Raw genomic sequence first — 51,105 nt, 5'->3', positions numbered from 1 at the left:
CCCCATGCCGAACTCAGAAGTGAAACGCCGTAGCGCCGATGGTAGTGTGGGGTCTCCCCATGCGAGAGTAGGGAACTGCCAGGCATCAAACAAGTGGAAAGCCCAGTCGAAAGACTGGGCTTTTTGCGTTGTTGCACAACCTATCCACAGGCATATCCACAATTTTCTTCTTCGCCGTTTTTTACGATCGCCATAGATCAGCTCAACGATGCCGCTCCTACCCGTTTTCATGAAACTTTCTCACCTTTTACATGCGGACTCGACATTTTGCTTATTTCTGGTTATCTTCAGCTATCTGGATGTCTAAACGTGTAAACGTATGCTGTGAGGTAATAAGGTTATGCCGATTCGGGTGCAGGACGAGCTGCCGGCCGTCAATTTCTTGCGTGATGAAAACGTCTTTGTGATGACGGCTTCGCGTGCCACCAATCAGGAAATTCGCCCGCTTAAGGTGCTGATCCTTAACCTGATGCCGAAGAAAATTGAGACGGAAAACCAGTTTCTCCGCTTGCTGTCGAACTCACCGCTGCAGGTCGATGTACAGCTACTTCGTATTGATGCACGCGAATCGCGGAATACACCCACAGAGCATCTCAACAACTTCTACTGCAATTTTGAAGACATCTGCAACGATAATTACGATGGCCTGATTGTTACTGGCGCGCCGCTGGGGCTGGTTGAATTCAACGATGTGGCCTACTGGCCGCAGATTAAACAGGTGCTGGAGTGGGCCAAAGATCATGTCACTTCAACGTTGTTCGTCTGTTGGGCCGTACAAGCGGCACTGAATATTTTATACGGTATACCGAAACAAACCCGTTCCGATAAGCTTTCTGGCGTTTACGAACACCACATTCTGCATCCACACGCACTGCTGACCCGCGGTTTTGATGATTCTTTCCTCGCCCCTCATTCACGTTATGCTGATTTTCCTGCATCGGTGATCCGCGACTACACCGATCTCGATATCCTGGCGGAAACGGAAGACGGAGACGCTTACCTGTTTGCCAGCAAAGACAAGCGCATCGCTTTTGTCACGGGGCACCCGGAATATGATGCTCACACACTGGCGAGTGAATTTTTCCGTGATGAAGAAGCTGGCCTTTCACCGGAAGTCCCGCACAATTATTTCCCGAAAAACGATCCACAGAACAAACCCCGGGCAACCTGGCGTAGTCACGGAAACCTACTGTTCATTAACTGGCTGAACTATTACGTCTACCAGATCACGCCATACGATCTGCGCCATATGAATCCAACTCTGGAGTAATCTCCCACTTCCGCGATCGTAAAGCGATTCAGCACTCCACATTAGGCACCTTCGGGTGCTTTTTTTATTTCCGAAATCCGCACCAAATCATTGATCAACTTTAATTTCATTTTTATCAATGAATTAGCTTATGTTTTATTTGAAAATGGAAATTGTTTTTGATTTTAGATAATAATTGCGTAGGCTTAATTGAGCTGAACGAAAACCATACAACGATCTTCGTTCGCTTTGGGGAGTGACTTTGGATCAATGACGAGGAGCCGCGCAATGACACAACAGGCAACAACTACCGAAGAACTGGACTTTAACCAGCCATTTGGCGAGCAGGAGAAGCAGATCCTGACGCCGGAAGCTGTCGAATTCCTGAGTGAACTGGTCACAAGGTTTACGCCGAAGCGCAACCAATTGCTGGCTGCACGTATCCAGCAACAGCAGGATATTGATGATGGGCGCTTGCCTGGTTTTATTTCGGAAACAGATTCCATTAGAAATGGGGGGTGGAAAATCCGCGGTATTCCTCAGGATCTGCTCGACCGCCGCGTGGAGATCACCGGCCCTGTTGAGCGCAAGATGGTTATCAATGCGCTGAACGCTAACGTTAAAGTCTTCATGGCGGATTTCGAAGACTCATTGGCACCCAATTGGCATAAGGTCATTGACGGGCAAATCAACCTGCGCGACGCGGTCAATGGAACCATCAGTCACACCAATGAAGATGGGAAAATCTATCAGTTGAAGCCCGACCCTGCCGTATTGGTTTGTCGCGTGCGAGGTCTGCATTTGCCGGAAAAACATGTCACCTGGCGCGGGGAATCGATTCCGGGCAGCCTGTTTGATTTTGCTCTCTACTTTTTCCACAACCATAAAAACCTGCTGGCTAAAGGCAGCGGTCCCTATTTTTATCTGCCGAAAACCCAGGCCTGGCAGGAAGCGGCCTGGTGGAGTGAAGTGTTCAGCTTTACCGAGGATTGCTTCGGTCTGCCGCGCGGCACCATCAAAGCCACGCTGCTGATTGAAACGTTGCCAGCGGTGTTCCAGATGGATGAAATTCTGCACGCGCTGCGTGACCACATTGTTGGCCTGAACTGCGGGCGCTGGGATTACATTTTCAGCTATATCAAAACGTTGAAGAATCATCCTGACCGCGTGCTCCCGGATCGCCAGGTGGTCACCATGGATAAACCGTTCCTCAGCGCCTATTCGCGTTTGCTGATCAAAACCTGCCATAAACGCGGTGCGTTTGCGATGGGCGGCATGGCGGCATTCATCCCTAGCAAAGATGCCGGGCGAAACGCTCAGGTGCTCAGCAAAGTGAAAGCGGACAAAGCGCTCGAAGCGAACAACGGACACGACGGCACATGGATTGCGCATCCAGGCCTCGCAGATACCGCCATGGCGGTGTTTAACGAAAGGCTCGGTGACAACACAAACCAACTGTTTGTCACCCGTGATGAAGATGCGCCGATAACTGCCGAACAGTTGCTTGCGCCCTGCGAAGGCGAGCGAACCGAAAGCGGCATGCGCGCCAATATTCGCGTGGCGGTGCAGTACATCGAAGCGTGGATCTCTGGCAATGGCTGCGTACCTATTTATGGCCTGATGGAAGACGCCGCCACAGCTGAGATCTCCCGCACCTCTATCTGGCAGTGGATCCATCACCAAAAAACGCTCAGCGACGGTACGCCTGTCACCAAAGCACTATTCCGGCAGATGCTGAATGAAGAACTGATGGTGGTCCAGGAGGAGCTAGGTGAACACCGATTCAGTAGCGGTCGCTTTGATGAAGCCGCGCGTCTGATGGAACAAATCACCACCTCCGAAGAACTTGTCGACTTCTTAACCCTGCCCGGCTACCGCCTGCTGGCCTAATTTCACCCCATAATAAAAATGGAGCATCTGCCAATGAAAACCCGTACCCAACAAATCGAAGACGTAAAACAAGAATGGACGAACCCACGCTGGGAAGGCATTACCCGCCCGTACAGCGCGGAAGAGGTGGTGAAATTACGCGGCTCGGTGAATCCGGAATGCACACTGGCGCAGCGCGGCGCAGACAAAATGTGGCGCTTGCTGCACGGCGAATCGAAAAAGGGCTACGTAAACAGTCTCGGTGCGCTGACCGGCGGGCAGGCGTTGCAGCAGGCAAAAGCGGGCATTGAAGCCGTATATCTCTCCGGCTGGCAGGTGGCGGCAGATGCCAACCTGGCATCCAGCATGTATCCGGATCAATCGCTCTATCCGGCCAACTCCGTGCCTTCGGTGGTCGATCGGATCAACAACACGTTCCGTCGTGCGGATCAGATCCAATGGGCGTCGGGCATTGAGCCTAACGATCCACGCTTTATCGATTATTTCCTGCCGATCGTGGCGGATGCAGAGGCCGGATTTGGCGGCGTGCTTAACGCATTTGAATTGATGAAGTCGATGATCGAAGCGGGTGCGGCTGCGGTTCACTTTGAGGATCAGCTCGCGTCAGTGAAAAAATGCGGGCACATGGGCGGCAAAGTATTGGTGCCAACTCAGGAAGCGATTCAGAAACTGGTGGCCGCGCGCCTGGCTGCTGACGTTCTCGGCGTACCCACCTTACTGATCGCCCGTACTGATGCAGATGCCGCTGATTTGATCACCTCCGACTGCGACCCGTACGACAGCGAGTTTATTACCGGCGAGCGCACCAGCGAAGGTTTCTATCGTACTCACGCAGGCATTGAGCAAGCGATCAGCCGTGGCCTGGCGTACGCGCCGTATGCAGACCTGGTGTGGTGTGAAACGTCCACGCCGGACCTCGAACTGGCGCGTCGCTTTGCTGAGGCTGTTCACGCGAAATACCCGGGCAAATTGCTGGCGTACAATTGCTCGCCATCGTTTAACTGGAAGAAAAATCTCGATGATAAAACCATTGCCAGCTTCCAGCAGCAACTGTCTGAAATGGGCTACAAATACCAGTTCATTACTCTCGCGGGCATTCACAGCATGTGGTTCAACATGTTCGATTTAGCCCATGCCTACGCGCAGGGCGAAGGGATGCGTCATTACGTGGAAAAAGTGCAGCAGCCTGAATTCGAATGCGGCAAAGAGGGTTACACCTTCGTGTCACATCAGCAGGAAGTGGGCACCGGCTACTTCGACAAGGTGACAACCATCATTCAGGGCGGCGCGTCGTCGGTCACCGCGTTAACCGGATCGACGGAAGAGTCGCAGTTCTGATTGTCATGATGCCCGGTAGCGCTTTGCTTGCCGGGCGTACAAGAGTTGCGTAGGCCGGATAAGTGAATGCGCCATCCGGCAATATCCGCATCATGATGAGGGAAAAGTATGCCGCGTGGCCTGGAATTACTGATTGCCCAGACTATCCTGCAAGGTTTCGACGCGCAGTATGGCCGCTTTCTGGAAGTGACTTCCGGTGCGCAGCAGCGCTTCGAGCAAGCAGACTGGCACGCAGTACAGCAGGCGATGAAGCAGCGTATTCATCTTTATGATCATCATGTTGGACTGGTGGTTGAGCAACTGCGTTGTATCACCGAAGGCAAAAGCCCGGATGCCGCGTTTTTACTGCGTGTGAAAGATCATTACATCGAACTGTTACCTGATTACCCTCGCTTTGAAATTGCTGAAAGCTTTTTTAACTCTGTGTATTGCCGGTTATTTGACCACCGCTCGCTGACTCCCGAGCGGCTTTTTATTTTCAGTTCTCAGCCGGAACGCCGTTTTCGTTCAATTCCGCGTCCACTGGCGAAAGACTTTTATCCCGACAAAGGCTGGGAAATGCTACTAAGCCAAATGCTGATGGATTTGCCGCTGCGCCTTCCCTGGCAAGATAAATCCCGCGATGTGGGCTACATCGTGGCGCATCTGACGGAGACTTTCGGGCCTGAGATTTTGCGCGAATCGCATCTTCAGGTCGCTAATGAGTTGTTTTATCGCAACAAAGCCGCCTGGCTGGTCGCCAAACTGCATACGCCGCATGGCATGGTGCCCTTGCTGTTGCCCATTCATCGCAGTGATGACGGCGAGTTATTCATTGATACCTGCCTGACAACCAGCACAGAAGCCAGCATAGTCTTCGGTTTTGCCCGCTCTTATTTTATGGTTTATGCGCCACTGCCTGCGGCGCTGGTGGAATGGCTGCGGGAGATTTTGCCGGGGAAAAGTACCGCCGAGCTGTACATGGCAATTGGCTGTCAGAAGCACGGCAAAACGGAGAGCTATCGCGAGTATCTGACCTGGATTCGCCAAACGGATGAACAGTTTATTGAAGCGCCCGGTATTCGCGGCATGGTGATGTTGGTCTTCACACTGCCCGGTTTTGACCGGGTGTTTAAGGTGATCAAAGACCGCTTCGCGCCGCAGAAAGAGATGAATGCCGCGCACGTGCGAGCTTGCTATCAACTGGTGAAAGAACATGACCGCGTAGGACGGATGGCAGATACCCAGGAGTTTGAGAACTTTGTGCTGGAGAAACGGCAAATTTCCCCGGCGCTGCTCGACTTGCTCTGGCAGGAAGTCCCGCAGAAAATCACCGATCTCGGCGACCGCATTGTCCTGAGTCATCTCTACATTGAACGCCGGATGGTGCCGCTGAATCTTTGGCTTGAGCAGGTCAGCGGTCAGCAGTTGCGTGATGCCGTAGAAGAATATGGCAACGCCATTCGCCAGCTCGCAGCGGCCAATATTTTCCCCGGCGACATGTTGTTCAAGAACTTTGGCGTGACCCGCCACGGGCGAGTGGTGTTCTATGATTACGATGAAATTTGCTACATGACCGAAGTGAATTTTCGCGACATCCCGCCGCCACGTTATCCGGAAGATGAGCTCGCCAGCGAGCCGTGGTACAGCGTATCGCCTGGCGATGTATTTCCGGAAGAGTTCCGCCACTGGCTTTGCGCAGATGCGCGAATCAGGCCATTGTTCGAAGAAATGCATGCAGATTTATTACGTGCGGATTACTGGCGCGGGTTGCAAACCCGTATTCGCGATGGGCATGTGGAAGATGTTTTTGCGTATCGGAAGCGCCAGCGGTTTAGCGTGCGCTATGGCTAGTATCGGGTGGCGGCTACGCCAGACCCGACCTACATTGGAGACCCGGCAACGTTGCGCCGCCGGGCAAAACAACCTTATCGCGTCCCACCGTACGCCAGCGTCACTTCTTTCGCCGCTTTGATCACCAACGCGCCTAACTCCGTAACCCTGTCGTCAGTGACGCGGGAAATCGGTCCGGAAATGGAGATCGCCGCGAAAGGTTCGTGGTGTTCATCATAGATGCAGGCCGCCACACAGCGCAGACCGAGGGCATGCTCTTCGTCATCAAATGAATAGCCGCGCTTGCGGATCTGTGCCAAATCCTCTTTCAGATGTACCGGAGACACCAGCGTCGCATGGGTATACGCATGCAGCCCTTTGCGGTGCAGCAGGCCGCTGACCTGTTCGTCATTCAGTTGTGACAAAAAGGCTTTCCCGGCACCCGAGGCGTGCATCGGCAGTTTGCCACCAATCGGCGCGGACATGCGCATCAGCTGCGTGCACTGCACCTGGTCGATAATAATGGCCTGATGATCGCTCTGATCGAGCACCGCCAGATTGACGGTTTCGCCGGAATCTTCCATCAGCGTGCGCAAAATAGGGTGGACGATAGCCAGTATATTGCGGCTCTGCAGGAAGCTACTGCCGACGATGAACGCATGTGCGCCTACTGTCCAGTGGCCCAAATCTCCTGTCTGACGGACAAACCCCAACTGTTGCATGGTGGTCAGCAAACGGTGTGTGGTGGAGTTCGGCAGGCCAGCCTGCTGCGCCAGTTCGGTCAACGCCACGCTGCCGTGGGATTCTGCAATTGATTCCAGCAGTTTTAGGCCACGTGTCAGCGACTGGACCTGACCGGTTAGTTGAGGGGCGGCTGCGGTGGCGGCAGCACGTGGTTTCTTGCCGCGTTTAGCGGGAACAGTGGCAACCATAACAGCCTCCATTTTCTGTATCGTGGAAATCATTTTCGTTTTATTTGATTATAATGCAACCGTTATCAGAACTGATCGGAGCAGTGGAAGTGAACATCTCTCATGTTCAGCGTGGCTCTCTTTTCCACACTGGTTGATTATGCCACTATGGCTTGTTGATAAGAGCGTTGTCGGGAGTCCGCGTGAGCACCATCGAAAAACAGCTGAAGCAGCAATTAAAAGACCGAATCCTGGTTCTGGACGGGGGCATGGGCACCATGATCCAGAGCTATCGCCTGAACGAAGAAGATTATCGTGGCGAGCGCTTCGCTGACTGGCCCTGCGATGTAAAAGGCAACAATGACCTGCTGGTACTGAGCAAGCCGGAGGTGATTGCCGCCATCCACAATGCCTATTTCGAAGCCGGGGCAGATATCGTCGAGACCAACACCTTTAACTCGACGACCATCGCCATGGCGGATTACCAGATGGAATCGCTGTCGGCGGAAATTAACTTCGCGGCGGCGAAACTGGCGCGCGCCTGTGCCGATGAATGGACGGCGCGCACGCCGAATAAACCGCGTTACGTCGCCGGGGTGCTTGGCCCGACCAACCGCACCGCGTCAATTTCACCTGATGTGAACGATCCGGCGTTTCGTAATGTCACCTTTGATCAGCTGGTGGGCGCCTATCGCGAATCGACCAAAGCGCTTGTGGAAGGCGGCTCCGACCTGATCCTTATCGAAACCGTTTTCGACACCCTCAATGCCAAAGCCGCGATTTATGCGGTGAAAGAAGAGTTGGAAGCCTTGGGTGTCGATTTACCGATCATGATTTCTGGCACGATCACCGACGCCTCCGGTCGCACGCTTTCCGGGCAAACCACCGAAGCGTTCTATAACTCGCTACGCCATGCGGATGCGCTGTCGTTTGGCCTGAACTGTGCTTTGGGACCGGACGAGCTGCGCCAGTACGTGCAGGAATTGTCGCGTATCGCCGAATGCTACGTCACCGCGCACCCGAACGCCGGGCTGCCGAATGCGTTCGGTGAATATGATCTCGATGCCGACACCATGGCGGCGCAGATCCGCGAATGGGCCGAGTCCGGGTTCCTGAATATCGTTGGCGGCTGCTGTGGCACCACGCCGGAACACATTGCGGCGATGAGCCGTGCGGTTGAGGGCCTCGCGCCGCGCCAGTTACCCGAACTCCCTGTGGCCTGTCGTCTGGCGGGTCTGGAGCCACTGAATATTGGCGATAGCAGCCTGTTTGTGAACGTCGGTGAACGTACTAACGTGACCGGTTCCGCTAAATTCAAACGTCTGATTAAAGAAGAGAAATACGCCGAAGCGCTGGATGTGGCGCGTCAACAGGTGGAAAGCGGCGCGCAAATCATCGACATCAACATGGATGAAGGGATGCTCGACGCCGAAGCGGCGATGGTGCGTTTCCTCAACCTGATTGCCGGTGAGCCGGACATCGCCCGTGTGCCGATCATGATCGATTCGTCGAAATGGGATGTCATCGAAAAAGGCCTGAAATGCATTCAGGGCAAAGGCATCGTGAACTCCATTTCAATGAAAGAGGGCGTCGAAGCCTTTATCCATCACGCCAAAAAAGTGCGCCGTTACGGTGCCGCTGTCGTGGTGATGGCATTCGATGAAGTAGGTCAGGCTGACACTCGCGCACGCAAAATCGAAATTTGCCGCCGCGCCTACAACATTCTGACCAAAGATGTGGGCTTCCCGCCGGAAGATATTATCTTCGACCCCAATATTTTCGCTGTCGCGACCGGCATCGAAGAGCACAACAACTACGCGCAGGACTTCATCGGCGCGTGTGAAGACATCAAACGCGAACTGCCGCATGCGCTGATCTCCGGCGGCGTTTCCAACGTGTCGTTCTCGTTCCGAGGCAATGACCCGGTGCGCGAGGCGATCCACGCCGTATTCCTCTACTACGCCATTCGTAACGGCATGGACATGGGCATCGTTAACGCCGGACAACTGGCGATTTATGATGATTTGCCTGCCGAGCTGCGCGAGGGCGTCGAAGACGTCATCCTCAACCGTCGCGATGACGCGACCGAACGCATGCTGGATCTGGCCGAAAAATATCGCGGCAGCAAATCCGATGAAGCCGTTATCGTCCAGCAAGCCGAGTGGCGCGCCTGGGACGTGAAAAAACGTCTCGAATATTCGCTGGTCAAAGGCATTACCGAATTTATAGAACTGGATACCGAAGAAGCACGCCAACAGGCATCACGCCCGATTGAGGTGATTGAAGGTCCGCTGATGGACGGCATGAACGTGGTCGGTGATTTGTTCGGCGAAGGCAAAATGTTCCTGCCGCAGGTAGTAAAATCCGCTCGCGTAATGAAACAGGCGGTGGCGTATCTGGAACCGTACATCGAGGCCAGCAAAGAGAAAGGCCAGACCAACGGCAAAATGGTCATCGCCACCGTGAAAGGCGACGTGCACGACATCGGCAAAAATATTGTCGGCGTGGTACTGCAATGTAACAACTACGAAATTATCGATCTTGGCGTGATGGTGCCGACGGACAAAATCCTCAAAACCGCGCGCGAAGTGAATGCTGACCTGATTGGCCTTTCCGGGCTGATTACACCGTCGCTGGACGAAATGGTCAACGTGGCGAAAGAGATGGAGCGGCAGGGCTTCACCATTCCGCTGCTGATTGGCGGCGCGACGACCTCGAAAGCGCACACGGCGGTGAAAATCGAGCAAAACTACAGCGGCCCAACGGTGTATGTGCAGAACGCCTCGCGAACTGTGGGCGTGGTCTCTGCACTGCTTTCAGCGACGCAGCGCGATGATTTTGTGGCGCGTACGCGTCAGGAATATGACACGGTACGTATCCAGCATGCGCGTAAAAAACCGCGTACGCCGCCGGTCTCGTTACAGGCCGCGCGCGATAACGATCTGGCTTTCGACTGGGCGAGCTACACGCCACCGGTCGCGCATCGTCTTGGCGTACAGCCTGTCACTGCCAGCATCGAAACGCTGCGTAATTATATCGACTGGACGCCGTTCTTCATGACTTGGTCGCTGGCGGGTAAATACCCACGCATCCTTGAAGATGAAGTGGTGGGCGAAGAAGCGAAACGCCTGTTCGCCGATGCCAATGAAATGCTCGACAAACTCAGCGCTGAAAAATTACTGAACCCGCGTGGTGTGGTGGGGCTGTTCCCGGCTAACCGTGTCGGCGACGATGTCGAAATTTACCGTGATGAAACGCGTACGCGCGTGCTGACAGTCAGCCGTCATCTGCGCCAGCAAACGGAAAAAGTCGGTTTCGCGAACTACTGCCTGGCTGACTTTGTCGCCCCGAAAACGTCCGGAAAAGCCGATTATCTCGGTGCGTTTGCAGTAACGGGCGGGCTGGAAGAGGACGCGCTGGCAGACGCCTATGACGCACAGCACGACGACTACAACAAAATCATGATCAAAGCGCTGGCCGATCGTCTGGCAGAAGCGTTTGCGGAATACCTGCATGAACGCGTGCGCAAAGTACATTGGGGTTATGCCGCCAATGAGAACCTCAGCAACGAAGAACTGATCCGCGAAAACTATCAGGGTATTCGTCCGGCCCCAGGTTATCCGGCATGTCCGGAACACACTGAAAAAGCGACCATTTGGGAGCTGCTGGATGCTGAAACGCATACGGGCATGAAACTCACCGAATCCTACGCCATGTGGCCGGGTGCGTCCGTTTCCGGCTGGTATTTCAGCCACCCGGACAGCAAGTACTACGCGGTGGCGCAAATCCAGCGCGATCAGGTGGAAGATTACGCGTTTCGTAAGGGCATGAGCGTAGCAGAAGCCGAACGTTGGCTGGCCCCTAATCTTGGCTACGATGCCGACTGATTCAAGCAAAAGGGCAGATAATCTGCCCTTTTTTATTTCTCTTATTTAATATTTTTCTACGATACATGTTATTAAGTGATTGGAGTCAATTTTTAGTAAACTAAGTGAGGTTATTTTATATTTCATTAAAGTTATTCAATTATTGATTTCGGAAATATAATGAAGGCAAGCTATAAAGGACATCACTGGAAGTGATGAAGACTATGAATTTAAAAAATAAGATATTCATATTTTGGGGCTGCATGGATGTTTTAGCAGTGCTAACCTATTGCCTCTTATCCTTCTATAAAGGACATGTTCCCTTTTATTCGGATGTGCATCAGTTTTATGGCAACCTTGCTTCGCTGGACGTTAAGGGTTGGGATAGCTTTTATATCCAGGTCTTTTTTGTGTTGAATATCCTGATGCATCTTTCTCTTTTTTATTCTTCATATGCCTTTATGATTAAAAGGGATGTCGCGCTCTCATTCTTTTGCTGTCAGGAATTTTTACGAATCTTTTCTCTAACGTGCTCTCTGACATTTATTCCTTATCTACTGAATTTTATCGATGGTTATCCCTGGTATTTGGGTGTGTCATTTTTTATCTTCTCAGAAATAGGCAAAGTCAGTACATTTTTGTGGTGTAGAAAGTCGTCACAAGCGATCAGTTAAAATTAGAGTCGTTTTTACAGGCGGCATCACTCATCAAAAAGCGCGGCAGGGCGATCGCGAGTTCACAAATCTGTCATCTTTTCTTACAACAAACGAGGCACCTTCACGGTGCCTTGTCTCTTTATTGAACGTAAACCCTTATACTGAAAGAGGGTGAGGATGAAAATCCCATAAAAACGTATAACGATAAGGAGAATAAAAACCCGTGCTAACGTTGTTACACCTGCTATCTGCCGTGGCGCTCCTGGTCTGGGGCACACACATCGTTCGAACCGGCGTGATGCGTGTTTTCGGCGCACGCCTGCGCACCGTGCTCAGCCGCAGCGTTGAAAAGAAACCGCTCGCCTTCAGTGCAGGCATTGGCGTGACTGCGCTGGTGCAGAGCAGCAATGCCACCACCATGCTGGTCACTTCATTTGTGGCACAAGATTTAGTGGCGCTGACGCCTGCGCTGGTTATCGTACTTGGAGCTGACGTCGGGACCGCGCTGATGGCGCGTGTGCTGACCTTCGATCTCTCCTGGTTATCGCCACTGCTGATTTTTATCGGCGTGATTTTCTTCCTCGGGCGCAAACAAACCCGTGCCGGGCAACTTGGGCGCGTGGGGATTGGCCTTGGCCTGATATTACTGGCACTGGAGCTTATCGTTCAGGCCGTCCATCCGATAACCCAAGCCAACGGCGTGCAGGTAATATTCGCCTCCCTGACTGGCGACATTCTGCTGGATGCGTTGATCGGCGCGTTATTCGCGGTGATCACTTATTCCAGCCTCGCCGCCGTGCTGTTGACCGCGACATTAACCGCGACCAGTGTGATTTCCTTCCCGGTAGCGCTGTGTCTGGTGATTGGCGCGAACCTCGGTTCGGGCCTGCTGGCAATGCTCAATAACAGCACCGCCAATGCCGCTGCGCGTCGCGTGGCGCTTGGGAGTTTGCTCTTCAAGCTGGTGGGTAGTCTGATTGTGCTGCCGTTTATCCACATTCTGGCGGACGTCATGGCCCGCTTGCCGGTGGCGAAATCGGAACTGGTTATCTACTTCCACGTGTTCTACAACCTGATCCGCTGTTTGGCGATGGTGCCGTTCGCCGAACCAATGGCACGGTTCTGCAAACGCATTATTGTTGAAGTCCCGGAACTGGATACGCGGCTGAAACCCAAACATCTCGACCCAACGGCGCTGGATACGCCGACGCTGGCGCTTGCCAATGCTGCCCGTGAAACGTTACGCATTGGTGATGCGATGGAAAACATGATGGTTGGCCTGCGCAAAGTCATTCATGGTGAGCCGCGTGAAGAGAAAGAACTGCGTAAAATCGCGGATGATGTAAACGTGCTGTACACCGCCATCAAACTCTATCTGGCCCGAATGCCGAAAGATGAACTGGCGGAAGAGGAGTCGCGGCGTTGGGCGGAAATCATCGAGATGTCGCTGAACCTTGAACAGGCGTCCGACATCATCGAGCGCATGGGCAGTGAAATCGCCGACAAATCGCTGGCCGCGCGCCGTGCATTTTCCGTCGAAGGGCTGAAAGAGCTGGATGGTTTGTACGATCAACTGCTCAGCAACCTGCAACTGGCAATGTCGGTGTTCTTCTCCGGCGACGTCGATAGCGCTCGTCGTCTGCGCCGCAACAAGCACCGTTTCCGCATCATGAACCGTCGCTATTCGCATGCGCATGTCGACCGATTGCATCAGCAAAACGTGCAAAGCATCGAAACCAGTTCGCTGCACTTGGGGCTGTTAGGGGATATGAAGCGCCTAAATTCACTGTTTTGTGCCGTGGCTTATAGTGTGATGGAGCAGCCGGACGAAGACGACGACCGCGACGATTATTAATTTCTGAACTGCCGCAACATCAGGCCGATAGCTATTTTCTAAGGCTATCGGCCTTTGGTATAGTTCGCGCTTACAGGAGAAACTATGCTGCCGACTCAATCCATCCGATTAAACAAATACATCAGCGAAAGTGGCATCTGCTCACGTCGTGACGCCGACCGCTACATCGAACAGGGCAACGTGTTCATTAATGGCAAACGTGCCGTGGTGGGCGATCAGGTCGTCGTAGGCGATGTCGTGAAGGTCAACGGCCAGCTGATTGAGCCGCGTCAGGAAGACGATTTGGTGTTAATCGTGTTGAACAAACCCGTCGGCATCGTGAGTACGACTGAGAATGGCGAAAAGGACAATATCGTCGATTTCGTCAACCACAGCAGCCGTGTGTTCCCTATTGGCCGCCTCGATAAAGACTCTCAGGGCCTGATTTTCCTCACCAATCACGGCGATCTGGTGAACAAAATTCTTCGTGCGGGTAACGATCACGAGAAAGAATATCTGGTGACGGTCAACAAACCGATAACCGATGATTTTATTCTTGGTATGGGCAAAGGCGTGCCGATCCTCGGGACGGTGACCAAAAAATGCAAGGTCAAGAAAGAAGCGCCGTTCGTGTTTCGTATCACGCTTGTTCAGGGGCTGAACCGTCAGATTCGTCGCATGTGTGAACATTTTGGCTTTGAAGTCACGAAACTGGAACGTACTCGCATCATGAACGTCAGCCTGAAAGGCGTGCCGTTAGGCGAATGGCGCGATCTGACCGACGACGAGCTGATCGAGCTGTTTAAGCTTATCGAAGATTCGTCCTCCGAAGCCAAACCGGCAAAACCAAAAGCCAAACCGAAAACTGCTGCGACGCCAGCGAAAAAGCCCGCCAGCAGCGGTGGGAAGAATATGGCGAAAACACCTGCCGAATTGGCGAACCGCAAACGTTTTGCGTCGGCGGGGCGCAAGAAGAAAGGGCGTTAATCCCGTTGGAAATCTGCAGGCCTGGCAAGCGAATTACCGCCGGGCTTGTGGGTTATCGTCTTCCGCGTGGGGAAGTATTCGCAGACCAGGAGAATGTGGATTCGGTATCCGGCTTATACGCTTTCTGTTTCTTCTCTTTGCGGACTTTCTTCGCTTCGGCTTCACGCTGAGCCATCAGTTTGTCGATGTATTCTTTCTTCACGTGATTATTTTCCGCATTGGTCAACGTGCGACCGTGGGCAATACGAGCGCGATCGAGCAGCGTCTTCAGCTCGCGCTGTTCACTTTCCGTCATGTCTTTCTGTGTCAGTCGCGCAAGTGCCATGGTAGTGCCTCCGTAGGATTTGCCTTGAGTGTAAAGCAAAAGACCATGAGAGAAACGAAGGTTTTTGAATTATGTATTTTTTATCGTTAAGTCCAAACCCAGTGCTTTCATTACGGCCAGCGTTGTTTTGAGCGTGGGATTACCTTTATCGCTGAAAGAACGGTAGAGCTGTTCGCGTGAAAGCCCTGTTTCAGCGGCGACTGTCGCCATTCCTTTAGCACGGGCAACAATACCCATGGCTTTTGCAATATAGGCGGCGTCACCGGTTTCCATGGCGTCAGCCATGAACACAGCGATTTCTTCTTCATTGATTAGCGCGTCGGCTGGGTCGTAAACGGTTAATTTAATCATGTGGTTGATCCTCATTTTCATTACATGCTCGAGCGAGTATTTTGGCTTCAGCAATATCGCGATCTTGGCTATTTTTGTCCCCTCCACAGAGTAAAAGAAGAACAATATTACCTCTTTGCTGGAAGTAAACACGGTATCCTGGGCCGTGGTGGATGCGTAACTCACTGATCCCTTCTCCTACGGGTCTGGCATCCCCGAAGAGTCCATTTGCGAGCCGGGATAGCCGAGTGGAAATCAACGTCTTCGCTCGGTGATCCCTGAGACCTGATATCCACTTCTGAAACGCTGGCGTTTGCAGGATTGTTTTCATATCCTTCCTTGTATTTTATAAACTACTTAAAATAATGCAAGAGAAGGGGCAGGGATAAAATCTAATTTATTAAATGACGAGGGAATTTTGCACTTTTGGAAGGCTGTACGCAGAGATTCTGCAAATAACGAAGGTATTACAGGGAAGGAAAAACGCACAGCCTCTCCCGAAGCCATGCGTGTCTGAATTAACTCTCTTTTGCCACGGCGATTTTCTGTTTACTCACTGGTTTACCGGACCAGTATCCCGCCAGTAGCGAGCCAGAAAGGTTGTGCCAGACGGAGAACAGCGCGCCGGGCAGGGCGGCGAGTGGGCCGAAGTAGATTTTGCCCAGTGCGGCGGCGAGGCCGGAGTTTTGCATCCCGACTTCGATGGCCAACGTGCGGCAGGTGGATTCGTCGAAGCCAAACAGGCGTCCGCCCCAGTAACCGCCGAGCAGGCCGATCGCGTTGTGCAGAATCACCGCCAAAATCACGACAAACCCGACGGACGCGATATGCGACGCGGAGCCCGCCACCACTGCGCTGATGATCGCCAGAATACAGACCATCGAGAACGCAGGCAGATACGGTTCCACCGCTTTTACTACGCGCGGCAGCAGATGATGCACCACCAGTCCAAGCGCAATCGGGATGACTACGATTTGCAGAATACTGAGCAGCATCCCCATCACGTCTACCTTAATACGGGTGTCCACGAACAGGCGCGTCAGCAGTGGCGTGGCGACAACACCCACCAGAGTGGAAACCGACGAAATCGTGACGGAGAGCGCCACGTCGCCTTTTGCCAGAAAAATCATCACATTCGACGCGGTACCGCTGGCAACGCTACCAACCAGCACCATCCCGGCAGATAACTCCGGCGGCATGTGGAACAGCATCGCCAGTAGCCACGCCGCGAGCGGCATCACCAGATAATGCAGGAAAATACCCGCCGCGACGGGGGCCGGGCGCGACAGCACGCGTTTGAAATCGTCGATTTTCAGGTGCACGCCCATGCCGAACATAATCAGCATCAGCAGCGTGGTTACCCACGGGCCAATCGGTGTGAAGGTGGTGGGCGTTTTATACGCAAGAATAGAGAGCAGTACGGCCCATAACGGGAACAGCCGCGTGAGGATGGCGAGCATATTGTATTCCTTGCAAACGTTGTGTTGTTTTTACCCGTCATACTTCAAGCTGTAGCCGCGTTGGCTGCACTCACAAACCTCAGTCACTTACTCAAGTAAGTTCCTGAGGATTGAATGAGAGACCTCCTGTCTCTCACCATAGGCCAGCCTTTGGCTGGTCAAATTCGTTCCAGACGAATTTGTCACTCCCTTGCCGCCTTGCTACAACTCGAATTATTTAGGCTAATTTTGATTATAAAAAAGCCGGGTTCGAGCCCGGCTATAGGTATTGTTTATCCTGCTAAGGATAATTATTCAAACAAATTATGATGAAGTTTTTGCACGACTTCTTCCGCTTCGCCACCCGGCACGAGGAAGCACAGGTTATGGCTGGACGCGCCATAGCAAATCATACGGATATTGAACGGTTCGAGTACGCCAAACACTTCTTTGCCCACGCCGCAGGCTTTTGACAGATCATTGCCAATCAGCGCGACCAACGCCAGGTTCTCTTCCACTTCCACGCGGCACAGTGCAGACAGCTCAATCAGCAGGGACTGCGTCAGCAGCGTGTCGCTGGTGGCGGTGGAGCCGGTGGTGTCGAGCGTCAACGCGATACTCACTTCTGAGGTCGTGATCAAGTCGACCGAAATATTGTGACGCGCCAGAATACCGAACACTTCCGCGAGGAAACCACGTGAATGCAGCATGTTGAGGCTGTGTAAGGTAAGCAGAGTTTGTTTACGACGCAAGGCTAAGGCGCGGAACAGCGGCGGGTTTTCGGTTTTGTTGCACACCAGCGTGCCGCCTGCTTTCGGATCTTTGCTGGAGCCGACAAACACCGGAATATCGCTGCGCACCGCAGGCAATAGTGTCGCCGGATGCAGCACTTTTGCGCCAAATGTCGCCAGTTCGGCGGCTTCTTCAAACGCAATTTCGTCAATACGATGTGCGGCAGGCACGACGCGCGGGTCGGTGGTGTAAATGCCTGGTACATCGGTCCAGATATCCACGCGAGAAGCATCCAGCGCTTCGCCCAGCAGCGCGGCGGTGTAATCGCTGCCGCCACGGCCCAGCGTTGTGGTACGGCCTTTAGATTCGCTTCCGATAAAGCCCTGAGTGATCACCAGACCTTCTTCCAGACGAGGGGCAAGTTGCTGACGGGTCAGTTCCGCCAGCGCGGCGACGTCCGGCTCGGCACGGCCAAAGCGATCGCTGGTGCGCATAACTTTGCGCACGTCAAACCATTGGGCCTGGACGTTACGCTCACGCAGGATCTCAACAAACAGCAGCGTGGACATCAGTTCACCATGGCTGACCAGTTCATCGGTCAGCGCGGTTGACGTCGCAAGCGAAGCCGCTTCCGCCAGCGTGGTGATGTTCTCCAGCAGGCGTTCCACTTCTTCGCGAATCACATTCGGGTTTTGCAGGCGTTCGAGAATATCGAACTGAATTTTGCGCAGCGCGTCGAGTTTAACGAAACGTTCGGTGGATCCGAGACCTTCTGCCAGAGCGACCAGCAGATTGGTAACCCCCGCCGAGGCGGAAAGGACGACCAGGCGAGCGCCGGAATCGGTGAGCACCACGTCGGCGCTGCGGTTCATGGCATCGTAATCGGCTACGCTGGTACCGCCAAATTTGGCTACAACCAGCGGGGAAACTGCATGTGTCATAAAAACCTCGTGTCAGGGAATTAAATTCTCAGCCTTGGCACAAGGGAAGAGCGGAAGGGTAGACGTAGAAAGCTACAGTTCACCCAGAAGCGCTCCACCTTGTGAAGCGCCCGACTGCGGGTCGCTTCCGGTGACAGCCCAAAGGATTCAGCCTCTGTAGCCGATAGTGAACACTGCCAGATGTTCTGCTATCTCGGCATCGCTCCCCATAAAGTGTTGTCTCCGGATTGGCTCCTCAAACACTTCGCCTGGGCGATGCTCCTCTTCTGGCCCACGCACAAGTGCGCGGGTAGGGTTTATAAATAAAGGGTTCTGGGGGGTGTTGTCAATGTTACGATGATGTCGATTTTTCATTTTCAACTATCGCGACCAATGTACACGGCAGCGGTGGAGGCTGGTGACTGTTCATTGTCATCAACACGCCGTCCTCTTTTCGCGCAAACAACGGCGTCGCGCCGGGGTTCGCTTCCCGATATTCTTCCCAACCAAAATTCTCATTCAGTCGGGTGACTTTTACCACCGCGCCTTTTGCCAGCAAACTGCTGAGTCGCGCCCAGGTGAGCTCTTTATCGAACAACCGCTCATGGCGTGTCTCCTTTTCGCTGCGGCCTTTGGTTTCCTGACCAGTACGTATGGAGAACACACGGTTTTCGCCGAAGATGTGTTTAAAGTGCAGCACAGCCAGCGCATTTTGATGGCGGTTTGGCGAAAGCGCGATCACCTGGCGAGTCTCGCTCAGGTTGAGGAAGTTTTCCGCGTGTTCCGACCAGACATTGCCGTAATAGGTTGGTAAACCTTCCATACGTGCGAGACGGTAATATTCCCAGCTGTTATCGCTGAGTTGCACCGGAATATCGAGTTTCTTCAACGCCTGCGCCAGCGTACGGGCGACCGTGTTCGCACCGACAATCAATATACCGCGTGGTTTGCGCTGCTGGACGCCGAGCAGACGCGCCAGCCAGCCGCTGGTGAGGCTTTGCAGCACAACGGTGCCGATGATAATGGCAAAGACCACTGTCACTACCTGCTCGGCCCCATCGTAGCCATCTTTTTGCAACGTCAGGGCGAACAACGCACTGACCGCGGCGGCAACAATCCCGCGCGGCGCAATCCAGCACAGCAGCAGTTTTTCACGCCAGCTAAGGGTTGAGCGCCAGGTTGACGCGAGAATACACAACGGACGTGCAATAAACTGCACCACCAGTAACAAGGCAATCAGCGGCCAGCCCATCGCCCACAACGCCTGAATATCGAGTCTTGCGGCGAGAATAATAAACAGCGCCGACAGCAAAATGGCGGAGAGTTCTTCTTTAAACTCCACAATATCTGCGGTCTCGACTTCTTTCATGTTGGCAAGCCAGATACCGAGAACTGTTACGGCTAGCAGGCCAGACTCATCCGCCAGCGTATTTGAAAGCCCGAAAGTCAGCAGCACAATCGCCAGGACCGCGAAGTTTTGCAGGTAGCCCGGTAGCCAGCCGCGTTTCAGGGCATTGCCCAGCAGGAAACCAAAAATGGCGCCGCTTGCCAGGCCCACTACCAGCGTCTGGCCCAGCATCAGCAGCAGATGCAGCCCGCCGCCTGTCGTCTCATGAATAGTAATGAACTCGAATACCAGTAGGGTAAAAATAGCCCCGACCGGATCGATGACAATCCCTTCCCAGCGTAACACCTGGTTGATGTTCGCAGAGGGGCGTACGACACGCATCAGCGGAGCGATGACCGTTGGCCCGGTTACCACCGTCACCGCGCCAATCAGTGCGGAAATCTGCGGTGTGAGTCCGAGAATGCCCCAACAGGTCAACGAAATAACGGCAAAAGTGATCAGCATCCCGACCGTCACCAGATTGCGCACTACGCCGCCCAGCCCGCGAATTTCATCAAAACGCAGCGTCAGTGCGCCTTCAAACAAAATGATTGCCACCGACAGCGACACCAGTGGGAACAACAGCGAGCCAAAGAGCAGATCGGGATCAAGGATATGTAATACGGGACCGAGCCCTACACCCATCAGCAGTAACGGCAAAATAGCAGGGATACGCAAACCCCAGGCGAGCCACTGCGCCAACAAAGAGGCGATAGCAATGATCACCAGCAGAAACGGGACCGGCAGTTCCATTTTTTCTTTTTCCTTTCATCACGTGTAGCCGTTCGTCTCCCCGGACGGCGTGTGCTCAGAGTATAAACAACAGCGGTGTACTCGGGTTACTCAAGAGATACAAGAAAATGCCTAATGACACAAAAGTCATCACAAAAACCGTCGCAAGCGCTACAATCCACCGAAGTCACATTTTTCAAATCAGAAGAGTATTGCTATGAAAAACATCAATCCAACGCAGACTTCTGCATGGCAGGCATTACAGAAACATTATGATGAAATGAAGGACGTGTCGATTGCCGACCTGTTCGCGAAAGATGGCGACCGTTTCGCCAAGTTTTCCGCAACGTTCGACGATCAGATGCTGGTAGACTTTTCCAAAAACCGTATCACCGAAGAGACGTTAAGCAAGCTGCAAGCGCTGGCGAAAGAGACCGATTTGGCGGGTGCCATCAAGTCCATGTTCTCCGGTGAGAAAATCAACCGCACGGAAGATCGCGCGGTGCTGCACGTTGCGCTGCGTAACCGCAGCAACACCCCGATTATCGTTGACGGCAAAGATGTGATGCCGGAAGTGAACGCGGTGCTGGAGAAGATGAAGCATTTCTCAGAAGCCATTATTTCTGGCAACTGGAAAGGCTACACCGGCAAAGCGATTACTGATGTTGTTAACATTGGTATCGGCGGTTCGGATCTCGGCCCGTTCATGGTGACCGAGGCGCTGCGCCCGTACAAAAATCACCTGAACATGCACTTTGTCTCTAACGTCGATGGCACCCACATCGCCGAAGTGCTGAAAGGCGTGAACCCGGAAACCACGCTGTTCCTGGTGGCATCAAAAACCTTCACCACCCAGGAAACCATGACCAACGCCCATAGTGCGCGCGACTGGTTCCTGAAAACCGCTGGTGATGAAAAGCACGTTGCGAAACACTTCGCGGCGCTGTCCACCAACGGTAAAGCTGTCGGCGAGTTCGGTATCGACACCGCAAACATGTTCGAATTCTGGGACTGGGTCGGCGGTCGTTACTCTCTGTGGTCTGCGATTGGTCTGTCGATCATTCTGTCTGTCGGCTACGAAAACTTTGTTGAGCTGCTGTCCGGTGCACACGCGATGGATAAGCATTTCTCCACTACGCCTGCCGAGAAAAACCTGCCGGTGTTGTTGGCGCTGATTGGCATCTGGTACAACAACTTCTTTGGTGCTGAAACCGAAGCGATTCTGCCGTACGACCAGTACATGCACCGTTTCGCGGCGTACTTCCAGCAGGGCAACATGGAATCCAACGGCAAATACGTTGACCGTAATGGCAACGCGGTGGATTACCAGACCGGCCCAATCATCTGGGGTGAGCCAGGCACAAATGGTCAGCACGCGTTTTATCAGCTGATCCACCAGGGCACCAAAATGGTTCCTTGTGATTTCATCGCGCCTGCCAATACTCATAACCCGCTGTCTGATCATCATCCGAAGCTGCTGTCAAACTTCTTCGCTCAGACCGAAGCGCTGGCGTTTGGTAAAGCACGCGATGTGGTTGAGCAGGAATATGCGGATCAGGGTAAAGACCCGAAAACCCTGGAACACGTCGTTCCGTTCAAAGTGTTTGAAGGCAACCGCCCGACCAACTCGATCCTGCTGCGCGAAATCACCCCGTTCAGCCTGGGCGCGTTGATTGCACTGTATGAGCACAAAATCTTCACTCAAGGCGCGATCCTCAACATCTTCACGTTTGACCAGTGGGGCGTTGAATTGGGCAAACAGCTGGCGAACCGTATTCTGCCAGAACTGAATGACGGGAAAGACGTCAGCAGCCATGATAGCTCGACTAATGGCCTGATTAACCGTTACAAATCCTGGCGCGGCTAAACTCTTCATACTTCAAGCTGCAGGTGTGTTGGCTGCACCTGCTCACCCCAGTCACTTACTTGTGTAAGCTCCTGGGGATGCCCAGGCTTGCCGCGTGAGCGGCCCACTTGGGCCGCCCCCTACGGGGCCAGCGCAAGCGCTGTTCAAAGAGGCTTTGCCTCTTTGTCCTGCAACTCGAATTATGCAGAGTTGCAGGAAGATGTGTTCGTATCTGAGGTTTCAGGTTATTTGGTGTTTCGTAGGCCGGGTCAGCGTAGCGCCACCCGGCAATGCCTCACCCAATCCGCAAACTCTGTATACCCAACAAACGGGCAATCGCCTCAAGCTTTTCTCCCACATGCCCGATCCCAATCGCGCAATGATGCGCCGGACCGCCTTCGCACCAGCGACGGGTAAATTCACGTGCCGATAGCGTAAAGCGATAATGGCTGTTGGTATTGCCGATATCTAACACTTCACCCGGAAGCGCTTCGCCTTCGGCATATTGAAGCGTCACGCTGCCGTCGCGGTGCTCAACGACAGATAAAAACGTCACCGGGCCAGGCTTGACCGTCATCTGAATCGATACGCCTTTGCCCGGTTTACCGTGATACACCGGCAGCGGCACCAGTCGGACTTTTCCTGCCGACATGAGCGGATGCGCCGGGCCATCGTGACCCCACTGCACTGTATCGTTATCAAAATCAATGCCATAAGGCTCGGAGAACGATCCGCCCGCTTTCAACAAACTGAGGATTTTCATCGCAATTACGTTTTTGATTTCGCACTCGCCCGCCACCGGAATATCCCGTTCGGTCAGCAGCGTATTGCCGAGGATCACCGAGGTGATGATATTTTCCTGCGGCGAACCGGATGCCCCTTCGTAGTAATAGGCCATCGCGGCCAGTTGGTGGTGGGCCACCAGTTTATCCAGCGCCACCGATGTGGCGATGGCCCGTTGCAGCTCGTACTCTTCACAGGCTGGATCGATGTTTAACGAATCAGCCACCTGCGCGCGTTTTTGCTGACGCTCCGCGTCCGTAATAGCGGGCAACGTAGCCGCCAGTTCGCACACTTCCAGCACTTTGAAGCGCACGCCAAATTTTGCCGACAGATTGGTCATGTCCGAATACACGTCATACATGCCGTTGTAATAATGGCCAACGATGCCGATGTTGGTGGTTTTCAGTGCTTTGATTGTTTGAGTCGCCGCCAGCCAGTTGTCGATTTCCTGCCAAGCCTGCGGGTCGTCGAGATACCCCGGCACCAGCGTATAACCGAGATTGGCGCGCTGGAATACGTTCACCAGCTCCGGGGCGCTACAGGCCTGACAATGCGCCAGCCATTGCCCGGTTCTGACGCCGCGATCGGGGTGTTTATTGATTGCTTCGCAAGGGACTTTTTTCTCCGGCTGGAGCGCCAGGATCAGCACCGGCACGTTGAGTTGCTGCACCAACGGCAACACGGTGGAACTCAGCGCATAGGTGGTGATGTACAACACCAGCGCATCCACATTTTTGCTGGCGAACAGCGCAGCCGCGTTATCCATGGTGTGTGGGCTATCAACCAGGCCGCCGTTGATCACCGCGACTTCGCGACTTTGCAGTTGATTATCAACGCGCCCGAGAAAGCTTTCGAGTTGTTCGCGCAGCCCGTGAAACTGCGGCCAGTACGTATCAAGCCCAATACCAAACAGACCAACGGTGAATGTTTTCATGACAGATCCTCAGACAAGAACGGCAGAATGCCGACACTTTACGCAGGTGACGGCGCAAAAACCTGCGGCTGATGGACACATCAAAGAGAGCAATGGCAATGTCGTTTAGGAAGGGATTATCCGGATCGCAGAATGCTTATTCTGTTCTCGCCGCATTACTGATAAGTGAAATGAAGGGCATTTAATTTCCCTTTTAAATTTCAGGGAATAAGAAGCGAATCACCGCAGAACTATTCTGCTTTTCCTGTTCAGGTTAATCCTAAAAGCCGTTGTGACCGTAAAGGCATATTTTGATTTTTAGGATTTTCTTGATGTTGTTATTTTTCAATGTAATTGAATTAAAAGGATTTATTAATTATCAGGAATTATTAAATAACGATTTTCTCTCGTTGTCCTAAAACCGACTTGCTTATTTCCTGCGCCGTAATTCGTCTGCTTTAGTTGTGTATACTCGATATCGCCTGAATTTCTCAGGTGAATCTCCATTCATTCAACCAATGAAGGGAAATAGCAATGAAAAAAGTTCTGTATGGCATTTTTGCCATTTCTGCGCTTGCGGCGACGTCTGCTTATGCGGCTCCGGTGGAAACCGGTGAAGCGGCAGGGTCGGCAGCGACGTCTGTGTCTGCGGGCAGTTCCGCCGCAACCAGCGCCAGCGCCGTAAGTTCGGCCGTGGGGGTCGCACTGGCGGCGACCGGTAGTGGTGATGGCTCCAATACTGGAACCACGACCACGACAACCACAAGTACCCGCTAAGTCTCACGGGTCATTAACCCTAACCACACTTCGGTGTGGTTATTTTGCCCCTTCGGAGAAGAGTCGTGAAGCGACCCATTATTATCACCCTTTGCCTGCTGCTTCAGGCTTGTTCTTCCAGTACGGAAGGCGTGGGGAAATCTCTCTGGCACAGCCTGTTCGGCACGCCCGGTGTGCAGCTCACTGCCGACGATATTCAGAATATGCCTTACGCCAGCCAATATATGCAGCTCAATAACGGCCCGCAGCTGTTTGTGGTTCTCGCCTTTGCCGAAAACGGTCAACAGAAATGGGTGACGCAGGATCAGGCGACCGTGGTGACGCAGCACGGGCGAATCGTGAAAACGCTGCTCGGCGGTGACAACCTGCTCAGCGTGAACAATCTCGATGCCGATCCGCTGACGAAGCCAAACCAAATCGTCGATGGCGCAAGCTGGACGCGCACGATGGGCTGGACAGAACACAAACAGGTGCGCTACGCCACTGCGCGATCCGAATTCCACTGGCAGGGCACCGATACCCTGACACTGGCGGGAGACTCCACCGCTGTACGCGTGCTGGTGGAAGACGCCAGTACCGATCAGGCGAGCTGGCAGAACCTTTTCTGGGTGGACAGTGACGGACAAATTCGCCAGTCAGAGCAGTATCTCGGCGCGAATTTCTTCCCGGTGAAAACCACGTTGATCAAGGCGGCGAAGCAATGAAACGACTCTCTCTTGCCGCCCTGATGACGCTGTTTATCGCACCACTGGCCTTCGCCGCTGGCACCGTCGACGTTTACATCAACGGCGCAAAACAAGCGAAAACGCTGACCGACGCCGGACATCTTGCGGATCTGGTGGCTCAGCCGCGACTGGCAAAAAGCTGGTGGCCCGGCGCAGTCATCGCCGAAAAACAGGCCACCGCCGTGGCGCAGCAGCAAAAACAGACGCTCATGACGCAGCTGGCAGCGCTCGTCGCTGACGAAAGCGGGGACGATGCCGCCGCGATCAATGCCGTTCGTCAACAGTTACAGGCGCTAAATATCACGGGCCGACAATTTGTCAGCCTCGATCCGGATCGCGTGCGGCTCGGGCGTCGCGCTAACCCGCCGCTGGAAGGGCAATACAGCCTGTGGGTCGGGCAACAGCCCACCACTGTTACCGTATTTGGGTTGGTCAGCCGCCCCGGAGAAACTGCATTTACGCCGGGTAAAGATGTCGCCGATTATCTCGATGCGATGAGCCTTCTAAGCGGGGCAGACCGCAGTTACGCCTGGGTCATTTACCCCGATGGACGCCAACAAAAAGCCCCGGTCGCGTACTGGAATAAGCGTCATATTGAGCCGATGCCCGGCAGCATCATTTTTGTCGGTTTCGCCGACTCACTTTGGACGAAGAAGTATGACGACCTCAACGCCGCGCTTCTTCGGGCCCTTGCACAGCGGATCCCGGAACAATGAAAAACAGATTTCTCTACAGCCTGCTGGCACTGGGCGTGAGCGCGGCCTGCCACGCAGAAACGTATCCGGCTCCAATCGGCCCGTCGCAATCTGATTTTGGTGGCGTCGGCTTGTTACAAACACCTACTGCGCGCATGGCACGGGAAGGGGAGTTGAGCCTCAACTATCGCGATAATGACCAGTACCGCTATTACTCCGCTTCGGTGCAGCTTTTCCCGTGGCTGGAAACAACGCTGCGTTACACCGACGTGCGTACCCGAGAGTACAGCAGCGTGGAATCGTTCTCCGGCGATCAAACCTACAAAGATAAAGCGTTCGATCTGAAATTACGTCTGTGGGAAGAGAGCTACTGGCTGCCACAGGTGTCTGTCGGCGCGCGTGATATCGGCGGGACGGGCCTGTTTGATGCGGAATATCTGGTTGCCAGCAAAGCCTGGGGACCGTTCGATTTCAGTCTCGGCCTTGGCTGGGGTTATCTAGGCACCAGCGGCAACGTCAAAAATCCGTTCTGTAGCTACGACGACAAGTTTTGCTCTCGCAACAACAGCTATCGTCAGGCGGGGTCGATGGACAGTAGCCAGATGTTCCACGGGCCAGCCTCATTATTTGGCGGTGTGGAATATCAAACGCCGTGGCAGCCGCTGCGCCTGAAACTGGAATATGAAGGTAACGACTACAGTCAGGATTTCGCCGGTAAGCTCGAACAAAAAAGTAAGTTTAACGTCGGCGCCATTTATCGCGTGACCGATTGGGCCGACGTTAACCTCAGCTATGAGCGCGGCAATACCGTGATGTTCGGCTTCACCTTGCGTAACAACTTCAACGATCTGCGCCCGTCGTATAACGACAATGCCCGACCGAAGTACCAGCCGGAGCCGCAGGACGCCATCCTGCAACACTCTGTGGTGGCAAATCAGCTGACCTTACTGAAATACAACGCCGGGTTTGCTGACCCGAAAATTCAGGTCAAAGGTGACACGCTATACGTCACTGGCGAACAGGTGAAATACCGCGATTCACGCGAAGGTATTGAGCGTGCAAACCGTATCATCATGAACGATTTGCCGGATGGCATTAGCACTATTCGCGTGACAGAGAACCGCCTTAACATGCCGCAAGTGACGACGGAAACAAACGTCGCCAGCCTCAAGCGTCATCTGGAAGGCGAACCGCTGGGCAATGAAACGGAACTGGTGCAACAACGTGTCGCGCCAGTCGTGCCGGATAAAACCGAGCAGGGCTGGTACATCGACAAATCGAGCTTTGATTTCCATATCGACCCGGTGCTTAGCCAGTCGATTGGCGGGCCAGAAAGTTTCTACATGTACCAGCTGGGCGTGATGGCGACCGCCGACTGGTGGGTGACGGATCATTTGCTAACGACCGGCAGTCTGTTCGGCAACATCGCCAATAACTACGACAAATTTAATTACACCAACCCGCCGAACGACTCAACGCTGCCACGCGTGCGTACTCATGTGCGTGAATACGTTGAAAACGATGTGTACGTGAATAACCTGCAAGCCAACTATCTCCAGTATCTGGGCAATGATTTTTACGGGCAGGTATACGGCGGTTATCTGGAAACCATGTACGGCGGCGTGGGCGCGGAAGTGCTGTATCGCCCGGTGGACAGCAATTGGGCGTTTGGGGTTGATGCCAACTACGTGAAACAGCGTGACTGGCAAAGCTCGATGGACATGATGAAATTCACCGATTACAGCGCCAATGTCGGGAACCTGACGGCGTACTGGACGCCTTCGTTCGCACAAGATGTGCTGATCAAAGCCAGCGTCGGGCAATATCTGGCGGGCGATAAAGGCGGCACGCTGGAAGTGTCGAAACACTTCGACAGCGGTGTGGTTGTGGGGGCGTATGCGACCATTACCAATGTTTCAGCGGATGAATACGGCGAAGGTGATTTCACTAAAGGCGTGTATGTTTCCGTGCCGCTGGACCTGTTCTCGTCCGGCCCAAGCCGCAGTCGTGCAGCGATTGGCTGGACGCCGCTGACGCGTGACGGTGGTCAGCAATTGGGTCGTAAATTCCAGCTCTATGACATGACCAGCGATCGCAGCCAGAACTTCCGTTGATGCGCTGTGCCGGGCGGCACTGTGCTTGTCCGGCCTACAAAACCGTAGGCACGGTAAGCGCAGCGCCACCGGGCGATTCCTCTGGTTTGCACAAAACATAAACAAAAAATGTAGATCTCCGTCACATTTTTGCGTTATACAGAGATCTCGCCATCACGAAGGAGGTACTGCATGACGTCGCTCACTCCTCCGCGCGTAGAGTTTATCTCCACTGTTTTGCAAACCGTGTTGAATCTGGGTCTGCTCAGTCTGGGCCTGATCCTGGTGGTTTTCCTCGGTAAAGAGACCGTGCATCTGGCCGACGTCTTGTTCGCGCCAGAGCAAACCAGCAAGTATGAGCTGGTGGAAGGGCTGGTCGTTTACTTCCTCTATTTCGAGTTTATCGCCCTGATTGTGAAATACTTTCAGTCTGGGTTTCACTTCCCGCTACGCTACTTTGTCTATATCGGGATCACCGCCATCGTGCGGCTGATCATCGTCGATCACAAATCCCCTCTTGATGTACTGATCTATTCAGCCGCGATCTTATTGCTGGTGATCACCTTGTGGCTGTGTAATTCCAAGCGTCTGAAGCGTGAATAAAAAAATGGCGCTCCGGGGAGCGCCAAACAACAGTCACAATAGGATTAATACAAGTTTGAGGATAACAGTGGCATTACAGTGGCATTGCCCGTCATCTTTCGGGTTATGGCGGCGTTGGTTTCCTTCACTCACCCCAGTCACTTACTTAAGTAAGCTCCCGGGGATTCACTCAGTCACCATCTTGCCCTAACCCGAAATCTATAGGGCAGGTATAACGATGAAACTTAACCTTTCACCCCGCCCGCCGTCAGGCCGTTAACCAACCAGCGCTGAGCCAGCAGGAACACCAGTGTGATTGGGATGGCAGACAGCACAGCCGCGGCGGCAAAGTCGCCCCACAGGTAGTTTTGCGGGTTGAGATATTGCTGCATCCCCACGGCCAGGGTGTAGCTGTTCACATCGCGCAGCAGCAGAGAAGCGACCGGCACTTCGGTGATGGCGGCGATGAACGACAGAATAAATACAACGGCTAAAATCGGCACCGACAGCGGCAGCAGCACCAGGCGGAAAGCCTGCCATGGTGTGGCACCATCCAGCGCGGCGGCTTCTTCCAGCGAACCGTCGATGGTTTCGAAATAGCCTTTGATGGTCCAGACGTGCAGCGCGATCCCGCCCATATAGGCGAAGATGACGCCGCCGTGGGTATTCAGGCCGATGAACGGAATGTACTGACCGAGGCGGTCAAACAATGCGTACAGCGCGACCAGCGACAGCACCGCCGGGAACATCTGGAAAATCAGCATGCTTTTCAGCAACGTCGCTTTGCCCGGGAACTTCATGCGGGCGAAAGCGTAAGCGCAAGTGGTGGAGAGCGCCACAATACCGATGGCAGTGATACAGGCGATTTTGATCGAGTTCCACAGCCACAGCAGTACCGGGAACGGCGGCGGCGTCACACGGCCATCCGCGTGCTCAACGCTAAAGCCGAGCGCCAGTTTCCAGTGTTCCCACGAAATTTGGTCGGGGATCAAACTGCCGGTAGCAAAGTTACCTTCGCGCAGTGAAATCGCGATAACCATCAGCAGCGGGAACATGATCGCGGCGATGAAAATCAGCAGTAACAGATGCGTCGTAAACAGGCGCAGCTTTTGAGATTTCGGTTGAACCATAGCCATTGTCGAATTCTCCCTTAATCGAATTTCATGCGCGTGGCTTTGAGATTGATAATCGCCAATGCGCCTACCAACAGGAAGATCAGCGTGGCAATCGCCGCCGCCAGACCAAAGTCCTGACCGCCGCCGCCTTCAAAGGCGATACGGTAGGTGTAGCTCACCAGCAAATCGGTGTAGCCCGCAGGCGTGGTGGTGCCAAGTCTGTCCGGGCCGCCGTTGGTCAACAACTGGATAAGCACGAAGTTGTTAAAGTTGAACGCGAAGCTGGCAATCATCAACGGCGTCAGCGGCTTGATCAGCAGCGGCAGCGTAATCTTAAAGAAGTTCTGGAATGGACCCGCGCCGTCCATTGCTGAGGCCTCATACAGATCGTCCGGAATCGCTTTCAGCAGGCCCATGCACAGGATCATCATGTATGGATACCCAAGCCAGGTGTTGACGATGATGATCATCGAACGCGCGGTCGTCGGGTCGCTGAACCAGGCTGGTTTGATGCCAAACAGCGCGCCCAGCATCATGTTGATCTCACCAAAGCTCTGGTTAAACAGCCCTTTGAAGATAAGGATGGAGATAAACGACGGCACGGCGTACGGCAGAATCAACAACACACGGTAAATAGCTTTGCCTTTCAACGATTCCCACTGCACGACGCACGCCAGAATCATGCCTACCGCAACGGTCAGCAGCACGGTCAGTACAGAGAAAACCACTGTCCAGACGAAGATTGCGAAGAACGGTTTCTGAATACCCTCATCGGTAAAGACGCGGGTGAAGTTATCCCAGCCGATGCTGACGGTATAACCCGGGCTGAGTTTTTCGTCGCCCCAGTTACCGTCGGCGTTGACCGACTGATAAAAGCCAATCTGATTGTTCGGGCGATACTTCACGCCGCTTTGGCTGTTGGTCAGCTCGCCCTTTTCCCCTTCGGTATACAGCGGTTGCGTACCCGAGAACTGGCGCAGGGAACTCATGATCACTTTGCTGTCATCGGGCAGAACGGCAGTCAGCTGGGTCAGCGCCTGACGGTTCTGGGTAATGACACGCAGATTGCCACGCTCGCCTTCCGGCAGGGCGTCAGCTTCTTTCAACGTAATTTTTTGCTCGCCGCCGAGTTTGAACGCGTCGGAAACATAATTTTTGCCGCTGTCGCCATCGGTCAGCGCCAGCTTCCATTCTTCGCCCGCCGGGTATAACCCGAAGTTATAGGCTTTGCCTGCCTGATAAGAACGATCCATCAGCACCTGCTGCGCGCGTTCCTGCGTGAGTTGGTTGGTGCTGCTGTAGTTGGTAAAGGCGATAGCAATGGTGCAGATAAGCGGGAACAGAACAAACAGTCCCATGCCAGCCACGCCCGGATAGACATAGCGCCAGGCATAGGCTTTGCGATTGGCGAAAATATACAGGCCAACAGAGCTTAAAATCAGCGTCATGATGGCAAACAGGTACTCCCCCTGGGCGTACATTAAAACAACAAGGTAACCCACCAGTAGGCTCAGCAGCCCGATTACGGACCACTTCAGCGTATTGCTTTGCCACCAGTGACTCTTTTTAACGGCATCCATGGGGTCTTTTCCTCTATCCCCTTCATACTTCGCGCTGCAGGTGTGTTGGCGGCGTTTGCTCACCCCAGTCACTTACTTGTGTAAGCTCCTGGGGATTCACTCTCTTGCCGCCTTCCTGCAACGCGAATTATGTTGGGTATACAACTAGAAAAATAGTGTCTATTTCCCCTTCTTCCCAAATGGGTAAGGGGGGCGATCGTGTGTTACTTAGTAATACGACCCTGAGCATCTTTCAGCGCAGCATCGACAGTCTGACGTCCGCTTGCCGCATTGATAACCGCAGTACGGGTGGCATACCAGAAGGCGGCCATTTGCGGGATGTTAGGCATGATTTCGCCTTTCTGGGCGTTCGCCATGGTGGCAGCAATACGCGGATCTTTTTCCAGTTGTTCCTGGTAAGATTTCAGCGCAACCGCACCCAGCGGTTTGTCTTTGTTCACATCAGCCAGACCGTCGTTGGTCAGCAGATAGTTTTCAAGGAACTCTTTCGCCAGCTCTTTGTTTGGGCTGGCGGCGTTGATCCCTGCGCTCAGCACGCCCACGAACGGTTTAGATGCTTTGCCTTTGAAGGTTGGCAGCATCGCCACGCCGTAGTTGATTTTGCTCTTGTCGATGTTGGACCACGCCCACGGACCGTTGATGGTCATCGCGGTTTCGCCCTTGTTGAACGCCGCTTCCGCGATGGAGTAATCGGTATCTGCGTTCATGTGTTTGTTCTTGATGAGGTCAACCAGGAAGGTGAGACCCGCCTTCGCGCCGGCATTGTCCACGCCCACGTCTTTGACGTCATATTTGCCGTTTTCAAATTTGAACGCGTAACCGCCGTCAGCTGCAATCAGTGGCCAGGTGAAGTACGGTTCTTGCAGGTTGAACATCAGCGCGGATTTACCCTTCGCTTTCAGTTGCTTATCCAGCGCTGGGATCTCTTCCCAGGTTTTCGGCGGGTTCGGCACCAGGTCTTTGTTATAGATGAGAGACAGGGCTTCGACGGCGATTGGGTAGGCGATCAGTTTGCCGTTGTAACGTACCGCGTCCCAGGTGAACGGATAGAGTTTGTCCTGGAAGGCTTTGTCCGGCGTCACTTCTGCCAGCAGGCCAGATTGCGCGTAGCCACCAAAACGGTCATGCGCCCAGAAGATGATGTCCGGACCGTCACCTGTTGCGGCAACTTGCGGGAATTTCTCTTCCAGTTTGTCCGGGTGTTCAATGGTCACTTTAATGCCGGTGTCTTTCTCAAATTTCTTACCGACTTCAGCGAGGCCGTTATAGCCTTTATCGCCGTTGATCCAGATAACCAGCTTGCCTTCTTCGATTTTCGCGAGGGCAGAAGCGGAAAACATCATTGTGGTCAATGCAGACAGCGCGAGGATGCGTGCGCCAGTTTTGATTTTCATAGATCCCGTCCTGTTTGGTGAAATGCGCCTGGAGACGCCTGGTGGCTTTTACGTCGCCAAGTTTCCTTTCTTAACATCCTCTTTCCATCCTCCCCGACCCTACGCCCCACCCCCGGTTTGTGTGATCTCCGTTGCATAAAATTAAGTTATGGGTTCTGGCGCACACAAAATGACGCCGGTTTTTGCTGTGTTCATCACGCTTTTCGCTAAGCCCCGCCGTCAGCGGTGGCAGATGACCTCTCCTCATCCTCCCATCTCCTCCCCCATGAAAAACCTAAGGGGTGGAGGATTCACGAAAGTTATAGGTCGCGCATAGTCAGCGCCAGTTGAGTGTTTCTTTTAGTGACAGGTTGTAACGAAGGGAGAAGGGGATGGCGAGCGTACAGCTGCGAAATGTAACGAAAGCCTGGGGTGACGTGGTGGTGTCAAAAGACATCAATCTCGATATCCACGAGGGGGAGTTTGTGGTGTTTGTCGGGCCATCGGGCTGCGGTAAATCCACGCTGCTGCGTATGATCGCTGGTCTGGAAACCATCACCAGTGGGGAACTGCTGATTGGTGAAAAACGTATGAACGAAACGCCGCCCGCTGAGCGCGGTATCGGCATGGTATTCCAGTCCTACGCGTTGTACCCCCATCTCTCTGTTGCAGAAAATATGTCTTTCGGCCTCAAGCTTGCGGGCGCAAAGAAAGACGTCATTAACCAGCGCGTGACTCAGGTGGCCGAAGTGCTGCAACTGGCTCACCTTCTGGAGCGTAAACCGAAAGCGCTTTCCGGTGGACAGCGTCAGCGTGTGGCGATTGGCCGTACGCTGGTGGCCGAGCCGCGTGTGTTCCTGCTCGATGAACCTTTGTCGAACCTTGACGCCGCGCTGCGTGTGCAGATGCGTATTGAGATTTCCCGCCTGCACAAGCGTCTGGGCCGCACGATGATTTACGTTACCCACGATCAGGTCGAAGCCATGACCCTGGCCGACAAAATCGTGGTACTGGATGCCGGGCGCGTCGCGCAGATCGGCAAACCACTCGAACTTTATCACTACCCGGCAGACCGTTTTGTCGCGGGCTTTATCGGCTCGCCAAAGATGAACTTCCTGCCGGTGAAAGTCACTGCTACTGCCATCGAGCAGGTGCAGGTGGAACTGCCGAATCGTCAGCAAATCTGGCTGCCGGTGGAAAGTACCGGCGTGCAGGTTGGCGCCAATATGTCGTTAGGTATTCGTCCTGAGCATCTTCTGCCGAGTGACATCGCCGATGTCACCCTCGAAGGGGACGTACAGGTCGTCGAGCAACTGGGTCACGAAACGCAAATTCATATCCAGATCCCCGCCATCCGTCAGAACCTGGTGTACCGCCAGAATGACGTGGTGTTGGTAGAAGAGGGAGCCAAATTCGCTATCGGTCTGCCGCCAGAGCGTTGCCATCTGTTCCGTGAGGATGGCTCTGCATGTCGTCGGCTGCACAAAGAACCGGGCGTTTAAATCCCATAACAAAAGAAAAGCAATGGTCTCAGGAGATAGAATGATGATTACTCTGCGCAAACTTCCACTGGCAATCGCCGTGACTGCAGGCATTTTGTCTGCGCACGCGGGCGCCGTAGATTTCAAAGGTTATGCCCGTTCGGGGATTGGCTGGACAGGTAGCGGTGGCCCGCAGCAATGTTTCCAGGCAACCGGTGCTCAGTCTAAATACCGTCTGGGTAACGAATGTGAAACGTACGCTGAAATTAAATTAGGTCAGGAAGTGTGGAAAGAAGGGGATAAGAGCTTCTATTTCGACTCCAACATCGCTTATACCTCTCCTCAGTTGAACGACTGGGAGAACGGAACGACTCCGGCAATCCGTGAATTTAACGTGGTGGGTAAAAACCTGATCGACTCATTGCCAGGCGCCAATATGTGGGCCGGTAAACGCTTCTATCAGCGTCATGACGTTCACATGATCGACTTCTACTACTGGGATATCTCCGGCCCGGGTGCAGGTCTGGAAAACATTGATGCGGGTATCGGTAAACTCTCCTTTGCCGCTACTCGTTCTACTGAAGCGGGTGGTTCTTCTGCCTTCGCCAGCAGTCAGCTGCGTGACTATACCGATCCAACCTCGAACGATGTCTTTGACGTACGTTTGGGCCAGATGGAAATCAACCCAGGCGGTACGCTGGAACTGGGTGTTGACTACGGTCACACTAACGTGAACGACGACTATTACCTGCAGCCACAGGCCTCTAAAGATGGCTGGATGTTCACTGCAGAACATACTCAGAGCATGCTGAAAGGCTTTAACAAATTCGTTGTTCAGTACGCGACTGACGCTTTGACCTCACAGGGTAAAGGCCAGTCTCAGGGCGGCGGTGTAGGTCTGGGCAATGACGAAGATGGTAAGTTGTTTGCTTACGGCGTTAACAATAACGGCCACCTGCTGCGTATCCTCGACCACGGTGCAATCTCCCTGGGCGACAGCTGGGACCTGATGTACGTTGGTATGTACCAGGACATCAACTGGGACAACAACAACGGCACCAAGTGGTACACCGTGGGTGTGCGCCCAATGTACAAATGGACGCCTATCATGAGTACCTTGCTGGAAGTGGGCTACGACAACGTCAAATCCCAGAATACCGGCGACACCAACAACCAATACAAAATCACCCTCGCGCAACAGTGGCAGGCTGGCGACAGCATCTGGTCCCGTCCGGCACTGCGCGTCTTCGCAACCTACGCCAAGTGGGATGAGAAATGGGGTTATGACACTGCAGGCAGCCCTGCATCAAACAACGCTGACTTCAACTCGAACTTCGGTATGCAGACCTCTGGCCTTGGCCGCGGCGACAACGACGAGTTTAGCTTCGGCGCCCAGATGGAAATCTGGTGGTAATTCGCAGTTAAGTTAATCCACTGTTATGCCAAATAAAGAGGGGCGAAAGCCCCTCTGTTTTAGACTCAGCGCGCTATTGCCTGGCTACCGCTGAGCCCTGTCTTTGAGGTGAATAAAATGAAAATGAACAAAAGTCTCATCGCGCTGTGCCTCTCTGCTGGCCTGTTGGCTAGCGTGCCAGCAATCAGTTTCGCAGATGTGAATTTCGTGCCGCAGAATACTTCTGCCGCACCTGCTATCCCGACATCGGCATTACAGCAATTAGTCTGGACGCCTGTCGATCAGTCCAAAACCCAAAATACCGATCTTGCCGGCGGTGGTCAGCAACTGAATGTGTCAGGTATCACTGGTCCGGTTGCGGCTTACAGCGTGCCAGCGAATATTGGCGAGCTGAATATCACGCTCACCAGTGAAGTGAACAAAGAATCTCGCGTCTATGCACCGAACGTGCTGATTCTGGATCAGAACATGACGCCATCGGCGTACTTCCCGAGCAGCTATTTTACCTATCAGGAACCGGGCGTGATGAGCGCCAATCGCCTGGAAGGGGTAATGCGCCTGACGCCAGCTCTGGGTCAGCAGAAAATTTATGTACTGGTGTTTACGACGCCACAAGATCTTCAGCAAACCACCACAATGGTTGATCCGGCGAAAGCCTATGCCAAAGGTAATGGTAACGCCGTACCGGATATTCCAGACCCGATTGCCCGTCACACCTCTGACGGTACGCTGAAACTAAAGGTCAAAACGAATTCATCTTCCAGCATTCTGGTAGGGCCATTGTTTGGATCATCCGGCCCAGCCCCTGTCGCCGTGGGTAACACTGCTGCACCTGTTTACAGCGCACCAGCCGCCGCACCAGCCGCAGCGCCTGTTGCTGCCACGGCTGTCGCGGCACCTGTCGCCGCTTCCGCTGCAACGCCAGCGGCGAAGGGCGAACCGGTTCTCAATGACACCGAAAGCTACTTTAACAATGCCATTAAGCAAGCGGTTAAAGAAGGCGATGTCGACAAAGCGCTGAAACTGTTAAACGAAGCCGAGCGTCTTGGCTCGACTTCAGCGCGTTCCACCTTTATCAGTAGTGTAAAAGGCAAGGGGTGATCGTTTCCCCACATTGCTGATGTTTGGCGTTGACTATTCGGTGCGTCCTTTTGGGCGCACCGTTTTTTCTGCCACTGCCGCATTTCTTGCCCGCGCTCAGCCGTGCATTGCATGGCTGTTGCGATGATGCTCGTATATTGACGTTTCTTACTCCCGCGAACACTTTTCTACGATACAATGCCGATAAGTTATGTATCGGAGAGTCTGGCATGTCACACCCTGCGCTGGCGCAGCTGCGTGCACTACGCTATTACACCGCAATACCGGAACTCGACGCACAGTTGCTTGACTGGCTGCTGCTGGAAGACTCCATGACCAAACGCTTTGAGCAGCAGGGCAAACGCGTCACCGTAACGCTTGTCCGTGAAGATTATGTAGGCCAGGAGGAAATTGCCGAGGAGCTGGCGTTATTGCCCGCGGAATCGCGCTACTGGCTGCGTGAAATATTGCTCTGCGCAGACGGCGAACCCTGGCTTGCCGGGCGCACGATAGTGCCGGAGTCCACGCTGAGTGGGCCTGAGCTGGCGCTGCAAAAGCTTGGCAAAACGCCGCTTGGGCGTTATCTGTTTACGTCATCAACTTTAACCCGTGATTTTATTGAAATTGGTAAAGATGCAGAGCTTTGGGGGCGTCGTTCCCGTCTACGCTTGAGTGGCAAACCGCTGCTGTTAACCGAGCTGTTTCTGCCTGCGTCGCCGTTGTACTGAGAGGATGTGAATTATGGAGAGGAGTCTGACGCAGACTAAGCTGCAGGCTTATTGCCATCTGATGAGATTGCATAAACCGATTGGCACGTTGCTGCTGCTCTGGCCAACATTATGGGCGCTGTGGGTGGCAATGCCTGGCGTACCGCCGCTGTGGATCCTGGTGGTCTTTGTGGTCGGCGTGTGGTCAATGCGTGCGGCGGGATGTGTGGTCAATGATTATGCCGACCGTAAAATTGACGGGCATGTCAAACGTACCGCGTATCGTCCGCTGCCAAACGGTGATGTTACGGAAAAGGAAGCCCGTGTTGTTTTTGTCGTGCTGGTGCTGCTGTCATTCTTACTGGTACTGACACTCAACACGATGACCATTTTGCTGTCGGTTGTAGGGTTGGCGCTGGCGTGGGTTTATCCGTTCATGAAGCGCTATACCCATTTGCCACAGGTGGTGCTCGGCGCGGCGTTCGGTTGGTCGATTCCGATGGCCTATGCCGCTGTCAGCGAGTCGTTGCCGCTCAGCTGCTGGTTGATGTTTGCCGCTAACATCTGCTGGACGGTGGCTTACGATACGCAATATGCGATGGTTGACCGCGATGACGATTTAAAAATCGGCGTGAAGTCCACGGCAATTCTGTTCGGTAAACAGGACAAGCTGATCATCGGGATTTTACAGGTGTTGACGCTGATTTTGATGGCGGCAGTTGGCTGGTTAAGTCATCTGAACTGGGAGTTCTACTGGTCGATTTTCATCGCCGGGGCGCTGTTTATCTATCAGCAGAAGCTGATTAAAGACCGCGAGCGTGATGCCTGTTTCAAGGCGTTTATGAACAATAACTACGTTGGGCTGGTGCTGTTTATTGGTCTGGCGATGAGTTATCTGCTGTAAAAAAAGAGGCCCGGAAAACTGAGCCTCTCTTATCGAACCGGGTTAGCGTCACCGCTACCCGGTTTTTTTATGCGTCCTGATTGGCGCTTTCGACAGTCAGACGCACATCGGAAGCAATCAGCTCAGCCAGCATCTGGTAAACCTTAATGGTTTCTGCAGGCTCTGCGTCACCGCTATCACTGATGTAGCCTTCATCACGCAGCGTCAGCACCAGTGTACTGAATACCGCTTTATCGAAGAACTCCGGCGCGTTAATACCGTGCAGTACCGACAGACGCTGAGCCACGGTGCGGCTCTCTTTTTCCAGCGTGCTGCGGTTGATAGACGGGTTAGCGCTCAGCAACCAGAAAGTGATGGCATAGCGTTGCAGTGTCTCGCGCGCCCCGGCCGCCAGCAATTGCAGCGTGCGGGAATGCGCCGGGTTAACGCTGACGTCGTCGTGATCGATGGTCACCAGTTCCTGACGCTGCATTTCCGCCAGCAACTGGTCGATAACACCCGCCAGTTCGGCTTTTTCGAAGCGAAGGAACAGCTCGGCTTTCAGCATCGGGTACAGCACTTCCACATGACGCACCATCTCCGCACGGGAGATGTTGCGATGCTGCGTGACAATCGCGGCCAGCAGGGACGGGATCATCAGCATATGGGTAATGTTGTTGCGATAGTAAGTCATCAGCACCGCCTGCTCGCGCGGCAGGATGATGATATCGCCGATGGTGTCTTTCTCGACTTCGAACTTGTTCATCTGCAATGCGTGTTCAATCAGCGCGTCAGCAGTGACAGTTGGCACGGTCGCGTCTGGCGAGTACGGCACGTTACGCATCAACTGCAGATAACAATCCAGCTGCTGCGTGAGTTGCTCGCGGGTCAGTGAACGTTGGCGCGACGCCAGCAGCGCGGTACAGCACAGGTTCATGGCGTTTGCCGCACCTGCGTTGTTAATGCGTACCATCAGGTCTTCGGCGATATTGTTCACCGTTGGCGTCAGCCACGCCGGGCGAATCGCTTCGATAGGGTCGATGGATTCACGCCATTCAGGTACATGGTGGTTGAGATAAGTCATCAGCGGCATCGGTTCGCCGAAGTTAACATAGCCCTGGCCGAGGTTGCGCAGTTTGCTCAAGCCTCGCAGCATCTGCAGCAGGCTTTCTTTTTCTTTGGTCGCACCGCGCAGTTCTTTCGCGTAGGTACCCACTTCCATCACGTGTTCGTAGCCAATGTAAATCGGCACGAGGGTGATCGGACGGGTGCCGCCGCGCAACATGGCCTGAATGGTCATCGACAGGGTGCCGGTTTTCGGATCGAGTAAACGACCGGTACGGGAACGCCCGCCTTCCACAAAGTATTCAACGGAATAGCCACGGCTGAACAGCTCGCCAAGGTATTCACGGAACACGGTGGAGTACAGTTTGTTGCCTTTGAAGGTACGACGGATAAAGAACGCACCCAGACGGCGGAAAATCGGGCCTGCTGGCCAGAAATTCAGGTTGATACCTGCGGCGATATGCGGCGGCACCAGGCCCTGGTGATAGAGCACGTAGGACAGCAACATGTAGTCCATATGGCTGCGATGGCAGGGCACATAGACAATTTCATGGCCGTCGTGAGCCAACTGGCGCACACGCTCGGCGTTATTGACGTTGATCCCCTGATACAAGCGGTTCCAGGTGAAGCCCAGAACGCGGTCAGTCAGACGGATCATTTCGTAGGAGAAGTTAGCCGCAATTTCTTCCATCAATGCGATGGCGTTTTGCTGCGCTTTCTCATGGGAAATTTTCTTGCTACGTGCTTCGTCTTCAACCGCACGGGCAATCGCTTTTGACGCCAGCAATTTGTTGAACAAATCCTGACGTGCAGGCAGACGTGGGCCCACGGCCGCCAGACGCTGGCGAGCGAAGTGGGTACGTGCCACACGTGCCAGTTTTTGTGCGATGATCTTATCGGTGCCGTGCTCGGTCGCCATACGGCGCAGTGACACGGACGGAGAGAAACGCACAAAGCTGTCGCGACCAAGCCAGGTCACAGCAAAGAATTTCTGGAAGCCATTCATCATGCGCAATGGCGGATTCGCTTCGCCTTTTTCGCGACCTGGTGAACGACCAAACATCACCGACACCGGGACCATCTGCACGTCGAGATCCGGGTTGCTGCGATGCAGGTCCAGATAGTCGTGGAACAGTTTGATGGATTCTTCTTTCGGTGTGTAATACGTGAACGCGCGCGGTCCGCCGTGAATGAACACATGGCGCGGCAGCACGGTGCCGTCGATCTCCAGTGGTTCCAGCGGATCCGGGAGTCCATGTGCCAGACATTGTGCGCGTAACGTCAGTAGATCTGCCTTCGAGTTATACGGCAGAACGTACATAATAGGGCGTGAGGTATCCAGTCCCAGTTCCTGTGCAGGATTTGCCGGGATAGATTTGCTCTTTACCAGTACGCTTAATGGTAAATTCAGTAATTTGTAGTAAATTCGTGGCCAGCCAGACATAAACGATGTAAAGCCTCTGGTTAATCATGCAAATGCGCCGCAAGGATAACAGAAAGTGCACAAAATATCTGTTCTACCGCGTCCGGCGCGCAGTGACATTGACGTTAAATAAGGTAAAAGGTTTTTTTGATGGCTAATGATACCACCGGGTTAACACGAATCTTCAAAGCAGCAGGCTACTCCTGGAAAGGCTTCCGCGCAGCATGGCAAAACGAAGCCGCTTTTCGTCAGGAAGGCACTGCTGCCGTTATCGCCATCATCCTTGCCTGCTGGTTAGATGTGGATACGGTCACCCGCGTGTTGCTGATCGGCTCCGTCCTATTGGTGATGATAGTGGAAATACTCAACAGTGCGATTGAAGCGGTAGTGGACCGTATCGGCACCGAACGTCACGAACTTTCGGGACGCGCAAAAGACATGGGGTCCGCGGCGGTGTTGCTGTCGATTTTCATCGCGGTCTTCACCTGGGTCTCTTTACTGTGGTCACATTATCGATAACGCCCGCAGAATTACGCAAACGTCTGGTTTTTTGTGCGTTTTGCGGTTCCAAATTCGCCATTAACTGTATATACTCACAGCATAACTGTATATACACCCAGGGGGCGGAATGAAAGCGTTAACGACCAGGCAGCAAGAGGTGTTCGATCTCATCAGGGATCACATCAGCCAGACGGGTATGCCGCCAACACGTGCGGAAATCGCGCAGCGCTTGGGGTTCCGTTCCCCGAACGCGGCTGAAGAGCATCTGAAAGCGCTGGCACGTAAAGGCGTTCTTGAGATTGTCTCCGGTGCTTCACGCGGTATTCGTCTTCTCGTTGAAGAAGAGTCAGGCATTCCTTTGATTGGGCGTGTCGCGGCGGGCGAACCGTTGCTGGCACAGCAACATATTGAAGGCCATTATCAGGTTGATCCGGCGATGTTTAAGCCAAGCGCAGATTTCCTGCTGCGCGTCAGCGGCATGTCGATGCGCGATATCGGCATTCTCGACGGCGATTTGCTGGCGGTTCACAAAACACAGGATGTGCGTAACGGGCAAGTTGTCGTCGCACGCATTGATGATGAAGTCACGGTTAAGCGCCTGAGAAAACAGGGCAGTACCGTTGAACTGCTGCCGGAAAACAGCGAGTTTTCCCCGATAGTGGTTGATCTGCGCGAGCAGAACTTCTCCATCGAAGGGCTGGCAGTCGGCGTTATCCGCAACGGTCAGTGGCAGTAATCCGCTTCCCCGTTCTGGAAAAATAGCCTTCAGTGGCGCTACTCTGGCGCCACTTCGTTTTACCTTTTCACTCTCACAGGTTTCTCATGTCGTTCTTCACCGCTGCGGATAAAGCGTTGTGGCGTCTCGCGCTGCCGATGATTTTCTCCAACATCACCGTTCCGTTACTTGGGCTGGTGGATACAGCTGTGATTGGACATCTCGACAGTCCGGTTTATCTCGGCGGCGTGGCCATCGGCTCTATGGCGACCAGTTTCCTGTTTATGCTGCTGCTGTTCCTGCGTATGAGCACGACCGGCCTGACGGCCCAGGCGTATGGCGCGAAAGATCCCGTTCGCCTCGCAAGGGCGCTGGTGCAACCTCTGTTGCTGGCGCTGGGGGCCGGGCTGGCCATCGTCGTGCTGCGCGCTCCGCTTATCGATTTGGCGCTGCACGTTGTGGGCGGCAGCGATGCGGTGCTTGAACAGGCGCGGCGTTTCCTCGAAATCCGCTGGCTGAGCGCACCGGCTTCTCTCGCTAACCTCGTGCTCCTTGGTTGGCTACTTGGCGTGCAATATGCGCGCGCGCCCGTGATTTTGCTGGTGGTCGGCAATGTGCTGAACATCGTGCTCGATTTGTGGCTGGTGATGGGGTTGCACATGAACGTGCAGGGCGCTGCACTGGCAACGGCCTGTTCTGAGTACGTCACCTTTTTCATCGGCCTGTTGATGGTGCGCCGGGTGCTGCATCTGCGAGGTATTTCGTGGGCGTTGCTGAAAGAGGCCTGGCGCGGCAATATCCGGCGTTTGCTGGCCCTCAATCGCGACATCATGCTGCGCTCGCTGCTGCTGCAACTCTGTTTTGGTGCATTGACGGTGTTTGGTGCGCGGCTCGGCAGCGATATTGTCGCAGTGAATGCTGTGCTGATGACCATGCTTACCTTTACCGCCTACGCGCTGGATGGTTTTGCCTATGCGGTGGAAGCCCATTCCGGGCAGGCGTATGGCGCGCGCGATGACAGCCAACTATTGCACGTCTGGAAAGCCGCTTGTCGGCAGTCCGGCATCGTCGCACTGGCTTTTGCTCTCATTTACGCGGTGATGGGTGAACATATCGTTGCGATGCTCACCTCTATTTCCCAACTGCGTAGCCTGGCTGACAAATATGTCATCTGGCAGGTCGTTTTACCGGTGATTGGCGTGTGGTGTTATCTGCTTGATGGCATGTTTATCGGCGCAACGCGTGGGGCAGAAATGCGCAACAGCATGGCGGTGGCCGCGGCTGGTTTTGCGCTCACGCTGCTGACCGTTCCTGTTTTCGGCAACCACGGATTGTGGCTTGCGCTGGCGGTGTTTCTCGCGCTGCGAGGCCTGTCGCTGGCATGGATTTGGCGGCGTCACTGGCGGGAAGGAACCTGGTTCTCGTAGTGGCTACATTTTAGCCAAACGGTTAAAGATTCTGAATAATCCCCGACGGGCAAAATCCTTACCTATACTCTTTATCACGTCCAGCAGAAAACAGTATTAACGGACGATTGTTATTTCACTCTGAACCACCGAACGATGAGGAAAGTATCATGAATAAAGACGAAGTCGGCGGAAACTGGAAACAGCTGAAAGGTAAAGTGAAAGAGAAATGGGGTAAGCTTACCGATGACGATTTCACGGTCATTGAAGGTAAGCGCGACCAGCTGGTCGGGAAAATCCAGGAGCGTTATGGATACGCGAAAGATCAGGCCGAAACTGAGGTCAAAGACTGGGAAACCCGCAACGATTACCGCTGGTAACTGAATGCACTACCCGTGCGTACACGGAAGTACAACCCTCTGGGCGGCTTAATAGCCGCCCACTCTTATTTCTGGCCCGGCTTTCTTTTGATAAGAATCGTATGATCGTGCCCGCAACAGTCTTGAGTGCTACAGGCTTCCACTTCAACACAGGCTGAGCACAACCCATGTGCTTCAATCACGTTATGACGCAGGGCGAACCCTAATCGGGCCGCCAGTGTATGCATGATGTCTTCCACGCCGTCCGCAGATTCTTCCTTCACCACGCCGCAGCGATCGCAGATAAACATCGCCGAGGTATGCGACGGTTTATCAAACAGATGGCACAACACGTAACTGTTCGTCGATTCCACTTTATGCACAAACCCTTGCTCAAGCAAAAACTCCAGCGCGCGATAAACGGTGGGCGGCTTAGCCTGCGGCTCGCTGACTTTGAGCAAATCCAGCAGATCATACGCGCTGATAGCGCCTTGTTGCAGCGTCATCAGGCGTAACACTTCGAGGCGTTGCGGTGTCAGACGGACGCCACGTTGGGCACAGAGCCTTTCGGCTTGCACGAGCATGTCTTGTGGAGTGGTCTGGTCCATAGGCGCCTCGAATCGGGTATAAAGTAAACGCGTACTTTATCATATCCAGGGCAAAACACCGATATCCTGCCGGGTATGCTATACCTGACGCATACCCAATCTGAGGGAAGATCATGAAAAGACCAGACTGTATTCGTCACTGGCGCGAACTGGAAGAGCCCGATAATTCCACTTATCCCGACAGCCCAGAATTGTTTGCCATCGGCGCGCCGCTGGCCCGTAAGCTAGGGCTAATGCGTTTAGGGATTCATCATGAACGTATTCCGCCAGGCAGGCGCACCTCCTATCCCCACGCAGAAAGTGATGAAGAAGAGTTTATTTATGTGATTGAAGGCCGCCCACAGGCGTGGATCAACGGCTATCTGTGGCAGCTTGAACCCGGCGACAGCGTAGGTTTTCCGGCGGGAACAGGGGTGTGTCATACCTTCATCAATAATACTGAGGAAGAGGTAAATCTACTGGTAGTCGGCGAAGCGAATAAAAAGCATAACCGTATTTATTATCCGCTTAATACCGATTATGCCGCGACCCGCCAGGACCGATGGGTAGACCATCCGCCGCAATTTTTTGGTCAGCATGATGGGAAACCTTCACGAAAATAACAATCTCTTCTATAAATAGTGAGGGGCTGCACATATTCCAACGTTATCACAGCGCGCCTTAATGCAAATCACCCTAATTGGCTGCTTTTTACATCGTTATTCACAGCAATAGTTAGACCCTTTTCAGCGGATAACTGAACGGGGATAAACGTTCACCTGCAAATAACGAGCATACTGTGAAAAAAAATATCAAATATTCTGTGGTGTCAGCGGCCGTCTCCCTGTTTATGGCAAATCAGGCGGGAGCGGCCAATACGTGGTCTGAAGCACGAAATGATGCAATGGGTGGGACTGGCGTGGCGTCGGCGAATTACGGGAGTGCGGTGCTGATCAACCCCGCGCTGCTGGCGAAATCACAGCCGGATGATGATGTCTCTGTCGTTATTCCATCTGTGGGGGCGCAGATTACCGACAAAGACAATCTTCGCGATCAAATCGATGATATCAGTGATGAGATCAACCATTACCAAAATGTGATTGATGATTTGACGCCAGAAGGGATCCTGATGGATCCGGGCGGAACGTTAAATCAGTTCCAGAGTGCGGCGGGTGATCTCGCAGGGCAACTGGAAGATCTACGTGGCAAAACCGCGCGGGCAAACGCCGGGGCCGGAATAGCCGTCAGCGTGCCGACGCCTGCCGTATCGCTGGCGTTCGTTGCTAAAGCTTATGCCCACGCACAGGCGAGTTCCAGCATCGATCAAAATGATATTGATTACCTGCGTAACATCCAGAATTCGGATGCGTTTGCAGCCTCGCAGGCGGCTGATGCACTGGTGAATGGCAGCGATCAACTCACCAATAACCTCAATTCAACGGCTTCCGGTAAGGCTGCGATTGTTTCCGATTATGGGATAGCGATTGCCAGAAAATTCGATATCGGCGGCGTGCCTGTATCGTTGGGCGTGACGCCAAAACTGCAACAAACCTGGCTCTACAACTACACCACTTCTATTGATGATTATCACAGCGATGACTGGAAAAAGAGCAAGTACCGCAATGACGATACTGGCTTTAACGTTGATGCAGGTGTCGCGGCAGATTTCGGTGAAAACTGGACTGTGGGGTTAAGTGGTCAAAACCTGATGTCACGCGATATCGACACCAAGGACGTGCGTATCACCAACGGTGCAACGGGCGTCACCACCAACTACAAAGACACTTACCAAATCCGTCCGTTAGTGACGGCAGGGGTGGCCTGGCATACCGACCTGTTAACCTTAACTGCCGATGGCGACCTGACGGAAACCAAAGGCTTCAAGAGCGAAGACGATTCGCAGTATGTCGGGGTCGGGGCAGAAGTGACGCCGTTGAGTTGGCTGGCGGTGCGAGCAGGTTATCGCGCCGATGTTAAAGGTAATGACAGCAATGTCTTTACCGCAGGTGTGGGTTTCGCACCGCTGAACACGGTACATGTTGATTTAATGGGCTTGTACGGTGAAGACCAAACCTGGGGCGCAGGCGTGCAATTGGGTCTGACGTTCTAATCGTTTCCTGCGTTCTTTTTGCCCGGCGGCGGCGATGCCTTGCCGGGCCTACGCCTGGCCGGTAGTTCCGTGCCAGCGTACCTCAGCTTTTTCTTTGTGCTATAGTAGCGCCCCATTTTCCACCGGATGCTCAAACCTTCGCCATGCTGCCAGAAACACAATCCACCGCTTATCCTGCACACCGCTTCTCCATCGCACCGATGCTCGACTGGACGGACCGGCATTGTCGTTACTTCCTGCGCCTGCTGTCGCGTCACACACTTCTGTACACCGAAATGGTGACCACCGGGGCGATTATTCACGGTAAGGGCGACTATCTGGCGTACAGCGAGGAAGAGCATCCGTTAGCTTTACAGCTCGGCGGGAGTGATCCGGCGGCGCTGGCACATTGTGCCAAACTGGCTGAAGAACGTGGCTACGATGAGATCAACCTCAACGTCGGCTGTCCGTCCGATCGTGTGCAGAACGGGATGTTTGGCGCGTGCCTGATGGGTAACGCACAGCTGGTTGCAGACTGCATTAAAGCGATGCGCGATGTGGTGTCGATTCCGGTAACCGTCAAAACGCGTATTGGCATTGATGACCAGGACAGCTATGAATTCCTCTGTGATTTTATCAACACCGTTTCCGGCAACGGCGAATGCGAGATGTTCATCATCCATGCGCGTAAAGCGTGGCTTTCTGGCCTCAGCCCGAAAGAAAACCGCGAAATTCCGCCACTCGATTACCCGCGTGTTTATCAGCTCAAACGTGACTTCCCGCACCTGACAATGTCGATTAACGGCGGCGTTAAAACGCTGGAAGAAGCCAAACTGCATTTGCAGCATATGGATGGCGTAATGGTGGGCCGCGAGGCGTATCAGAACCCGGGCATTCTCGCTGCAGTCGATCGCGAGATTTATGGTGTGGAAGGCAGTGATCCGGACCCGGTTGCGGTGGTTCGCGCCATGTATCCGTATATCGAACGTGAGTTGAGCAACGGCACCTATCTCGGCCATGTCACTCGTCATATGCTCGGCCTGTTCCAGGGCATTCCGGGCGCACGCCAGTGGCGTCGCTACCTGAGCGAGAACGCGCATAAAGCGGGCGCAGATATTGAAGTGCTCGAACAGGCGCTCCAGTTGGTAGCGAATAAGCGTTAATAATTACGCTAAAAGTTAGTCTGATTGACCACGCCTCGCAAAGCTCTGCGGGGCGTTTTTATTATTAAACAACGGGTTATGCTTTGGCATGATTTTTGTAATGGTTAAAGCAGTGGGTTATTTTTAAAAGGGGAAAAGCCATGCTGGAACTGTTATTTATCCTCGGATTCTTTGTCATGCTGCTGGTCACCGGGGTTTCCGTATTGGGTATTCTGGCGGCGATTGTCGTGGCGACCGTGCTGATGTTTGTGGGTGGGCTGTTTGCCCTGATGATTAAATTGCTGCCATGGTTGCTGCTTGCCGTTGCGGTGGTGTGGATTATCCGCGCGGTCAAAGAACCAAAAGTGCCGCAGTATCGCCGCGATAACCGCTGGCGTTATTAAGGGATTGAGGAGTGCGTCACAACCTGAGAAGGGCGGCGTAGGCAGATTGTCATAAATCTGTCACTCTTAGCGCGATAACGAATTCATCGCGCTGTACCCTACATACAGTGAACGATAAAAAAGAAAGGGCTTCCTACGGGAAGCCCTTCGCATTTGTCGCAACCGGCGTTAAGGGATGAGTAAACTTGAGCCTTCGGTCGCCCGGCTTTCCAGCGTTTCATGCGCTTTCTGTGCATCGTGTAGAGCAAATTTCTGGTTCTCACTCACATCCACTTTAATCACGCCGCTAGCGATCAGTGAAAACAGCTCATTGCTGGCTTCCGCTAATTCTTCGCGATTGGTGATGTAGCCCTGAAGAGAAGGGCGTGTGGCGTACAGCGAGCCTTTCTGATTGAGAATGCCGAGATTCACGCCCGTTACCGCGCCGGATGAATTGCCGAAGCTCACCATCAAACCACGGCGCTGTAGGCAGTCGAGCGAGGCTTCCCACGTATCTTTCCCAACCGAGTCATACACCACGCGCAGTTTTTTGCCGTGGGTAATCTCTTTAACTCGCTCAACCAGATTTTCTTCACGATAGTTGATGACCTGCCATGCGCCCGCCTGTAAGGCACGCTGCGCCTTTTGCGCCGAGCCGACAGTGCCAATCAGTTGCGCACCTAAGGCTTTGGCCCATTGGCAGGCTATCAGCCCGACACCACCGGCTGCCGCATGGAACAAAAACGGTTCGTTTGGCTTGATTTCGTAAGTCTTACGCAACAGATAAAACACCGTCAGACCTTTCAGGAATGAGGCGGCGGCCTGCTCGTAGGAAATGGCGGCGGGCAGAATAGCGGCTTTGTCCGCCGGAACGTTATGCACCGTGCTGTAAGCGCCGAGCGCGGACTGCGCATACACCACGCGATCGCCGGCTTTGATGTGTTGCACGCCGCTGCCAACTTTGCTGACCACGCCTGCGGCTTCGGTGCCCAGACCGCTCGGCAAAGAGGGCGGCGGATACAGCCCGCTGCGAATATAAGTGTCGATATAGTTAATGCCAATGGCCTTGTTTTCGACCTGGATCTCGTTCTCTTTCGGGTCCGTTGGCGTAAATTCCACGGGATTGAGTACGTCAGGCCCACCGTGCTGATGAAATTCGATTCTTGTTGCCATGCAACCTCCAGATATCGTTTAGGGGCATCAGATATGATAATCTTACGGCCCACTCTTTAACCCGGTAACTCCATTTACTATGGCAGGAAATAAACCCTTCAACAAACAACAGACTGAGCCACGCGATCGCGATCCAATGGTCGCCGGGCTGAAAGTACCGCCGCACTCGATTGAAGCGGAGCAGTCGGTGTTGGGCGGTTTGATGCTGGATAACGAGCGCTGGGATGACGTGGCTGAACGCGTCGTTTCGGAAGATTTCTATACCCGACCGCATCGTCATATCTTTACTGAGATGGCGAAATTGCAGGAGAAGGGCAGTCCGATTGACCTGATTACGCTCGCGGAATCGCTGGAGCGTGAAGGGCAACTGGATAGCGTCGGTGGCTTTGCTTATTTAGCAGAGTTATCGAAAAACACGCCAAGTGCGGCGAACATCAGTGCTTATGCTGATATCGTTCGTGAACGTGCTGTTGTGCGTGAGATGATCTCGGTGGCGAATGAAATCGCCGAAGCCGGTTTTGATCCGCAGGGTCGAAACAGTGAAGATTTACTGGATTTAGCAGAATCCCGCGTCTTTAAAATCGCTGAAAGCCGTGCAAATAAAGACGAAGGCCCGAGAAACATCGCGGAAGTGCTCGAAACGACGATCGCGCGTATCGAGAAGTTATTCCAGCAGCCGCACGATGGCGTCACCGGGGTGAATACCGGCTATGACGATTTGAACAAAAAAACCGCCGGGCTACAGCCATCAGATCTGATTATTGTCGCTGCGCGTCCATCAATGGGTAAAACGACCTTTGCGATGAACCTCGTCGAAAATGCGGCGATGTTGCAGGATAAACCGGTTCTTATCTTCAGTCTGGAGATGCCCTCCGAACAGATCATGATGCGTTCTCTGGCGTCGCTGGCACGCGTTGACCAGACGCGCATTCGTACCGGCCAACTTGATGATGAAGACTGGGCGCGTATCTCCGGTGCGATGGGGATTTTGCTGGAAAAGCGCAATATGTATATTGATGACTCTTCCGGCCTGACGCCGACGGAAGTGCGCTCCCGCGCGCGTCGTATCGCCCGTGAACACGGTGGGATTGGGCTTATCATGATCGACTACCTGCAACTGATGCGTGTGCCGTCGCTGTCGGATAATCGTACTCTCGAAATCGCCGAAATTTCTCGTTCACTCAAAGCGTTAGCGAAAGAATTACAGGTGCCTGTGGTGGCGCTGTCGCAGCTTAACCGCTCTCTGGAACAACGTGCCGATAAACGCCCGGTCAACTCCGACCTGCGTGAATCCGGCTCCATCGAGCAGGATGCCGACTTAATCATGTTTATCTACCGTGATGAGGTTTATCACGAGAACAGCGACCTGAAAGGGATCGCTGAAATCATTCTGGGTAAGCAGCGTAACGGCCCAATCGGTACGGTGCGCCTGACCTTTAATGGGCAGTGGTCTCGCTTCGATAACTATGCCGGCCCGCAGTACGACGACGAATAATGAATTTGGCTATTTTATTTGCGATTTTGGGATTGGGCAGTGCTCGCCATCCTCACGTACTCTAGTACGCTCCGGTGGCTGTGCGCTGGCCGCACCCAAACTCGCTGCATCAATAACGCCAACTTCCAAAAAGATAAAGCAAGGAATTCAAATGCAAGCGGCAACTGTAGTCATTAACCGCCGCGCTCTGCGACACAACCTGCAACATCTGCGTGAACTGGCACCCGCCAGTAAACTCGTTGCGGTCGTGAAAGCGAACGCCTACGGACACGGTCTTCTGGAGACTGCGCGAACGCTCCCCGACGCCGATGC

Annotated in this window: 42 protein-coding genes, 1 rRNA gene and 1 riboswitch (1 of these 44 only partly in view); of the genes, 29 read left to right on the top strand and 14 right to left on the bottom strand. The window is 53.7% G+C overall.

Annotated features, from left to right (window positions below):
* The 5 genes from rrf to aceK form a co-directional block, all read left to right on the top strand.
* Positions 1-84 (top strand): 5S ribosomal RNA (gene rrf, locus VH187_RS23530); the annotation flags it as partial.
* Between the two features lie 256 nt (positions 85-340).
* Positions 341-1,270 (top strand): homoserine O-acetyltransferase MetA, encoded by a 930-nt coding sequence (gene metA, locus VH187_RS04850; protein WP_329700358.1) that lies wholly within the window; start codon positions 341-343, stop codon positions 1,268-1,270.
* Between the two features lie 267 nt (positions 1,271-1,537).
* Complete coding sequence (aceB, locus tag VH187_RS04845; protein ID WP_329700357.1) at positions 1,538-3,139, top strand: malate synthase A; 1,602 nt, start codon at positions 1,538-1,540, stop codon at positions 3,137-3,139.
* A 33-nt stretch (positions 3,140-3,172) separates the two neighbouring features.
* A complete protein-coding gene (gene aceA, locus VH187_RS04840) occupies positions 3,173-4,477 on the top strand; it encodes an isocitrate lyase (RefSeq protein WP_329700356.1) in 1,305 nt (434 codons plus the stop codon).
* A gap of 108 nt (positions 4,478-4,585) precedes the next feature.
* Positions 4,586-6,310, top strand: a complete 1,725-nt coding sequence (gene aceK / locus VH187_RS04835; protein WP_329700355.1) for a bifunctional isocitrate dehydrogenase kinase/phosphatase — start codon at positions 4,586-4,588, stop codon at positions 6,308-6,310.
* A gap of 74 nt (positions 6,311-6,384) precedes the next feature.
* On the opposite strand, the gene iclR is transcribed toward aceK, so the two are convergent.
* Entirely contained in the window at positions 6,385-7,221 is an 837-nt protein-coding gene (iclR, locus tag VH187_RS04830) for a glyoxylate bypass operon transcriptional repressor IclR (protein WP_329700354.1), read from the bottom strand.
* Between the two features lie 182 nt (positions 7,222-7,403).
* On the opposite strand from iclR, the gene metH reads away from it, so the two are divergent.
* The 3 genes from metH to rluF all read left to right on the top strand — a co-directional run bounded on the left by metH (position 7,404) and on the right by rluF (position 14,543).
* Positions 7,404-11,087: a methionine synthase gene (gene metH / locus VH187_RS04825; RefSeq protein WP_329700353.1), complete on the top strand. Its 3,684-nt coding sequence runs from the start codon at positions 7,404-7,406 to the stop codon at positions 11,085-11,087.
* Between the two features lie 858 nt (positions 11,088-11,945).
* The gene (locus VH187_RS04820; RefSeq protein WP_329700352.1) at positions 11,946-13,577 is read left to right on the top strand and encodes a Na/Pi cotransporter family protein; all 1,632 of its coding nucleotides are present in this window, start codon (positions 11,946-11,948) and stop codon (positions 13,575-13,577) included.
* Between the two features lie 84 nt (positions 13,578-13,661).
* Positions 13,662-14,543, top strand: a complete 882-nt coding sequence (gene rluF / locus VH187_RS04815; protein ID WP_329700351.1) for a 23S rRNA pseudouridine(2604) synthase RluF — start codon at positions 13,662-13,664, stop codon at positions 14,541-14,543.
* A 52-nt stretch (positions 14,544-14,595) separates the two neighbouring features.
* On the opposite strand, the gene VH187_RS04810 is transcribed toward rluF, so the two are convergent.
* The 6 genes from VH187_RS04810 to VH187_RS04785 all read right to left on the bottom strand — a co-directional run bounded on the left by VH187_RS04810 (position 14,596) and on the right by VH187_RS04785 (position 20,429).
* The gene (locus VH187_RS04810; protein ID WP_329700350.1) at positions 14,596-14,868 is read right to left on the bottom strand and encodes a YjbD family protein; all 273 of its coding nucleotides are present in this window, start codon (positions 14,866-14,868) and stop codon (positions 14,596-14,598) included.
* Between the two features lie 69 nt (positions 14,869-14,937).
* Positions 14,938-15,219, bottom strand: coding sequence for an addiction module antidote protein (locus VH187_RS04805; RefSeq protein ID WP_329700349.1), 282 nt, complete (start codon positions 15,217-15,219; stop codon positions 14,938-14,940).
* Positions 15,212-15,529 (bottom strand): type II toxin-antitoxin system RelE/ParE family toxin, encoded by a 318-nt coding sequence (locus tag VH187_RS04800; RefSeq protein ID WP_329700348.1) that lies wholly within the window; start codon positions 15,527-15,529, stop codon positions 15,212-15,214. The genes VH187_RS04805 and VH187_RS04800 overlap by 8 nt, the downstream gene beginning before the upstream one ends.
* A 187-nt stretch (positions 15,530-15,716) precedes the next feature.
* Entirely contained in the window at positions 15,717-16,658 is a 942-nt protein-coding gene (gene panS, locus VH187_RS04795) for a ketopantoate/pantoate/pantothenate transporter PanS (protein ID WP_329700347.1), read from the bottom strand.
* Between the two features lie 290 nt (positions 16,659-16,948).
* Positions 16,949-18,310, bottom strand: coding sequence for a lysine-sensitive aspartokinase 3 (gene lysC, locus VH187_RS04790; protein ID WP_329700346.1), 1,362 nt, complete (start codon positions 18,308-18,310; stop codon positions 16,949-16,951).
* A 79-nt stretch (positions 18,311-18,389) separates the two neighbouring features.
* Positions 18,390-18,584, bottom strand: a riboswitch (Lysine riboswitch).
* A 57-nt stretch (positions 18,585-18,641) separates the two neighbouring features.
* Positions 18,642-20,429 carry a cation:proton antiporter gene (locus VH187_RS04785; RefSeq protein WP_329700345.1) on the bottom strand — a complete coding sequence of 596 codons (1,788 nt, stop codon included), beginning with the start codon at positions 20,427-20,429 and terminating at the stop codon, positions 18,642-18,644.
* A gap of 196 nt (positions 20,430-20,625) precedes the next feature.
* Here VH187_RS04785 and pgi point away from each other — a divergent pair, with 196 nt between their 5' ends.
* The gene (pgi, locus tag VH187_RS04780) at positions 20,626-22,275 is read left to right on the top strand and encodes a glucose-6-phosphate isomerase (RefSeq protein ID WP_329700344.1); all 1,650 of its coding nucleotides are present in this window, start codon (positions 20,626-20,628) and stop codon (positions 22,273-22,275) included.
* A 274-nt stretch (positions 22,276-22,549) separates the two neighbouring features.
* Here pgi and VH187_RS04775 read toward each other — a convergent pair whose 3' ends face one another.
* The gene (locus VH187_RS04775) at positions 22,550-23,971 is read right to left on the bottom strand and encodes an L-fucose/L-arabinose isomerase family protein (RefSeq protein ID WP_329700343.1); all 1,422 of its coding nucleotides are present in this window, start codon (positions 23,969-23,971) and stop codon (positions 22,550-22,552) included.
* Between the two features lie 513 nt (positions 23,972-24,484).
* Here VH187_RS04775 and yjbE point away from each other — a divergent pair.
* From yjbE to psiE, 5 genes are all read left to right on the top strand, one after another.
* Positions 24,485-24,727: an exopolysaccharide production protein YjbE gene (gene yjbE / locus VH187_RS04770; RefSeq protein ID WP_329700342.1), complete on the top strand. Its 243-nt coding sequence runs from the start codon at positions 24,485-24,487 to the stop codon at positions 24,725-24,727.
* Positions 24,728-24,792: 65 nt separating this feature from the next.
* Positions 24,793-25,431, top strand: coding sequence for a YjbF family lipoprotein (locus tag VH187_RS04765; protein ID WP_329700341.1), 639 nt, complete (start codon positions 24,793-24,795; stop codon positions 25,429-25,431).
* Positions 25,428-26,168 carry a capsule biosynthesis GfcC D2 domain-containing protein gene (locus VH187_RS04760; protein WP_329700340.1) on the top strand — a complete coding sequence of 247 codons (741 nt, stop codon included), beginning with the start codon at positions 25,428-25,430 and terminating at the stop codon, positions 26,166-26,168. Before VH187_RS04765 ends, VH187_RS04760 begins: the two co-directional genes overlap by 4 nt.
* On the top strand, positions 26,165-28,261 hold the full coding sequence (locus tag VH187_RS04755) for a YjbH domain-containing protein (RefSeq protein ID WP_329700339.1): 2,097 nt from the start codon (positions 26,165-26,167) through the stop codon (positions 28,259-28,261). Before VH187_RS04760 ends, VH187_RS04755 begins: the two co-directional genes overlap by 4 nt.
* Positions 28,262-28,432: 171 nt before the next feature.
* Positions 28,433-28,843, top strand: a complete 411-nt coding sequence (gene psiE / locus VH187_RS04750; RefSeq protein ID WP_329700338.1) for a phosphate-starvation-inducible protein PsiE — start codon at positions 28,433-28,435, stop codon at positions 28,841-28,843.
* A gap of 224 nt (positions 28,844-29,067) precedes the next feature.
* Here the strand turns inward: psiE and malG are convergent, their stop codons facing one another.
* The 3 genes from malG to malE all read right to left on the bottom strand — a co-directional run bounded on the left by malG (position 29,068) and on the right by malE (position 32,911).
* Positions 29,068-29,958, bottom strand: coding sequence for a maltose ABC transporter permease MalG (malG, locus tag VH187_RS04745; RefSeq protein ID WP_329700337.1), 891 nt, complete (start codon positions 29,956-29,958; stop codon positions 29,068-29,070).
* A 14-nt stretch (positions 29,959-29,972) separates the two neighbouring features.
* The gene (malF, locus tag VH187_RS04740) at positions 29,973-31,517 is read right to left on the bottom strand and encodes a maltose ABC transporter permease MalF (RefSeq protein WP_329700336.1); all 1,545 of its coding nucleotides are present in this window, start codon (positions 31,515-31,517) and stop codon (positions 29,973-29,975) included.
* A gap of 203 nt (positions 31,518-31,720) precedes the next feature.
* Positions 31,721-32,911: a maltose/maltodextrin ABC transporter substrate-binding protein MalE gene (gene malE / locus VH187_RS04735; RefSeq protein WP_329700335.1), complete on the bottom strand. Its 1,191-nt coding sequence runs from the start codon at positions 32,909-32,911 to the stop codon at positions 31,721-31,723.
* A 371-nt stretch (positions 32,912-33,282) separates the two neighbouring features.
* Here malE and malK point away from each other — a divergent pair, with 371 nt between their 5' ends.
* From malK to ubiA, 5 genes are all read left to right on the top strand, one after another.
* Positions 33,283-34,392 carry a maltose/maltodextrin ABC transporter ATP-binding protein MalK gene (gene malK / locus VH187_RS04730; RefSeq protein ID WP_329700334.1) on the top strand — a complete coding sequence of 370 codons (1,110 nt, stop codon included), beginning with the start codon at positions 33,283-33,285 and terminating at the stop codon, positions 34,390-34,392.
* A gap of 40 nt (positions 34,393-34,432) precedes the next feature.
* On the top strand, positions 34,433-35,785 hold the full coding sequence (locus tag VH187_RS04725; protein ID WP_329700333.1) for a maltoporin: 1,353 nt from the start codon (positions 34,433-34,435) through the stop codon (positions 35,783-35,785).
* Between the two features lie 117 nt (positions 35,786-35,902).
* Positions 35,903-36,886, top strand: coding sequence for a maltose operon protein MalM (gene malM, locus VH187_RS04720; RefSeq protein ID WP_329700332.1), 984 nt, complete (start codon positions 35,903-35,905; stop codon positions 36,884-36,886).
* A 209-nt stretch (positions 36,887-37,095) separates the two neighbouring features.
* Positions 37,096-37,593: a chorismate lyase gene (gene ubiC / locus VH187_RS04715; protein ID WP_329700331.1), complete on the top strand. Its 498-nt coding sequence runs from the start codon at positions 37,096-37,098 to the stop codon at positions 37,591-37,593.
* Positions 37,594-37,606: 13 nt separating this feature from the next.
* Entirely contained in the window at positions 37,607-38,476 is an 870-nt protein-coding gene (gene ubiA / locus VH187_RS04710; RefSeq protein WP_329700330.1) for a 4-hydroxybenzoate octaprenyltransferase, read from the top strand.
* Positions 38,477-38,543: 67 nt separating this feature from the next.
* Here the strand turns inward: ubiA and plsB are convergent, their stop codons facing one another.
* Positions 38,544-40,964 (bottom strand): glycerol-3-phosphate 1-O-acyltransferase PlsB, encoded by a 2,421-nt coding sequence (gene plsB / locus VH187_RS04705; RefSeq protein ID WP_329700329.1) that lies wholly within the window; start codon positions 40,962-40,964, stop codon positions 38,544-38,546.
* Positions 40,965-41,093: 129 nt separating this feature from the next.
* On the opposite strand from plsB, the gene VH187_RS04700 reads away from it, so the two are divergent.
* The 4 genes from VH187_RS04700 (at position 41,094) to VH187_RS04685 (ending at position 43,945) form a co-directional block, all read left to right on the top strand.
* The gene (locus VH187_RS04700; protein ID WP_329700328.1) at positions 41,094-41,462 is read left to right on the top strand and encodes a diacylglycerol kinase; all 369 of its coding nucleotides are present in this window, start codon (positions 41,094-41,096) and stop codon (positions 41,460-41,462) included.
* A 109-nt stretch (positions 41,463-41,571) separates the two neighbouring features.
* Entirely contained in the window at positions 41,572-42,180 is a 609-nt protein-coding gene (gene lexA / locus VH187_RS04695) for a transcriptional repressor LexA (RefSeq protein WP_329700327.1), read from the top strand.
* Positions 42,181-42,266: 86 nt separating this feature from the next.
* A complete protein-coding gene (gene dinF / locus VH187_RS04690; protein WP_329700326.1) occupies positions 42,267-43,586 on the top strand; it encodes an MATE family efflux transporter DinF in 1,320 nt (439 codons plus the stop codon).
* Between the two features lie 149 nt (positions 43,587-43,735).
* On the top strand, positions 43,736-43,945 hold the full coding sequence (locus VH187_RS04685) for a CsbD family protein (protein ID WP_329700325.1): 210 nt from the start codon (positions 43,736-43,738) through the stop codon (positions 43,943-43,945).
* A gap of 65 nt (positions 43,946-44,010) precedes the next feature.
* On the opposite strand, the gene zur is transcribed toward VH187_RS04685, so the two are convergent.
* Positions 44,011-44,532, bottom strand: a complete 522-nt coding sequence (gene zur, locus VH187_RS04680; RefSeq protein ID WP_329700324.1) for a zinc uptake transcriptional repressor Zur — start codon at positions 44,530-44,532, stop codon at positions 44,011-44,013.
* A 113-nt stretch (positions 44,533-44,645) separates the two neighbouring features.
* Between zur and VH187_RS04675 the strand changes: the two genes are divergently transcribed.
* The 4 genes from VH187_RS04675 (at position 44,646) to pspG (ending at position 48,146) form a co-directional block, all read left to right on the top strand.
* Positions 44,646-45,134, top strand: coding sequence for a cupin domain-containing protein (locus tag VH187_RS04675; RefSeq protein ID WP_329700323.1), 489 nt, complete (start codon positions 44,646-44,648; stop codon positions 45,132-45,134).
* Positions 45,135-45,310: 176 nt separating this feature from the next.
* On the top strand, positions 45,311-46,621 hold the full coding sequence (locus VH187_RS04670; protein ID WP_329700322.1) for a conjugal transfer protein TraF: 1,311 nt from the start codon (positions 45,311-45,313) through the stop codon (positions 46,619-46,621).
* 143 nt (positions 46,622-46,764) lie between these two features.
* Positions 46,765-47,763, top strand: coding sequence for a tRNA dihydrouridine(20/20a) synthase DusA (gene dusA / locus VH187_RS04665; RefSeq protein ID WP_329700321.1), 999 nt, complete (start codon positions 46,765-46,767; stop codon positions 47,761-47,763).
* A gap of 140 nt (positions 47,764-47,903) precedes the next feature.
* A complete protein-coding gene (gene pspG, locus VH187_RS04660; protein ID WP_329700320.1) occupies positions 47,904-48,146 on the top strand; it encodes an envelope stress response protein PspG in 243 nt (80 codons plus the stop codon).
* 168 nt (positions 48,147-48,314) lie between these two features.
* Here the strand turns inward: pspG and VH187_RS04655 are convergent, their stop codons facing one another.
* On the bottom strand, positions 48,315-49,298 hold the full coding sequence (locus VH187_RS04655; protein WP_329700319.1) for a quinone oxidoreductase: 984 nt from the start codon (positions 49,296-49,298) through the stop codon (positions 48,315-48,317).
* A 79-nt stretch (positions 49,299-49,377) separates the two neighbouring features.
* On the opposite strand from VH187_RS04655, the gene dnaB reads away from it, so the two are divergent.
* Both dnaB and alr read left to right on the top strand, forming a co-directional pair.
* A complete protein-coding gene (gene dnaB, locus VH187_RS04650) occupies positions 49,378-50,793 on the top strand; it encodes a replicative DNA helicase (protein WP_329700318.1) in 1,416 nt (471 codons plus the stop codon).
* Positions 50,794-50,944: 151 nt separating this feature from the next.
* A protein-coding gene (gene alr / locus VH187_RS04645) for an alanine racemase (protein ID WP_329700317.1) crosses the window boundary here: on the top strand, positions 50,945-51,105 show its 5' end (the start). It continues 919 nt past the right edge of the window; 161 of the gene's 1,080 nt are visible here — the first part of the coding sequence; the start codon lies at positions 50,945-50,947; its stop codon lies beyond the right edge, outside the window.

This window comes from Scandinavium sp. (genome assembly GCF_036271055.1).
GTDB lineage: Bacteria > Pseudomonadota > Gammaproteobacteria > Enterobacterales > Enterobacteriaceae > Scandinavium.
The sequence above is the reverse complement of the archived record's forward strand: the minus strand, read 5'-3'. Positions and strand labels throughout refer to the sequence as shown.

Bases quoted from the DNA above. Each gene is read 5' to 3' on its own strand.
- metA (WP_329700358.1), top strand. From the start codon at position 341: ATGCCGATTCGGGTGCAGGACGAGCTGCCGGCCGTCAATTTCTTGCGT.
- aceB (WP_329700357.1), top strand. From the start codon at position 1,538: ATGACACAACAGGCAACAACTACCGAAGAACTGGACTTTAACCAGCCA.
- aceA (WP_329700356.1), top strand. From the start codon at position 3,173: ATGAAAACCCGTACCCAACAAATCGAAGACGTAAAACAAGAATGGACG.
- aceK (WP_329700355.1), top strand. From the start codon at position 4,586: ATGCCGCGTGGCCTGGAATTACTGATTGCCCAGACTATCCTGCAAGGT.
- iclR (WP_329700354.1), bottom strand. From the start codon at position 7,221: ATGGTTGCCACTGTTCCCGCTAAACGCGGCAAGAAACCACGTGCTGCC.
- rluF (WP_329700351.1), top strand. From the start codon at position 13,662: ATGCTGCCGACTCAATCCATCCGATTAAACAAATACATCAGCGAAAGT.
- VH187_RS04810 (WP_329700350.1), bottom strand. From the start codon at position 14,868: ATGGCACTTGCGCGACTGACACAGAAAGACATGACGGAAAGTGAACAG.
- VH187_RS04805 (WP_329700349.1), bottom strand. From the start codon at position 15,219: ATGATTAAATTAACCGTTTACGACCCAGCCGACGCGCTAATCAATGAA.
- VH187_RS04800 (WP_329700348.1), bottom strand. From the start codon at position 15,529: ATGAAAACAATCCTGCAAACGCCAGCGTTTCAGAAGTGGATATCAGGT.
- panS (WP_329700347.1), bottom strand. From the start codon at position 16,658: ATGCTCGCCATCCTCACGCGGCTGTTCCCGTTATGGGCCGTACTGCTC.
- lysC (WP_329700346.1), bottom strand. From the start codon at position 18,310: ATGACACATGCAGTTTCCCCGCTGGTTGTAGCCAAATTTGGCGGTACC.
- VH187_RS04785 (WP_329700345.1), bottom strand. From the start codon at position 20,429: ATGGAACTGCCGGTCCCGTTTCTGCTGGTGATCATTGCTATCGCCTCT.
- pgi (WP_329700344.1), top strand. From the start codon at position 20,626: ATGAAAAACATCAATCCAACGCAGACTTCTGCATGGCAGGCATTACAG.
- VH187_RS04775 (WP_329700343.1), bottom strand. From the start codon at position 23,971: ATGAAAACATTCACCGTTGGTCTGTTTGGTATTGGGCTTGATACGTAC.
- yjbE (WP_329700342.1), top strand. From the start codon at position 24,485: ATGAAAAAAGTTCTGTATGGCATTTTTGCCATTTCTGCGCTTGCGGCG.
- VH187_RS04760 (WP_329700340.1), top strand. From the start codon at position 25,428: ATGAAACGACTCTCTCTTGCCGCCCTGATGACGCTGTTTATCGCACCA.
- VH187_RS04755 (WP_329700339.1), top strand. From the start codon at position 26,165: ATGAAAAACAGATTTCTCTACAGCCTGCTGGCACTGGGCGTGAGCGCG.
- psiE (WP_329700338.1), top strand. From the start codon at position 28,433: ATGACGTCGCTCACTCCTCCGCGCGTAGAGTTTATCTCCACTGTTTTG.
- malG (WP_329700337.1), bottom strand. From the start codon at position 29,958: ATGGCTATGGTTCAACCGAAATCTCAAAAGCTGCGCCTGTTTACGACG.
- malF (WP_329700336.1), bottom strand. From the start codon at position 31,517: ATGGATGCCGTTAAAAAGAGTCACTGGTGGCAAAGCAATACGCTGAAG.
- malE (WP_329700335.1), bottom strand. From the start codon at position 32,911: ATGAAAATCAAAACTGGCGCACGCATCCTCGCGCTGTCTGCATTGACC.
- malK (WP_329700334.1), top strand. From the start codon at position 33,283: ATGGCGAGCGTACAGCTGCGAAATGTAACGAAAGCCTGGGGTGACGTG.
- VH187_RS04725 (WP_329700333.1), top strand. From the start codon at position 34,433: ATGATGATTACTCTGCGCAAACTTCCACTGGCAATCGCCGTGACTGCA.
- malM (WP_329700332.1), top strand. From the start codon at position 35,903: ATGAAAATGAACAAAAGTCTCATCGCGCTGTGCCTCTCTGCTGGCCTG.
- ubiC (WP_329700331.1), top strand. From the start codon at position 37,096: ATGTCACACCCTGCGCTGGCGCAGCTGCGTGCACTACGCTATTACACC.
- ubiA (WP_329700330.1), top strand. From the start codon at position 37,607: ATGGAGAGGAGTCTGACGCAGACTAAGCTGCAGGCTTATTGCCATCTG.
- plsB (WP_329700329.1), bottom strand. From the start codon at position 40,964: ATGTCTGGCTGGCCACGAATTTACTACAAATTACTGAATTTACCATTA.
- VH187_RS04700 (WP_329700328.1), top strand. From the start codon at position 41,094: ATGGCTAATGATACCACCGGGTTAACACGAATCTTCAAAGCAGCAGGC.
- lexA (WP_329700327.1), top strand. From the start codon at position 41,572: ATGAAAGCGTTAACGACCAGGCAGCAAGAGGTGTTCGATCTCATCAGG.
- dinF (WP_329700326.1), top strand. From the start codon at position 42,267: ATGTCGTTCTTCACCGCTGCGGATAAAGCGTTGTGGCGTCTCGCGCTG.
- VH187_RS04685 (WP_329700325.1), top strand. From the start codon at position 43,736: ATGAATAAAGACGAAGTCGGCGGAAACTGGAAACAGCTGAAAGGTAAA.
- zur (WP_329700324.1), bottom strand. From the start codon at position 44,532: ATGGACCAGACCACTCCACAAGACATGCTCGTGCAAGCCGAAAGGCTC.
- VH187_RS04675 (WP_329700323.1), top strand. From the start codon at position 44,646: ATGAAAAGACCAGACTGTATTCGTCACTGGCGCGAACTGGAAGAGCCC.
- dusA (WP_329700321.1), top strand. From the start codon at position 46,765: ATGCTGCCAGAAACACAATCCACCGCTTATCCTGCACACCGCTTCTCC.
- pspG (WP_329700320.1), top strand. From the start codon at position 47,904: ATGCTGGAACTGTTATTTATCCTCGGATTCTTTGTCATGCTGCTGGTC.
- VH187_RS04655 (WP_329700319.1), bottom strand. From the start codon at position 49,298: ATGGCAACAAGAATCGAATTTCATCAGCACGGTGGGCCTGACGTACTC.
- dnaB (WP_329700318.1), top strand. From the start codon at position 49,378: ATGGCAGGAAATAAACCCTTCAACAAACAACAGACTGAGCCACGCGAT.